Genomic DNA, 56,374 nt, shown 5'->3' with positions numbered 1-56,374 from the left:
CAGGTACTGCTGGCCGGTGTAGCTCGCCTCCAGGCCGCCGCCAAAATGGTCATTTACATCGGTGAGCGCCACGGCCGCGAATTTGTGGCGGGCGGCCAGCTCCACGTGCGGGTTCGCGGGGTCGTAGTCGCGCCGGGCGTTGGTGAAGACGTAGCCCAGGTAAAGCTCGGTTTCGTCGGCGCGCAGGCGCACGTAGGTTTCGAGGCCCCGCGTCGTGACCGGCGCGGCGGCATTTTGCCAGCCGAGCGGGCCGCTGCCGGGCTGGTAAGCGCCCGCGCCGGGGCCGCCCACTAGGCCGCCATCGGGCAGGATGAGCGGGTTTTGCAGCCGGGTGTAGAAGAATGACTGGTTGATATTCAGCACCAGCGGCTCGCCCTCGTCCCCAAAATTGGCGAAGGTGTGCTGGTAGTTCAAATCGCCGTTCAGGCCCTGCGAGGTTTCGGCGGTGAGGCCGGCCAGGGGCTGCACCTGCGGGTAGTCGCGCTCGTCGAGGCTGTTCACGTAGGGCACCGGCACGCGGTAGCCCAGGCCGCCGTTGAGGCGGGCGGTGAGGGCAGCGGTGAGTTTATACAAGGCCGAGAGGCGGGGCAGCACGAAGCCACCGTACTGGTTGTGGTGGTCGTAGCGCAGGCCGGCCTGGAGGTTGAAGCGCGGCGCGGGCTGCCAGCTATCCTGCACAAATGCTCCGAACGTATAGTAAGCATACGGACTGAGTAGGGGCGTGGCGCGGCCGGCGGCGTTGCGCAGGCGCTCCCCGTTAAAATTCAAGCCGCCCACCAGGGTATTGCTGCGCCCAGCGGCGTGCAGGTAGCTGGCCTCGGTATAAAAAGTAGTTTGATAAGCCTTAAACGCGACGGTATTCGTCAGGACATCGCGCCCGAAATTCGTGACGGCGCCTTTGAGCGTGAGGCGGCCGGTGCCCACGCTGTCGTTGGTATACACGGCATCCAGGGTGTGGCGCTGGCTGGTGTTATTCACGAAATACGCCGCGCCGCCCAGCACCTCGGGCTCGTCGCGCACGGCTTGCTGCTGGCCCCCGCGCCGGCTCTCGAAGGTGCCCGTGTAGCCCACGGCCAACTGGCTGTGGGCGCTTGGGTAGTAAAACAGCCGCGGGTGCACGGTGAGGCTGCGCACGCGGGGCACGTCCACGAAGCCATCGCCGTCCACATCCACTTCCTGCTGGCGGGTGAGGCCCACAAACAGCGAATAGCCCAGGCGCTGGCCGCGCTGGGCGGCAAAGCCATTGAGGTTGGTTTCGTGGAGCGTTGTCTGGTTGAGCGTCGCGGCAAATTGCGGCGTGCCGAGCGTGGGCGTTTTGCTCACCAGATTGACCAGGCCCGCGATGGCGCCGCCCCCGTAAAGCGTCGAGTTCGAGCCTTTTAATAATTCAACCTGCCGCAGGTCGAGCGGCGGCACCGACAAGATGCCGAAGCTGCCCGCAAAGCCGCCGTAGAGTGGCAGCCCATCGCGCAAAATCTGCGAGTACTGCCCCTGCAAGCCCTGAATGCGCAAATCCGCATTGCCCGTAGTAGGTGAGGTGGGCTGAATCTGGGTGCCCGCAATGTCGCCGAGCAGGCTGGCAATGTTGCCGGGCTTGATACCATTCTCCTCCTGCATTTCCTCCTCGCCCAGCACTTCGATGCGCTCGGGCTGGTCCTCAATGCGCGAGTTGGTGCGCGTGGCCGTCACTACTACTTCCTCAATGGCCGCCGCGCTAGGGGTCAGCAGCACCGTGAGCGGCGCGCTGCCGGGCGCTGGGGCCGCCAGTGAGCGCGCTTTGTAGCCCAGCGCCTCGGCCCGCAGGCGTGCGCCCGCCGCCGGCGCGGGCGCTAGCCGCACCAGGCCTTGCGCATCGGTGGTGCCGCCCAGGCTGCCGCCCGGCACACCTACGCTCGCCCCGATGAGTGGCGCGCGGGTAGTGGAGTCGCGCAGAATGAGCAGCAGGCTTTGGGCGCGCAGCGCGCCGGGCCAGCCAAACGCCAGCGCCAGCAGAAATAGAAAAAAGCGAAGCATAAAACGGACGCTACTAAAAAGGCGGGGCTAGCCCCCGCCACCTTTTGCTTGCGGGCAAAAAGTACGCAAACCAAGCACCGGGCTTTGAAGAATTTCTGTAGCACCTTCGCGGCACTTTTCCCCGCCTGCCCATGACCATCGCCGACCTGCGCCAGCAAAACCTCATTCTGTTTGAAGCCGTGAGCGGCAGCCGCGCCTACGGTACCGACTTGCCGCATTCCGATACCGATTTGAAAGGCGTTTTTGTGCTGCCTGAAAACCAGTTTTTTGGTCTGGATTACATACCGCAGATTGCCAATGACACCAATGACGAGGTATTCTACGAGCTGCGCCGCTTCGTTGAATTATTACTGAAAAATAATCCAACCGTGCTCGAATTGCTTGGCACGCCGGCCGACTGCATTGTGTACAAACACCCGCTGTTTGACTACTTCCGAGCGGCCGATTTCCTGTCGCAGCTCTGCCGCGCCAGCTTCGCCGAATATGCCGTGGCGCAAATCCGCAAGGCCCAGGGGCTGCACAAGAAAATTAATTATCCCGAGCCGCCGGCCCGTAAGTCGGTACTCGATTTCTGCTACGTCACGGTGGGCGCCGGGGCGCAGCCCGTAGCCGCGTGGCTAGCCCGGCAAGCTATTGGCTATGAGCAATGTGGCCTGGCAAACGTGCCGCACCTTACCGACCTCTACGCCCTGTTTGTGGACCCTAGCCCGGCGCGCCCGCTCGGCTACCGGGGCTTGGTGCGCGACCCCGAAATTTCGCAGGAGGTGCAGCTTTCGGCCGTGCCGAAAGGGGAAGTGCCAGTGGCGTATCTGTCGTTTAACCGCAACGGCTACAGTGTATATTGCCGCGCCTACCGCGAGTACTGGGATTGGGTGGCCAAGCGCAACAAAGAGCGCTACGAAAATACCGTGCAGCATGGCAAAAACTACGACGCCAAAAATATGCTGCACGTTTTTCGGCTGCTGCAAATGGCGGAGGAAATTGCCCTGACCGGCGAAATCAAAGTGCGCCGGCCCAACCGCGAGTTTTTGCTGCACATCCGCCGCGGCGAGTTTGCCTATGCCGACCTTATCGCCGAGGCCGAGCACCTGGTGGCGCGGGTTGAGGCGGCGTTTGCCACGTCGGCGGTGCTGGCTGCGCCCGACAAGGCTAGCGCCGAAGCCACGCTGCGGCTGGTGCGGCAGCGCTTTTACGCCGCTAGGCACTAGGTGGGCCGCACCAGGCTAGGAAATAGTGCGAAATAATGCGCTGCCTAGTAACTGAAAACAAGCAAGATACTAACCAAACGAGCAGTTTTCGGTTACAAATGCAGCGGCCGGCCCACAAATGCCTTAATCCTGTACCCCTTAAAGTCAACTAAAACCCGACCTTCGCACGTTCATTCACTGACCGCTCACTTGGCGGTGCAATCCTTGATATGGTACTGACTAACGACCTTCTGATTTCGCGGGGCGAGGTATTACAGCAGCTGGAAGGTTATCTGAAAGATAATATCTACACTTTTCTCAAGAAGGTAGAAGATAGCTGGCAACCCGCTGATTATCTGCCCGATTCGCGCCGCGACACGTTCTTCGACGAAGTAAAAGAGCTGCGCGAAAAAGCCAGCGGCCTGAGCTACGACCTACTGGCCGTGCTCATCGGCGACACCATTACGGAGGAAGCATTGCCCAACTACGAGGCTTGGTTTCATGAGCTCGATGACCTGAACCGGGACCGCAACAACGGCTGGGCGCAGTGGATTCGGGGCTGGACGGCCGAGGAAAATCGCCACGGCGACCTGCTCAACCGCTACCTCTACCTCTGCGGCCGGGTCAACATGCGCGAGTTTGAGTTTTCGACCCAGCACCTCATCAACGATGGCTTCGACCTGGGCACGGCCCACGACCCGTATCGGGCCTTCGTGTACACGAGCTACCAGGAAATGGCCACCAACGTCTCGCACCGCCGCGTGGGCCAGCTGGCCCGCACCGCCGGCGACGATGGCCTAAGCAAAATCTGCGGCATGATTGCCGGCGACGAAAACCGCCACGCCAAGGCCTATAAAACCTTTGTGAGCAAGATTTTTGAGCTGGACCCTAGCGAGATGATGCTGGCCTTCGAGGACATGATGCGTAAAAAAATCGTGATGCCGGCCCACTACATGCGCGAGCTGGGCATTGATATGGGTAAAACCTTCGGCCATTTCACCGACGCCGCCCAGCGCATCGGCGTATACACCAGCAACGATTACACCGATATTCTGGATACCTTGCTGAGCGAGTGGCAGATAGCCGACCGCACCGGCCTCACGCCCGCCGCTGCCAAAGCCCAAGAATACGTGATGAACCTGCCCGCCCGCCTGCGCCGCGTGAGCGACCGCATGTCGGTGCCCAAGCTCGAATATAAGTTCAAGTGGATTAGCTAAGCCCCGGCTAGCTAGCTTAGGTTAAGTTGAAAAGCTCCGGCTGCCTTGCGCAGTCGGGGCTTTTTTGGTGCTAACTATTGGCCGCAAGCTTGGTTAATGAGGACTTCCTCACTACTCTTCCTTTTCCGCATGGCCCAGCAAACCAAAGCTGCCTACTATACCGAGTTTGGCGGCATCGATAAACTTCAGGTCGGCTCCCTTGACCTGCCCAACCTAAGTGCCGGCGACGTGCAGCTGCTGGTAAAAGCGGCCGGCGTCAACCCCGTGGATGCCGTAGTGCGCGCGGGGCATTTTGCTCAGGTGGTGCCCAGCGTGTTTCCCACCGTGCCCGGCTGGGATGTGTGCGGCATCGTCGAAAAATGCGGCCCCGGCGTAACGCGCTTGGCCGTGGGCGACGAAGTGTATGGCTACGTGCGCCAGCCGGTGGCGCAGCACGGCACCTTTGCCGAGCGCATCGTGGTGCCCGAAAATCTGCTGGCCAAGAGCCCCGCAAAGCTGAGTTGGGTCGAAGCCGGCGGCCTGCCGCTGGCCGGCCTCACGGCGTACCAGTCAGTTATCAAAGCCGGGCAGTTGAAGGCGGGCGAAACCATCCTCATCCTGGGCGCCTCGGGTGGCGTGGGCGGCTCGGCCATCCAGCTGGCCAAAGACGCGGGCGCCACGGTTATTGCCGTAGCCAGCGCCGACAGCGCCGGCCACATGAAAAAGCTCGGGGCCGACTATACCATCGACTACAAGGCTGGCCCGGTGGCCGAAACGGTGAAAAAAATGGCGCCCGACGGTGTAGACCTGCTTTTCGACGCCATCAGCGGCGATACGCTTACCCAAAGCCTAGCCACGCTCAAGCCCACTGGCCGCCTCATCTCAGTGCTCAACGATGGGAAGGCGCTGCAACTGCCCGCCGGCGTGCACTTTCAGCATGTAATGGCCCAGCCCAGCGTGCCCGACCTCGACCATCTGCGTGAGCTAGCCGATGCGGGCAAGCTCACGGTGCCTATTGCCGCTACTTTTTCGCTCGATGACGTTAAGAAAGCGTTTGAGCAGATTGAGTCGCACCACACGACGGGCAAGGTAGTTATTGTACCCTAGCGGATGAGTTGAATGCGAAAAACTAAAACAGCGCGTTATGCTGCGCCTGGCGAGGCATGACGCGCTGCTTATGGTATGGTAAAGGCTGCAAAGCCTATTGCTCAATCTTTACGCCCTTCCAGAAAGCGATGCGGCCTTCGATGTTCTTGGCGGCGGGGCTAGCCGTGGGGTAATACCAGGCGGCGTCCTTATTCAGCTCACCGTTTACGCGCAGCGAATAGTAGCTGGCGCGGCCCTTCCAGGGGCAGGAAGTGTGGGCGATGCTGTCTTCAAAAAATTCCTTTTTGAGCGCATCGGCGGGGAAGTAGTGGTTGTTCTCAACCACCACGGTGTCGTCGCTCTCGGCCACGACGGTATTGTTCCAAATAGCTTTCATGGGCTGGCGGCGCGGCACCTGAATGGCCGTCCGGCTAGGGTTAAACGCGCTACTTTGCCGGATGTTTGCGCCCCGCTCCGGCGCCCCACCTGCTGTATGCTCCGCCACATCCGCCACGCCGAAATAAACCGCCCGCAGTGGGATGCGCTTATCCACCAGGCACCTAATGGCTTAATCTACGCCCTCACTTGGTACCTCGATAGCGTGTCGCCGGGCTGGGAGGCGCTTGTGCGCGAGGAAGATGGCCGCTACGTGGCCGGCCTGCCGCTGCCGGTGCAGCGCAAGTTTGGCCTGCGCTACCTGCGGCAGCCGCTGTTTGCCCAGCAGCTGGGGCTGTTTTCGCTTGCCCCCCCCGCGGCCGCCGACTGGCAGCAGGTGGCGCGCTTGCTGGGCCGGTTTCGGTTTATCACGCAGTATGCCTTCAATACGGGCAATGCCGAGCTGCTGGGCGTAGGGCAGCCGGGGCTGGCCGGGGTGCCGTTCACGACTTATTACCTGTCGCTGCGGCCGCCCTACGAGCAGCTGCTGGCGGGCTATAAGCCCAACCGCCGCTGGCGCCTCAACCAGGCCCGGCGCCGGGGCCTGCGCGTGGAGCCCACCACCGACATCGACCTGATGGTGCAGATTTTTGCCGAAAACACGGCGCCCAAAATCTACGGCGTCATTGGCGAGGCCTACGAGTACCGCATCCTGCGCGCCCTGTACGCCCGCGCCCACCAGGAAGGGTTGGCCACGATGTGGCAGGTGCGGGGGGCTAGCGGCGAGGTGCTGGCTATGGGCCTGCTGTTTCGCTTCAGGCAGCACCTTACCTACATTTTCAATTGCTCGACGCGGGCCGGTAAGGAAGCCGGCGCCATTTCGGTACTGCTCGATGAGGTGCTGCGCGCCCACGCAGGCCAGGACCTTCTTTTTGATTTTGAGGCGCCCGAGGTGCCCAACGTGGCGCACTTTTACAGCAGCTTCGGGCCGGCGCCGGCGCCGTACCTGGCCATTGCGGCCAACCGCCTGCCCTGGCCGGTGCGCCAGCTGAAGGCGGCGCGCACGGCCCTGTACCGGCGGCTGCGCCCGCGCCCGGCGGCCGGTGAAAACAACCAGGGCTAGCGGCCGGGAAACATTACCGGCGCGGGCGTTGTTGGCCCGAGTAGCTTATTGGCGCCCGCCGGCCGAACCAAACCGGGCTAGCGCATTCGTATTTACGCAGAGAAAATTATGGCTATTGGCGTTCGCTTTCGTGATTTTGTGCCCGATGAAAACTCGGGCGATAAGGGGTTCGAGCAGCTGTTTAAGCTGTTTATGCAGTTGATAACCATCACCAGCGGCGACGTGGGCGAGGCCTTGCAGTGGCTCAATGAGCTGGACAAGCAATATGGCCTCACCGACAACGACTATGGCATGGGCAACTTCATCGATGACCTCAAGAAGAAGGGCTATATCGATGAAAACGAGCAGGAGCGGGGCGAGCTGAAAATCACGCCCAAAACCGAACAGAAAATCCGCAAGTCGGCCCTCGAAGAGGTTTTTGGCAAGCTCAAGCGCGGCAACACCGGCAACCACCGCACGCCCCACACCGGGCAGGGCGACGAGCAGAGCACCGACCTGCGCGAGTTTCGCTTCGGCGACTCGCTCGAGCAGATTCAGATGTCGGAATCCATCCGCAATGCCCAGCTCAACCACGGCATGGACGGCGATAGCTTCATGCTGACGGAGGGCGACCTGGAGGTGCGCGAAAACGAGCACAAGTCGCAGACCAGCACGGTGCTTATGATTGACATCTCGCACTCGATGATACTCTACGGCGAGGACCGCATTACGCCCGCCAAGAAGGTGGCGATGGCCCTGGCCGAGCTCGTGAAGCAGAAATACCCCAAGGATTCGCTCGACGTGATTGTGTTTGGCAACGACGCCTGGCAGATTGAGGTGAAGGACTTGCCGTACCTGCAAGTCGGCCCCTACCACACCAACACGGTGGCTGGCCTGGAGCTAGCGATGGACCTGCTGCGCAAGCGCAAAACGCCCAACAAGCAGATTTTCATGATTACCGACGGCAAGCCCACCTGCCTGAAGGAAGGCAACGGCTACTACAAAAACTCGTTTGGCCTCGACCGCAAGGTGGTGAACAAAACGCTGAACCTGGCCGCCGCTGCCCGCCGCATCAAGATTCCGATTACCACCTTCATGATTACTTCCGACCCGTATTTGCAGAAGTTCGTGGAGGAGTTTACGGAGGTAAACCAGGGTAAGGCCTACTACTCGGGCCTGAAAGGATTAGGGCAGCTGGTATTTGAAGACTACAAGAAGAACCGGCGCAAGTCGCTGTAGTGTAGCTGGCAAGCCTCTTGGTGAAGAGTTACCGGACTTAAAATGCCATCCTGATAGATATATTAGGGGTGGCATTTTAATTTTTTATGCATATGAACTCTCTGGTTATCGGGCTAGCGCTGTTGAGCGGGATTTTGCGTGGTTGTAACTCAACCTCAACCGATGCGCAACTGGCGCAGGCTCATACCGATGATATTGAGCGCATTGCAAAGTGGCGAACCGCCACCCTGCCTAAGGGCCAGGCTGCCCCTGACTTTCGGCTGATGGATACTGCCGGCAAAGCCGTGGACTTACGCGACTTGCGCGGCAAGGTAGTGTACCTGGATTTCTGGTACAGCGGCTGCCGGCCGTGCCTGGCCGAAGCACCCGCCGCCGACAAACTGAAACAGCAATTTCTAGGAAAGGACGTGGTATTCGTGTACGTCTCTATCGAAACCAACGTGGGTGATTGGAAGCAAGCGGTTGAAAAGCACCACCTAACCAGTTCCAATAGCGTGCATCTAATTGACCCTGAAGGTTGGCACGCCGCGCGGGCCTACCACGTGGTTGGGTTTCCTACATACATACTTATTGGCCGTGGTGGACACATTTGGCAGACCGAAGCGCTACGTCCTTCAGATGGTGCTAAAACGGTGGAGGCGTTACAACAGGCACTGGCAGTGAAATGAGGCCTGAAGGCTTAGGTTAGCCCGGCAAAAACTCCGGTTGGGTTGGCTGAACCTCAAGCACCCTCTGCGGGTTTAAGACCTAATGAAGCACGAAACTATCCGCACCCTGGGCCAGCTCCGCGCCAGTGGTTACCAGCCCCGCACCGTGAAAGAAGAGTTGCGGGATAATCTTATTTCTAAACTCAAAAATAAGGAGGACGTTTTTCCGGGCATCTTCGGCTACGAGGAAACCGTGATACCCGAGTTGCAGCGCGCTATTCTGGCCGGGCACCACATCAATCTGCTCGGCCTGCGGGGCCAAGCCAAAACCCGCATTGCGCGCCTGCTTATCAATTTGCTCGACCCGTTTATTCCGGTAGTAAAGGGCTCGGAGCTGAACGACGACCCGATGCAGCCGCTGTCGGTGTATGCCAAAAACCTTATTGAGGAGAAGGGCGACGACACGCCCATCGAGTGGCTGGGCCGCGCCGACCGCTACACCGAGAAGCTAGCCACGCCCGACGTGACGGTGGCCGACCTCATCGGCGACGCCGACCCCATCAAGGCCGCCACGCTCAAGCTGCCGTATAGCGATGAGCGCGTGATTCACTTCGGCCTGATACCCCGGGCGCACCGGGGCATTTTTGTTATCAACGAACTACCCGACTTGCAGGCCCGCATTCAGGTGTCGCTCTTCAACATTTTGCAGGAAGGCGACATTCAGATTCGCGGCTTTAAGGTGCGCCTGCCCCTCGATATCCAGTTCGTATTCACCGCTAACCCCGAGGACTACACCAACCGGGGCAGTATTGTGACGCCGCTCAAGGACCGCATCGACGCCCAGATTATCACGCACTACCCCAAGTCGATTGAAATTGGCAAGCGCATCACCAAGCAGGAGGCGCGCATCAAGGAAGAGCAGCGCGGCATGGTGACGACCAACGAAATCACCCACGACCTCGTGGAGCAGGTGGCCGTGGAGGCCCGCGGCTCCGAGTTTGTGGATGCCAAGTCGGGCGTGTCGGCCCGCCTCACCATCTCGGCCTACGAGCAGGTGATTGCCGGCGCCGAGCGCCGCGCCCTCATCAACGGCGAGAAGACGACCTACGTGCGTGTGGCCGACTTTATCTCGGCCGTGCCCGCCATTACGGGCAAAGTGGAATTGGTGTACGAGGGCGAGCAGGAAGGTGCCGGTATCGTGGCCGAGAAGCTCATGGGCAAGGCTATCCGCACGCTGTTTCTCAACTATTTCCCCGACCCCGATAAGTCGAAGAAGCTCAAAAATCGCCCTTCGCCCTATAAAACGGTGCAGGAGTGGTTTGGCAACGGCAATACGCTCGACATTCTCAGCGACGCCAGCACTGCCGACTACCGCGCCGCCCTCGACAAAGTGCCCGGCCTGCGCGACATCGTGACCGAGTTGCACCCCAAGGAGGACGCCGAAACCACCTATTTCCTCATGGAATTCCTGCTGCACGGGCTAGCCGAGCACTCGCTCATTTCGCGCAACAAGCTCACGGCGGGTGCCCAGTTCAAGGACCTGCTCTCGTCGATGTTTACCATGCCCAGCTTTGGGGATGATGACGATGAGGAAGACGAGAAGCCGCGCCGCCGTCGCTAGGCCTACGCCTGCCAGGTTTACAAAAAAGCCCCGCGTATCAACTGATACGCGGGCTTTACTACAACTAGAGCTACGCCTGCTCGTCGTCCTTCACCACGATTTTCTCAATCGTGTCGTTGGGGCGAATCTGGTCGATGACGTCCAGGCCTTCTACTACTTTGCCGAATACCGTGTGCACGCGGTCGAGGTGGGCGGTGTTGTCGCGCGAGTGCACCACAAAAAACTGCGAGCCGCCGGTGTTTTTGCCGGCGTGGGCCATGCTGAGGGCGCCGCGCTCGTGGTACTGGTGGCCGCCGCTGGTTTCGCAGTCAATTTTGTAACCGGGGCCGCCGGTGCCGGGCGCGCCCTTGGCGCCGGGTTTGGTGTTGGGGTCGCCGCCCTGAATCACAAAATTCGGGATGACGCGGTGGAAAGTGGTGCCGTCGTAGAAGCCTTTCTTGGCCAGGTCGGTAAAGTTCTTGACGGTATTGGGCGCGTCCTGCTCGTAGAACTCAACTTTCATAACGCCCTTAGGCGTGTGGATTTCAGCGGTTTTCATCGAAAAATAATCGGTGGTGAAGGGTGGGAAACGGCCCGGCTTAGGCTAGCCGGGCGCTGCGAAGGTAAAACAGCCGGCCGCGGGCCAGGGTTTAAGCCGAACCGGGGGGCCTGACTATTACGTAAGGCTAGCCGGATATTTTCCAAAACCCCATTCAACCTTTTTTTCATGAAGAAGATTTTCCTTCCCCTGGCCACGGCGCTCACGCTTTCGCTGGGCCTCGCTAGCTGCGGCGGCGACAAAACCACCGAAACCACCACGACTACCGAAAAAAGCACCGCTAACCCCGCCGACTCGGTAGCCGCCGTGGCCGGCGACTCGGCCCGCATGGCCAAGCCCGGCGGCGTGATGGTAGACGGCGTGGCCATGACGGCCGACAAGGACATAGTGGACAACGCGATGGCCGCCAAGAGCGTGAGCACGCTGGTGTCGCTGGTGAAGCAGGCGGGCCTAGTTGAAACCCTAAAAGGTACCGGTCCATTCACCGTGTTTGCCCCCACCAACGCGGCCTTCAACAAGCTGCCCAAAGCGGCCGTGGCCGCCCTGCAAGACCCCGCCAACGCCGCCAAGCTCAAGGGTGTACTGACTTACCACGTCATCCCCGGCCGCCTGGTGGCTGCCGACCTCAAGGATGGCCAGGAGCTGACCACCGTGAACGGCGAGAAGCTGCACATTATGGTGAAAGACGGCAAGGTGATGGTCGGCAACGGCAAAGACGCCCCCGCCACCGTGCAAATCGCCGACGTGATTTCCAAGAACGGCGTCACGCACGTGATTGATGGCGTAGTGCTGCCGCTGGCGAAATAAGCGGTTTTTAGCCCCTGTAAAAAGGGCCGTCCTGCTTCGACTAGCTCGGCAGGACGGCCCTTTACTTTTACGACCACTTTAACTACAGCCCCGCGTCTTCCGACACGCGCTTGGCGAAGCTGGCCCAGTCTACGTCGGGCTCGCCCAGGGCCACGGTGGCGGTGAGGCGGTCGCGGATGAGGTTGGCGAAGGGCATGGGCATGTCGTGCTTGTAGGCCTCCTGCACCACCAGGTTCATGTCCTTGCGGATGATGGCGGGCGGCGCACCTACCGGCTGGTAGTGCTGCTCGGCAATGAGCTTGCCGTAGCTCTTGTAAATGGGATTGTTGAAGAGCGTGCTGGTCAGCATCTCGTAGAAGCCTACGCGGTCGAGGCCGCACTTTTCGGCTAGGGTCAGGGCTTCGGCTAAGCCCTCTATGACGGTGCCGAGCAGGAAATTGCCACAGAGCTTGGCCACGCTGGCCGCGCCGGGGTCGTCGCCAAAATCGTGGGTACCCTGGCCGATGGCCGCCTGCGCCGGCTTGAGCCGCGCGCGCGCTTCGGCCGGGCCCGACGAGCCGACCCAGAGCTTGCCGGCGGCCGCCACATCGGGCTTGCCAAATACGGGGGAGGCTACCAGAAACGAGCCGTGGGCGGCGTGCGCTTCGGCCAGGCGGCGGTTGGTGTCGGGGGCCACGGTGCTGCACGAGGCGTGAATGGCGCCCTTGGGTAAGGTGCTCAGGATACCGTCGGGGCCGGTAGTGAGCGCTTCGAGGGCGCGGTCGTCGGTCACCATTGTGAACACAATGTCGGCCGTACGCACGGCGTCGGCGGGGCTGGCGGCCACGGTGGCGCCCTGCTGGCGCAGGGGCTCGGCTTTGTCGGCGGTGCGGTTATAGACGGTCAGCGAAAAGCCGGCCTTGAGTAGGTTGGCGGCCATTGCGGCGCCCATGCTGCCCAGGCCCAGAAAAGCGATATTCATGAAAAAGTAACCGGTTAAATGAAGAGAAAGGGACGGTGGTGGCTGCTTAAACCCGGCTGGCCGCGCCAGGTTGGCCAGGCAATGGTTGCTGGTCGGCTTATTTTCGCGGCTGATGATGATTACCTGGACGACCAAGCCCTTTGAAGCCCTGACCCTGGCCGAGCTATACGCCGTGTTACAGCTCCGCAGCGAAGTTTTTGTAGTGGAGCAAACCTGTCCTTTTCAGGATATCGATGGGCAAGACCAGGCTGCCTACCACCTGCTGGGGCACGCCGAAAGCGGCGAGCTGGCCGCCTACGCCCGGCTCTTCGGCGCGGGCATCAGCTACGCGCAGGCTAGCATCGGGCGGGTGGTGACGTCGCCGCGCCACCGACGCGCGGGCCTGGGCCGGCAGCTGCTGGCCCAGGCCCTGGCGGAGTGCGAGGCGCGGTTTGGCGCGCAGCCCATCAAGATTGGGGCGCAACAATATCTTCAGGCATTTTACGAGAGCTTTGGCTTCGTGCCGCAGGGCGCGGGCTATCTCGAAGATGGTATTCCGCACCTCTACATGCTGCGAGCCTAGCCAGCGGGCACCGGCCGGTAGCGCAGCCACAAAATGCCGTGGCGGCGCGGCTCGCTGCTCAGCAGCTCAAACCGTACGGCTGGCCCCGGCTCGGGCCCCTGCTCAAACACCGAGGCTGAGGCGCTGGCCCCATCCACGAGCGGGTAGTGCAGCAGGCTAAGCTCATCAATGAGCCCGGCCCTGAGGAAAGAGCCGTTGAGGTGGCCGCCACCTTCAAGTAGGATAGTGCTAATGGGAAACAGCCGCCCGAGCTTTTCGAGCACCAAAGCAAAATCCAGCTCGTGTGCCCCGCCGAAAACGTAGGAGATGCCCAGCCCGCGCAAATACGCCAGGTAGGCATCGGGCACCTGCTCGGTAAGCACCGCAATAATATGGTCGTCGATAGAGGAGGCGGCCCAACCCAGCTTGCCGTGGGCATCGACGGCGATGGCGAAGGCAGTAGCCCCGTGGGGCGCCACAAAATCGGCGCGGTCGAGGGGGCTAGCCACGGGCGGCAGCACCGGCCGCCGCCCTTTGGTAAAGTCCTTTTCCATCGTCACGCGCCCACACAGCCAGGCCTGGGCCCCGAGGGTGGCGGCGGTGTCTTCGTATTCGTGGCGGCCCGGCACGTGGGCGCCCCAGCGCTGCACGATGATGCGCCCATCGAGCGAGGTCATCATGTGGCAGATAACGCGGGGTTTTTTCAGCTGCGGCATTTCTTAAAAAAGGTAAGTCAACAAGCAAATTTTACTGCGGCTGGCCGTGGCCGTGGGCCGCGCCATATACCTGCCCGGTGGCGTAGCTAGCCGCGCGTAGCTAGAAGCCAGCTCCAGGGGTTAGTCGGGGCATAGGAGTTTTGCCGCCCGCATTCTTACGGTCCTCCTGCGCCGGGCCGCCAGCTACCTGCAAGGGCGTCCGGACTGGGCCGGGGGCTGATAGCATGGCCTTCGTGCATGATGTGGAAAAGGGAGGGGAACGAGTCGTAAAAGCCAGCTAAACGGCCGGAAATGGTTTGTCGTTGCCCCGCGTAGCGACACGGCCGCGCTTACCGGCCAGTGGGTGCGAGAAAGAAAAAAATCCTGCCGGGCTAGCCAGCACGCCCGCGGCGGCTGGGCCGCTAGTACCTTTCGCGGCCATTTCGCCATTTGCCTATTATGCCTACGCGCACCTTTAACTGGGCCATTCTGGGGCCCGGCAACATTGCCCATAAGTTTGCCGCCGACTTGGCGCTCGTGCCGCAGGCCAGGGTGCACGCCGTCGCCTCGCGCAGCCTTGCCAAGGCGCAGCAATTTGCCGCCACCTACGGCGCGCCCCACGCCGTGGGCAGCTATGCGGAGCTGCTGGCCGTGCCCGGTATTGATGCCGTATACGTTGCCACGCCGCACTCCGAGCACCACGCCCACGCGCTGCTGTGCCTGCGCGCCGGCCTGCCCGTGCTCTGCGAAAAAGCCTTTGCCCAGAATGCCAGCCAGGCCCAGGAGATGATAGAAGTGGCGCAGCAGCGCGGCGTATTTCTGATGGAAGCGTTCTGGTCGCGCTTCTTTCCGGCCATCAGGCACGCGCTGGAACTGGTGCGGGCCGGCGCCATCGGGGAGGTGAAGCACCTGTCGGCCGACTTCGGTTTCATCACCGATTTTAAGCCTGAGTCGCGGCTTTTCGACCCCAGGCTGGCCGGGGCTCGCTGCTTGATATTGGAGTATATCCGTTGTTTATCAGTCAGTTATTTCTGGGGGTGCCGGCCACTGTGCGCGCCGTAGCCACGCCCGCGCCCACCGGCGTCGACCTGGCTTGCGTGATGGCGCTAGCCCACGCCAGCGGCGCCACGGCCAGCTTATTTTCGACACTGGCCGCTACTACTAACAATTACTGCGTGCTCTACGGCACCAAAGGGCAGCTGCACCTTACCGGGCGCTTTCACGCCCCTAGCGGGCTGGAGATTCACCGGCCCGGGCAGGCTCCGGAAATAATTCCGTACCCCAAAACCGGCCTCGGCTACCACTACGAGGCGGCCCACGTGCAGGAGTGCCTGGCACAGGGGCTAGCCGAAAGCCCGCTGCTGCCGCTAGCCTTCAGCCTCGACCTGATGCGCACGCTCGACGCCGTGCGGGCCCAAATCGGCCTGCGCTATCCCGGCGAGTAGGGCCTAGCGCGGCAGCGGCACCGTGCGGCCTTCCTTGATGGATTTGCGGGCGGCGTCGAGAATCTCCACTACCAGCATATTGGTGGGCAGGGCGGAAAGCACATCCTCGGGCGCGGTGCCGCGCACCACAGCCGCCAGGTAGGCAAAGGGCTCGTCGTAGGGCGCCGGGGGCGCGGCCACGGTTTCATCGTGCGGGGCGTCTTTTTCGGTGCGGCGCACGCGCAGGTGGTCGCGGTCGAGGGCGATGGCCGAGCCGGTCTGCCCGTACACTTCGAGGTCTTTGCGGGCGTAGGGCCAGTTCCACGACGCCTGAATGACGCCCTGGGCCCTGGGGTAGGTAAGCAGGATAGTCACGTCGTCCTCCACCCTGGGGTACACGTCGGGCTTGATGTGCAGGGCGCTGGCCGTCACCGACAAGGGGCGCTCGCCGTGCATGAGCCAGGTCATAAGGTCGGCGCCGTAGCAGCCAAAGTCGGGCAGCGCCCCTCCACCATTCTGCACCGGGTCGGTGAGCCAGTCGAGAAACTCCTTGTTTACCCCGATTTCCTTCGGCCCCTGGTGGCCGTCGTGGGCCACCATCCGGCGTACATCGCCGAGGGCGTGGCTTTGCACCAGCTGATACGCCGCGCGGTTAGAGCCGTACCAGGTGGTTTCGTAGTTGGTAAGCAGGTGAATGTGATGCTTCTGGGCCAGCGCCTGCATCTGGCGGGCGTGGTCCATATTCACGGCCAGCGGCTTCTCTACCATCACATGAATGCCTTTGGGCGCGCAGGCTTGCACCACTTCGAGGTGCTGGTAGATGGTGCCGAAGGCCGTCACGGCTTCCGGCTTGGTTTTGGCCAGCATCTCTTCCAGCGTGTTATACACCAGGTCCATGCTCAGGCCATACTGCTGGGTATAGCGCCGCGCTAGGTCGCGGTTGGGCTCAGCAATGCCCACGATGATAATATCGCCGCGCTTGGCCCGGCCCAGTATGCCGTGCACGTGGGTGTGGGTGAGGCCGGCCACACCCACGCGCAGCGGGGGGCTAGCCTGGGCGGCAGCCGGGTGGCCAAATAAAATCAGCAGCAGCAGGGCCGCGAGGGAGGCCAGTAGTTTGGGCATCGGACTGGGTAGGAGAGGTGCAGTGTCCCATACTCAAGCCGGCCGGCCGGGGTTGCCCCGCCGGGCGTACACCCCACTAGTTGCTCGTAGCTGACCTGGCTACTACTTTTAAGGCGATAACTACGGTTTGTCCTCCTTTTCCCACCCGATGAGCTTTTTCCGCAAATCTCTTTTGCTGGCCGCCGGCGCGGCAGCCCCGCTGCTGTTCTCCTTCCACGCGCGGCCCGCGGCGCCGGCCGCCGAAACCTGGCAAAACCTTTTCGACGGCAAAACCCTCACCGGCTGGAAGCGGCTAGGGGGCACCGCCGACTACAAGGTTGAGAACGGGGCCATCGTGGGCACTACCGTGGCTAATTCGGGCAATACCTTCCTGGTTACGGATAAGGAGTACGGTGATTTTGACCTGGAGCTGGACGTCAAAATCGACGACCCAACTAACAACTCGGGCGTGCAGACGCGCAGCCATTTCGACTCGGCCGAGCAGCCGGGCAAGGTCTACGGCCGGCAGGTCGAGGTTGACCCTTCGGCCCGGAGCTGGTCGGGCGGCATCTACGACGAGGCACGTCGCCAGTGGCTCTATCCCCTGGATTTGCACCCGCAGGCCAAAACAGCCTTTAAAGTAGGCGCCTACAATCACCTCAAAGTTGAGTGCCTCGGTAATGAGATGAAAACCTGGGTCAACGGCGTGCCGGTGGCCTACGTGGTTGACCCCATCGACCCGAAAGGCTTTATCGGTTTGCAGGTGCACGCCGTGAGCGAGGCCGCACAGGCCGGCCACAAAGTGTACTTCAAGAATATTCGCATCAAAACCACCGACTTGAAGCCGAGCGCCTTTCCGGCCGATAGCTACGTGGTCAATTTCGTGCCCAACTACCTGAATGCCTACGAAAAGCAGCACGGCTGGAAATTGCTGTTTGACGGCAAAACCAGCCAGGGCTGGCGCAGCGCCAAGGGCACCGCATTTCCGGCTAAAGGCTGGGAGGTAGACAACGGTACGATGACCGTGCTGCCCTCCGAAGGCAAGGAAGCCGCCAATGGCGGCGACATCGTGACCAATGCGGAATACAGTGCCTTCGACTTATCGTTTGAATTTAAGCTGACGCCGGGCGCCAACAGCGGCGTGAAATACTTCGTGACCCTGGCCGAAAAAACCGATATGTCGGCCATCGGCCTCGAATACCAGGTGCTCGACGATGCCCTGCACCCCGACGCCAAGCTGGGCCGCGACGGCGACCGCACACTCGCCTCGCTCTACGACCTAAAAACGGCCAACAAGCCCCCGCGCTTTGTGCACCCCATCGGCGAGTGGAACGTGGGCCGCGTGGTAGTGTATCCTAACAACCACGTCGAGCATTACCTCAACGGCGCCAAAGTGCTCGAATACGAGCGCGGCTCACCCGAATTTCGCGCCCTGGTGGCCGAGAGCAAGTACCACATCTGGCCAAATTTTGGCGAAGCCAAAGCCGGCCACCTGCTGCTGCAAGACCACGGCAACCGCGTGTCGTTTCGCAGCATCAAGCTCAAGGAGTTGAAGTAGGGGGCTTTAAATTAATTAAGACGGCAGGCGGTGCTACGCCGCATGGCGTCTTTAAACAGGGCCTAGTGCCGGTTATCCTCGTCGGTGAGCATACTCACGTAGCTCTCGTAGCGCGGCACGGCCAGCCTGCCTTTATCCAAGGCCTCGCGCACGGCGCAGCCGGGCTCGTGCACATGCTGGCAATTGTGGTAGCGGCACTGATTGAGCAGGGCGCGCATCTCGGGAAAGTAGCCGGCCAGCTCGGCGGGCGGCACGTCTACCAAGCCCAATTCTTTGATGCCGGGCGTGTCGATGAGGTAGGTGCCGGGCACTATTTCCAGCATCTCGGCAAAAGTGGTGGTGTGCTTCCCCTTGTCGGAAAAGGCGCTGATTTCGGCCGTTTTCAGGTCTAAATCCGGCACCAGCTCGTTGATAAGCGTGCTCTTGCCCACGCCCGAGTGGCCCGACAGCAGCGATACTTTATTAGGCAGCAGCGAGGCCACTTCGTCCACGTTCTCACCGGTTTCGGCCGAGCACAGCACGCTGGGATAGCCCAGGCTGGCATACATGCCGGCTATCTGCCGCTGATAATCGAGCGTGTCCTCGTCGTACAAATCAGCCTTATTGAAAATCAGCCTGGCCGGAATGTGGTACGCCTCGGCCGTGACCAGAAAGCGGTCAATAAATCCGAACGAGGTGGCCGGCGACACTAGCGTAACCACTAGCAGCGCCTGGTCCAGATTGGCGGCCACGATGTGGGCGTGCTCGCTCTTATGCACCGAGCGCCGGATGATGTAGTTGCGGCGCGGCGCGATGGTATGAATCACGCCCGCGCCCTCCGACTGCTCGGGAACCTCAAATTCTACCACGTCGCCCACGGCCAGGGGGTTACTCACCTTCAGGCCCTGGTTTTTAAACTTACCGCGTAGCCGGCAGCGGTGCAGCTGGCCGCCTTCGCGGTCGCGCACCACGTACCACGAGCCGGTAGATTTGACGACGATGCCAGTCATTTTAATTAATTATGAATTGAAAATGGGTTGAACTGCCTGAGCGCAGTAGTAGGCGGTGCCATTCATAATTCATAATTCATAGTTTTTAATTGCTGCAGAATGCGGCCCGTGGCGCCGGCGTGGGTGTGCACGTAGTCGAGGCTCGTATCCTGCACCTTCAGCCGGGCTTCCTCGTTGTAATACAGCCGGTCGAAAGCCGCTTCGAGCTGCCGGGCCGAATCTACCGAAAAAGCGCAGCCCAGCTCCACCAGCTCCACGGCCTCCTGAAACCGCTCGTAGCGCGGGCCAAAAAACACCGGTAACCCAAAAGCCGCCGCTTCCAGCGTGTTGTGCAGCCCCGCCCCAAACGCCCCGCCGATGTAGGCAAAGCGCCCGAAGCGGTAGAGTTGGCTCAGCATGCCCACGTTGTCGATGAGCAGCAGGCGGGCCTCGGCCACGGTAGCGGGGCTAGCCAGCGAGTAGCGCACCGTGAGGCCCGGCAGCGCCGCCTCAATCTCCTGCAAGTGCGCCTCGCTTACTTCGTGCGGCGCCACCACGAAGCGCATGGCGCGGGCGTGCTTGCGCAGCAGCGGGGCCAGGGCGGGCAAGTCTTCGGGCCAGGTGCTGCCGGCCACCAGCACCGGCGCGCCGTCGGCCACGAAGGCTTCGGCCAGGGGTAGGGGGCGGGCGGGGGCTAGCGCCGTGGCCGCCACGGTATCGAAGCGGGTGTCGCCCGCCACGCTCACGCGCGCGAGGCCCAGGCCGCGCAACAGCTTGGCTGAGGCTTCATTCTGAGTAAAAATGTAACTGAGCTGGCTTAGAATTTCGCGGAAAAAACCGCCCCAGGGCTTGAAAAAAACCTGGCTAGGCCGGAAGATGGCCGCCACCGCTACCGCCGGAATGTACTGCTGCTGCAGCTCCCGCAGGAAGTAGTACCAGAACTCGTATTTCACGAACACGGCTAGCCGGGGCTGCACCGCCGCCACAAAAGCGCGGGCATTTTCGGCCGTGTCGAGCGGCAAGTAAAAAACGTAGTCGGCACCCGGCCAGCTTTTGCGCACCTCGTAGCCCGAAGGTGAAAAAAACGTGAGCACAATCTTGTGGCCCGGATACTGCCGCCGCAGCCCCTCGATGAGCGGGCGGCCCTGCTCAAACTCGCCCAGCGAGGCGCAGTGCACCCACAGGCGCGGCGCGGCATCGCCGGCCAGCGCCCGCGCTATGCGGGGCAGCAGCTCCTGGCGGCCCGCCACCCAGGCGGCGGCCTTGGGGTTGAATGGCGCGGCCAGCCGCAGCAGCAGCGCATAGAGCGCCAAACCTAAAGAATATAAAACGCGCAAAAAAAGGCCGCGCCCAGAAAGAAAAGTCCGGACGCGGCCCCAAAATTACGGCTTTTGCGGCTAGGCGGCGCCGGCCGCCTCTTCGGCCTCCCAGTTGGCGGGGCAGGTTTCGCCAAACTCCTCGAAGTGGCGCAGGGCATCGACCACGCGCAGGGCGTCGGAAATGCGGCGACCCAGGAAGCGGTCGTTCACGAGCTGGTGCCGCACAATGCCGTCGCGGTCAATCAGAAACAAGGCCCGGTAGGCCTGGGGCGTGCCCACAAAGACCATCTCGCCGGTTTCGTTGTAGTCGAAGTGCCCGGCCAGCACGTCGTAGTTGGCCGCGATGGTCTTGGTAGCGTCGGCGATGAGCGGGTACGTCACGCCCATCACACCGCCCTCGTCGAGCGGCGTGCGCAGCCAAGCCTGGTGCACCTGGTGCGAGTCGGTGCTGCACCCAATCACGGCCACGCCCCGGCGCTCAAACTCGGGCAGCATTTGCTGGAACGCCAGCAGCTCGGTAGGGCAGAGGCCCGAAAAATCGGACGGGTAAAAAAACAGCAGCACGTAGCGCTTGCCAAGGTAGTGGTCGAGCGAAAACTCTTCTTCTATCTGCTGAACAATGACGGCTTTAGCCTTGAAAGTAGGGGCGCGCTTGCCAACGAGAACAGGCATTTTAGGAAATTTATGAAGTAGAAATGATGAAATGCACCGGCCGCGCTCAGCGAACCTCTGCGGGAAATGACGTCCGTGCCTCTTACTCCAAAACCCTTACGCTAGTTATTCGCGCACTAAAAACTGAAACGTACTGCGCGTGCGCTGTTCCAGCAGCAGCGCGCGCCCGGCCGTGAGCCGCTCGATGCTAGCCGCGTCGTAGTACTTAATGGTAAAGAGCGTCAGCTCACTGTTGTAGTGCACCCGAAACCGGCCTTGCAGCAGCCCCAGCAGCCGCTGCAGCCGCATTTCGTTGTAGTCAGTGCACACCGAAAAGCTGATGGCCGAGTTCTGCATCAGGTTGATTTTGAGCCGCGCCTGGGCCAGCGCCCCAAAAATCACCTCCAGATTCTCCTCCGAAATAAACGCAAAATCCTTGCTCTCAAACGACAATAAACACTGCCCGCCCTTGCGGATAAACGCCGGCACCAGCGGCGGGTGCTGGCAGTCATGGATGAGTGTGCCCGGCGCGGCCGGGTCCAGAAACGAGCGCACCCGCAGCGGAATGTGGCGGTCGGCCAGTGGCTTCAGGGTCTTGGGGTGAATGACGCTAGCCCCGTAAAACGCCATTTCGATGGTTTCCTGGTAGCTGATTTCGGGGTACAGCACCGTGTCGGGAAAAATCTTGGGGTCGGCGTTGAGCAGGCCCGGCACATCCTTCCAGATGGTCACGCTCTCGGCGCGCAGGCAGTAGGCGAAGATGGCCGCCGAGTAGTCGGAGCCCTCGCGGCCGAGGGTGGTAGTGCGCTCTCGGTAGATAGTCTTTTCAGGATTCTGATTAGTAGAAATGCCATAGCTCGTACCACCTAAAAAACCCTGAGTCACAACTGGACCATGGTGTAGAAATGAGCTAAGGATGGTATTGGCGTACTCTTCTGTGGAAGCCCAATCAACCCGACCCTCGCGCCAAGTGCTGTCGGTATGAATTACTTGACGGCAGTCGATAGCTTGTCCTCCCAGCGCGTGAGCTACTAATTGAGAAGCTAATAATTCTCCGAAGCTTATTACTTGGTCATAGTATTCATCATAGTCATCGCTAGGTTTTACCTTCTCTAATCGCTGTCGCAGTTGCATCAATAATTTATTGAAATAGCCCCAAGCAGGCGAAATAGCAGTGAGGTCTAACTCCACCGCTGTTTTGAAGTGATAATCTTCTAGCTGCTGTAATAGCGCCTTGTAATCTTTCTTAGTGTACGCCAAGTCATAAATCTCCTCCAGCGCATTGGTCGTCTTGCCCATCGCCGACACCACAATGAGCAGCGGCCCGCTAGGCCCAAAGTCGCGCACGATGCGGCAGAGGTTGAGAATCGCGGCTGCGTCCTTCACCGAGGCGCCGCCAAATTTGTAGACTTGCAAGCCCGTTCTTTCGTCTTTCATAAGGCCCAAAACTAGGGCTTGGCCCGCACAGACCAGCCACTACGCGCCCTGGCAGGCAGCCCAAAGCTCCGCAATCGTGTGCGGAGTTTTCGCTAGGCCGCTTGCCGTGCCCCGGCTAGCTTTGTAGCCATTCTCGCCCTTATTCGCTTACATGGACCACAACAAGCTAGCCCTGCCCGTCGGTACAACCCTCGACCGCTTCATCATGCGCAAGCAGGAAGATTTTCCCTATGCCACCGGCGAGCTGTCGCAGCTGCTGCGCGATATCGCGCTGGCGGCCAAGATTGTGAACCGCGAAATCAACCGCTCGGGCCTCATCGACATTGCCGGCGCCTACGGCAACCGCAACGTGCAGGGCGAAGACCAGCAGAAGCTCGACGTGATTGCCAACATCCGCTTTATCCGGGCGCTGCGCAACGGCGGCGAGGTGTGCACCATTATCTCGGAAGAGGACGACGACATCATCCAGACCGGTAACAACCAGGGCAAGTACGTGGTGGCCATCGACCCGCTCGATGGGTCGAGCAATATTGATGTGAACGTGAGCATCGGCACTATTTTCAGCATTTACCGGCGCATTTCACCCACTGGCCGCGAGGGTGGTAGCGCCGACTGCCTCCAGCCCGGCACCCACCAGGTGGCGGCCGGCTACGTCATCTACGGCTCCAGCACTATGCTGGTGTACACGACCGGCAACGGCGTCAACGGCTTTACCTACGAGCCTAGCCTGGGCGAGTTCTTTCTGTCGCATCCCGACATCCAAACGCCCAAAACCGGCGCAGTTTATTCCATCAACGAAGGTTCGTCCGACTTGTTTTCGCCCGGCGTGGCCGCTTTTGTGCAGCATTGCAAGAGCGAGAAGTTCTCGGCTCGCTACATCGGCTCACTCGTGGCCGACTTTCACCGCAACCTACTCAAGGGCGGCATCTACATCTACCCCGCCACCGCCAAAACGCCCGGCGGCAAGCTGCGCCTCATGTACGAGTGCAACCCGCTGGCCTTCATTGTGGAGCAGGCCGGCGGCCGTAGCTCCAATGGCCAGCTGCGCACCCTCGAAATCGAGCCCAAAACCTGCCACGAGCGCTGCCCGCTCTTCATCGGCAGCAAAGAGCTGGTGGAGCAGGCCGAAACTTTCCTGGCCCAGGAAAAACAAGCCGCTGAGGCCGCCGCATAGCGCTTGCCTATGGTACGCAAAAAAGGCCGTTTCTGCCAGCAGGAACGGCCTTTTTTAGCAAAAATACGAATATTATTTCGTCGCTTCCGGGTTGCCGGCGGCCGTGGGGGCAGCATCGGCTTCGCCAATTACGCCGCCCGTGCTCAGGGGCTCGGCGGCGGTCGGCTCGTCGGCGCTAGTCTCGGCGTAGGGCACGTGCTGGCTCACGATGCTGTACCAGGTAGCCAGCTTCTTGATGTCGGAAAGGTACACGCGGTCGCGGTCGTACTCAGGCATAACCTCGGCCAGGAAGTCCTTCAGCTCACTTTCGCTCGACTTACTTGTCACGGGCAGGCTAGCCCCGTGCTTCTGGTGGATGCGCTCAAACACCTCCGTCAGCGGCAGCGTATCGTCCGAATCCTGGGCATAGATGCCAATCTCGCTCAGCAGCGATACTTTGTTGCTGGCCGGGGCTAGCGAGCGGGTTGCTTTGGCATCGAGGCTTTCGACCAGCACACCGTGGCGGGCCGGGCGCACCAGGCGAAACAGGCCGGGCTGGCCGCTGATGGCCGCCAGCTCTTTCAAATCGTAGGGCATTCTTTATTTGTATGTAATTAGGAATTGTCAAGGAGGAATGAAAAATGAGGAGTGAAAAAACCAAGCTGGTCATGCTTCATTCCTCATGCTCCGTTCTTAATTTTATAAAGCATTCGAACCCGTCACGCCGAGTTTAAAGTCGATGGGCAGGCTAGTGAGAATCGGGTATTCAGGCTTCTTAAATTTGAGCAGGCGCACCACGCGGGCGGCCTCCTCGCCGGTGCCGCCGCCCACTTGCTTCACAATGCGCAGGCCCTGAATGTTGCCATCGGGGTTGAGCGTGAAGCTGATGATGCAGCGCCCCTGCATGCGGTTGCGCTTGGCCAGCAGCGGGTACTTCAGCTCCTTGGCAATGAAGGCGTACATAGCTTCCTGGCCGCCCTCGTAGTAAGCTGCCACCGGAATATCGGCCGTTACGTGGTTGAGGCCCGTGCCCTGCTCGGTTTGTGGGCGGTCCTTGGGCATGGGGGGCGTGTTGGGCTTAGCCGTTTGGGCGTGGGCCGAGGCTAGCAGGCCGCACACAGCGAGCGGCGTGAGCAATATTTTTTTCATGATCAAAATAAGAGCGGGACTAGAAGTGAAGACCCCGGCCAGTGGGCAATTGGCGGGCCAAAAGTAACTAAGCGCTCGCGGCCTCGGCCGCTACCTGCCGGTTTATTTCCGTAATAAAGTCCAATACTTCGTCGCGTCCCAGGCCGGTTTCGGCCGAAGTCACGAAGTGCCGCGGCAGCTCGTCCCAGGTTTCGCCCATCTTCGTCAGGTAATTATTTATCAAGGTCTTGGTTTGACTGGTCGACTGCTTATCCGTTTTCGTAAAAATCATAATAAACGGTACGCCCGCCGCGCCTAGCTTTTCCATAAACTCCAGGTCGGCCGCCTGGGGCGCGTGGCGCGAATCGAGCAGCACGCACACGCAGGTCAGGTTTTCGCGCTTGCTGAGGTAAGCGTTTATCATCTTGCCCCAGTCGGCGCGCGAGCTTTTGCTCACCTTAGCGTAGCCGTAGCCGGGCAAGTCGACCAGATACCATTCATTGTTAATATTAAAGTGGTTGATAACCTGCGTTTTACCGGGTGTACTCGACGTTTTGGCTAGCCCCAGGCGGCCGGTCAGCATGTTTATCAGCGACGATTTGCCTACGTTGGAGCGCCCGATAAAGGCGTATTCGGGCCGGTCGGGCGCCGGGCAGGCCGCCACCTGCGTATTGCTGCTCAAAAAACTTGCTTCACGAATTATCATAATTGGGTTACCTATCGGGCGATGCGGGTACAAAGATGCGTTGTACTGCGGCTGCCGGGCGGCTGGCCGGCCAGTATAGCATCTGTTAGCGTTTTGTTAAGCAGTTGTCTTTCAAAACCTGCCACTATATTTGTGCAGCTCCTAAACCGACTATTTATCAGGCTATAAAATCTTTCCTTACACGTGCGTCCTCGTTTTAGTGCCCTTTGCTAATCAGTGCGGCGGCGCTTTTTCAATATATTTGCTGCCGTAAAGGACTTTTCTTACTTTTTTTTTAGCTACAGACAGGCCAAATAGGCCAACCCTGCGACTAAAATTTAGTATAAGTCGGCAAAATGAGCGTGCCAGCGGTGCGTCCGCGCCTAGCCTTATGCTAAACCTACTTTTTCGCTCTTTCCTTTAAAATTTTCCAAACACCCTTTTTTCAATGGACAACGTATCCAAAAGGCTGCTGCAAGCTTCTGCCGCGCTAGCCCTGACCTCGGCCGTGGTTACCTCGGCCCAGGCGCAGAGCACGCGTAAGGACCTGCAAACCGGCAACAAGCTGTTCAACCAGGAGAACTATCGCGCCTCCATCCCTTATTATGAGCGGGTGATTGCGAAAGACCCCAACAACGCGCAGGCGCTGTTTCGGGCCGGGGTAGCCTACCTGTCCTTTGACAAAGAGAAGGCTAGCGACTACATCTATAAGGCCCAGAAGCTTAAGCCGAAGGTGTCGAAAGACGTGGAATACTGGCTCGGCCGGGTTGACCACCTCAACTACAACTTCGACGAGGCTATCACGCATTACCAGGCGTATAACGCGACGCTGAAAAAGCGCAACGATACCCGCCGCGAAGAAGTAGCCCAGCTGATTCAGCACAGCAAAAACGCGAAGATTCTGTTCAACTCGCCCAAGGATATCTTCGTGAAGAACCTGGGGCCGACGGTGAACACGCAGTATTCGGAGCACAGCCCGGTTATTTCGTCGGACGATAAAACACTGATTTTTACGACTCGCGCCAACCCGACTGACATCCCCGGCCTCGACAGCAAAGCCCGTAGCAAAACGGCTGCCGATGGTGAATACTACGAGGGTATCGTAGAAACCCACCGCATCGATGCCGATAACTGGGAGAAGCCGCGCTCGCTGTCGGCCGCGCTCAACAGCAAAGGCCACGACGCGTCGGACCAGTTGTTCGATAATGATACTAAGCTGCTCATGTACCGCAGCGATGAAGACGGCGACGTGTTCGTGGCTTCGAAGCAGGCTGGTGGCGACTGGGGCGCTCCGACTAAGCTCAACAGCAACATCAACTCGAAATCGTACGAAGGCGATGCTTATATCACGCCGGATGGCCTGACGCTGTACTTTTCGACGGCTCGCTACTCGGAAGATGGTAACCTCGACCTCTACTACAGCACGCGTACCGCCGGTGGCGACTGGGGGCCGGCTAAATCGCTGGGCAGCACCATCAATACCAAGTACGACGAGGACAGCCCGTACATCAGCCGCGATGGCCGCACGCTGTACTTTAGCTCGCGTGGCCACAACACGATGGGTGATTACGACATCTTCCAGTCGAAGTATGACAGCATCGGCCACAAGTGGGGCCGGCCCGAGAACATGGGCTACCCCATCAACACGCCGGATGCCGACTCGTACTACCGCCTGGCGCCCGATGGCACGTACGCTTACCTCAGTTCGTACCGCATCGGCGGTTACGGCGAGAAGGACATCTACACCATCAGCTACATCAAGAACATCAATATCAAGGGTGCGGTGTTCTCGAAGCGTGACAGCACGCAGCGCATTCCCGGCGTAGAGCTGGTGTTTAACGGTACGCAGGCTGATAAAACGGCCATCAGCTTCCGCGACATCACCAAGGAAGATGGCTCGTACCAGGTAAAGGTTCTGTCGGCGCGCACCTACCAGGTAGCCGTAAACAAAGACGGTAAGAACATTGAAACGCAAGAGTTTGCGGTGCCGATTTCGACGAACGACTCGACGAGCATCACCAAGAACTTCTACGTTGACTACATCGACACGACTTACGCTCCGTATGCTCGGATGATGAAGCCGATTTATTTCGACACCGACAAGTACAAGCTGCGTCCGGAGTCGATTAAAACGCTGAATGCTACTACGGCTTTCCTAAAGGCTAATACCGGCCTGAACATCTCGGTTGAAGGCAATTGCGACTCGCGCAACACGGATGAGTACAACATGGTGCTCGGCCAAAACCGCGCCGATGCCGCCAAAAACTACCTCGTGAAGCAGGGCATCTCGGCTAGCCGCCTCACTACGGTGAGCTATGGCGAGCGCAAGCCCATCGCCCCGAACGACTCGCCGGAGAACATGCAGCTCAACCGCCGCGATGATTTCAAGCCGGTGCTGAAAGAGGGCGAGAAGCTGCCCGTAATGCAGCCGACCACGAGCACTACTACCACTGGTACTTCGACCACTACGACTACGGTAGCCAATTCGGCCAGCGCGCCGATGCCTGGCAAAAGCAAAGTGCGCATGGCCGACGGCACGAAGGTGAAAACCAAAGTGGACGACAACAGCGACAAAGTGAAAGTGAAAACCAAAGGCGCCGCCGGCGAGAAGTCGAAAACGATTTCGAAAGACGGTGAGCTTGAGTCGAAAGCCAAGGATGCTTCGGGCGAAAAAGCGAAGGTGAAAGCCAAAGCGGAGTAAGCTATAAGAGCTTTAGTGAAAAAAAAAACGGCCGGACGAACAGTCCGGCCGTTTTTTTGTCCTGTTAGCAACAGCCCGAAACTAGTCGGTAAAACACGCAATTTTTACGGCCCCGTGCCGTTCTTTGCACTCGATATATGGCCGTAGTACCCTACAAAGAAGACGCCGCCGATAAGAAATCGCAGGTGGCCCGCATGTTTGATAACATCGCGGGCAAGTATGATTTTCTAAACCACTTCCTGAGCGTTGGCACCGATATTTACTGGCGGCGCAAGGCTGTGGATGAACTCAAAGCGCTGCGCCCGGCGCGCATCCTGGACATTGCCACCGGCACGGCCGACTTTGCCATCGAAACCCTGCGGGCCGCCGCGCCCGACGCCCAGGTAACGGGCGTCGATATTTCGGCTGGCATGCTCGATGTGGGTCGCCAAAAGCTGCTTGATAAGAAGCTTAGCCACCGTATCAAGCTAGAACTGGCCGACTCAGAAAATCTGCCGTTTGAGGACAACCAATTTGATGCCGTAACGGCCTCGTTTGGGGTGCGCAACTTCGCGCACCTGGAGCGAGGGCTAGCCGAGATGCACCGCGTGCTGCGGCCAGGCGGCCAACTCGTCATCCTGGAATTCAGCAAGCCCACCGCGTTTCCGCTCAAGCAAGCGTATAATTTTTACTTCCGTCAGGTGCTGCCGGTTTTTGGTAAGGTGATTTCCAAGGACCAGAGCGCGTATACCTACCTGCCCGAGTCGGTGCAGGCGTTTCCCGACGGTGCCGAGTTTGTGGCCATCCTGGGCCGCGTCGGCTTTACCAATCCTGCATGGCAACCCCTCACGTTCGGCATCAGCTCCATTTACACGGCCCGCAAATAGCCGCTAGGCCCCTGGGGCGCGCGGTGTTGCCGCTAGTACTGCTGCTGGGGCTGGCTAGCCCGGCGCTGGCCCAGCGCAAGCGTAGCGATGCCATCGACCGCTCTCGCAAGGGCCACATCAAGGGCATTACGGTCGAAAATCTGTCGAACTACAACGACCGGTTTTACCGGCCGGGCCTTACGATAGCGCCTAACTTCTCGCGGTTTTTTCTGGAGCAGTCGGCTGCCTATTTTCAGGCGGCACAGCAGGGGCGGGGCATTGCGGCCAATTCCATCATCAGCCCTGGCTTTGGGGTGGGCTTTGTAAATGACATTCGGCTGGGCAACCCCAGCACGCCGTTTCACCTGCGCTTTGTGCCGGGGCTTACTTTTCTGACGCGCCGCGTCGAGTTTAAGAGCGTAGGCGCAGGGCAGCCCGATACCATTCGCACGCAGGAGATAAGCACTACGCAACTTGAGCTGCCGCTGCTGCTCAAGTACCAGTCGAACCGCCGCCGCAACACGCGCTTCTACATGATTGGCGGCATCAAGCCCAGCTTTGCCGTGACGCAGCGCCAGAATACCCCGGCTATCAACCAGATAACCATTGCGAAGGACGACGTGCTGCTGGAATACGGCTTCGGGCTCGACCTATTTTATCCCTACTTCAAGTTCGGGCCGGAATTACGTTTCTCGCACGGCCTGCGCAATATCTTGTCGCCGCGCAATAATCAGTATAGCAATAGCTTGCAAAGCCTGCGCACCAATACGGTGACGCTCTACCTCAACATCGAATAAGCATCAGATATGATGAAAACTGCTTTTATTACGGGGGCATCTTCGGGCATTGGCCGGGCTACGGCGGTAGCCTTGGCTAAGTCGGGATTTCAGGTGGTGGTGACGGGCCGGCGCCGCGAGCGCCTCGACGCCCTGGCTCAGGAGCTGGCCCCTACGCCGGTGCACATTCTCACTTTCGACGTGCGCGACCGGCCGGCCGTAGAAGCCGCCGTGGCTGAACTACCAGCCGGGTTTGCCCACATCGACGTGCTCATCAACAACGCGGGCAATGCCCACGGGCTAGCCCCCATCCAGGATGGCGACGTGGCCGACTGGGAAGCCATGCTCGACGGCAACGTGAAGGGCCTGCTCTACGTGAGCCGCGCCGTGCTGCCGCGCATGGGCGAGGGCGGTATTATCGTGAATCTGGGCTCGATTGCGGGCCATGAGGCCTACGCCAACGGCAACGTGTACTGCGCCTCCAAGGCGGCCGTGGCCATGCTCACGCGCACTATGCGTATCGATTTGCTGCCTAAGGGTATCCGCGTAGCAGAAGTAGCGCCCGGCATGGTCGAAACTGAGTTTTCCGAAGTGCGCTTTAAGGGTGACGAGGAGCGCGCCGCCAACGTGTACAAAGGCGTGCAGCCCTTGCAGGCCGCCGATATTGCCGACGTAATCCAGTTTATCGTAACCCGTCCGCCGCACGTGCAGCTGGCCGAGGTGGTGGTATTTCCGGCGGCGCAGGCGGCCGCGGCTACGGTAAAGCGGGCCGGCTAGCCCCGGCTGCCGAAAATGGCGCTGCCCACTCGAATGAGCGTGCTGCCCTCGGCCAGCGCCCACTCGTAGTCGGCGCTCATGCCCATCGAGATTTCGCGAAAATCTTCTTTATCGGCGAAGTACTTGGCTTTCAAATGCTCGAAAATCTGGCGCAGCTGCCGGAATTCGCCGCGTACCAGCGCCTCATCGGGCGAGTGGGTGGCGATGCCCATCACGCCGGTGAGGCGCACGTGGCGCAGCATCTGGTATTCGGCCGACTGCAATAGCGCCTCGGCTTCGGTCAGGGTGAGGCCGGTTTTGGTGTCTTCCTGGGCAATGTGAAATTGCAGCAGGCCATTTATAACGCGGCCGTACTTAGCGGCCTGCTTATCCAGCTCCAGCAGCAGGCGCCGGCTGTCGATGCTTTCCACGGTGTGCACAAACGACGCCAGGTATTTCACTTTATTCGTCTGTAGCTGACCAATTTGGTGCCACTCCACGTCGGCTGGCAGTTCGGGCTGCTTAGCGGCCATTTCCTGCACCCGATTTTCGCCAAAAATGCGCGCACCGGCCGCATAGGCTTCGCGTAGCCGCTCGATGGGGTGGGTTTTGGTGACGACTACCAGCCGGGCGGCGGTGCCGGCTAGCTTGGCTTCAAAGGTGGCGATGTTAGTAGCGACTGACACTTTTTAAACGATTAATTATCTAATGGTCAATGTCTGCTGGCTAGGCCTGGCACAAAAATTAACCATTATACAAGTCAGTCTTCCAGCGCATTGTTCATAAACGTGCTTTTGAGGGCCAGCCAAAGCAGCCAAAGCGCTAGCCCCCAGCCCAGGTAGGAGCGGTAAAAATCCTGTACGCTGCGGTAGCGCTGGGTGCGAATATCGGACTTTTCAAGCTTGTCAATCTCCCCAAAAACCCGCCCGAGCGCTGCATTGTCGGTAGCCCGGAAGAAGCGGCCCTCGGCGGCCTCGGCCAGCTGGCGCATGGTGGTTTCGTCGAGGCGGGTTTGCACGTAGCGCGGCTTGCCGGTGGTCGAGTCGCGCCCAAACGGCACGTAGCCATCCTCGCCCAACCCAATGGTATAGAGGCGGATACCATAAGCGTGGGCGAGCTGCGCGGCCAGCAGCGGGTCGAGGCTGCCGGCATTGCTTTCGCCATCGGAGAGCAGCACGCAGATGCGCGACTTGGCCGGCGACTCGCGCAGCCGGTTAATGGCCACGCCCAGCGCCGTGCCAATGGCCGTGCCATCCTCGTCGATGAGGCCGGGGCGCAGGCTGCGTAGGTTATCGAGCAGCAGGTCGTAGTCAGTGGTGAGGGGCACCAGCGCGTAAGCCTGCCCGGCAAAGGCTACCAAACCCAGGCGGTCGCCGGCCCGGCGCTGCACAAAGCGGCTGGCCAGCCGCTTGGCGGCTTCGAGGCGGGTGGGCTTCAGGTCCTCGATTTCCATGCTGCCACTCACGTCGAGGGCTAGCACAATGTCGATGCCCCGGCCGGTTTGAGTGAGGTGCTCGCTCGGCCGCTGCGGCCGGGCCACGGCAATGATGAGCAGCACCTGGCTCAGGGCCAGCACGATAGTAGGTGCGAAGCGCAGGCCGGCCCGCCAGTCGGGCCGCAGCCCGCCCGGGCCAAACGCCACCATTACCTGCCGCCGGCGCCGGGCCAGCAGCCCGCGCAGCAGCGGCAGCAGCGGCACCAGGACCAGCAGCAACAGCAGGCGCGGGTGCTGCCACTCGTAGCTGGCCAGGGTGGCGTAGGAAAATAGATTCATGCAAAAACGGCCCGGAGGCGCAAATTACGGCTAGCGGCGAACTCTGGCTAGCTACCCGCCCCGCGCGGGGTACCTTTGCCCCGACCTTATGCCCCGGCGGCCGGCCTTATGATTCGTACCGTAATTTTTGACATGGATGGCGTTATTATCGACACCGAGCCCATCCATCACCAAGCGTTTTTTACGCAGTTTGCTGAGTTGGGCATTCACGTTTCGGATAAGTTATATGCTTCATTTTTAGGTTCTTCAACGCGCAACGTCTTTCAGCAGCTCAAGCAGGAATTTAACTTGCCGCAGGAAGTGGAAACCCTGCTGATGCGCAAGCGCGAGCTGTTTAACCAAGCGTTTGATGCCGACGCCAGCCTCGACCTGCTGCCCGGCGTGCGGACGCTGATTAAAGATATTCAGCAGCACGGCATCCAGCTGGTGGTAGCTTCATCAGCCTCCAAGGCCACGATAGGGCGGGTATTCAATCGCTTTGGGCTAGCCCCGTATTTCTCGCACGTAGTGAGTGGGGAAGACTTTGCGCGGTCGAAACCTAACCCGGCCATCTTCCTGCACGCCGCTAGCTTGGCCGAAACGCCCGTAACCGAGTGCATCGTCATCGAAGACTCGGCTAATGGCGTGGCGGCGGCCAAGGCGGCCGGTATTTATTGCATCGGTTACGCCAGCCCGCATTCAGCGGGGCAGGATTTGCGCCTGGCCGACCGGGTAATTCAGGATTTCGCAGAGCTGTCGGCCGGGGCAATTGAGGCCATTGGTGGTGTTGGCTAGCTGCTGCCGCTCAGTCAAAGCGCCCAAGCTCGGTCTGCTCGAAAGTCCACTCAGGCGTACCAAGCTGGGGCTCTTCGGGCCCCGGCACGGCAAACCAAGCGCCCAGATTCGGGTGGTCCACGTTGCGCAACAGGTGAATATGCTGGGCCGGCATGTAGCTCTGAGCCAGTAGCATATAGCGCCGGCCGGTGCGCGGGTTCTGGGCCACGTCGGCTACCAGCACTGCGTGGCCAGGGCGCCCGCCGTGCACAAGCACATCGCCGGGCATTACTTCGGCGAGGGCCACCGGCTGCACCTCGCGGCTCAGCGAAAGCGTACCCGCGTAGCCAAATACCGGCAGCAGATAGCGCATCAAGGCGGCGTGGCTAGAGGCTTCGGCCGCTTTGGGAGCCGACAGGACCTGCTCGCCCTTCACCTGAAAGGTGCGCCCGGCCAGGTAGTCTGAAAACCAGGCGTCGTAGCCGGTGGTCAGGTGAAAATGAATTTTATTCGGATTCCGGCTGAACAAGTATTCAGCTCGCAGCCGGATAACGGCGTCGGCGCATTGCTGCAAGTCTTTGGTGCCGGGGTCGATGGCAACCACGGCCGCTACCACCGCCTGATTATCCTTCAAACGCCCGTCGTAGAAGCGGGCGGGGGTGCCGGCCGGTCGTAGCGGCAGCCCGCGCAGCCACTCGCCCCACGAGCCGGCCAGCATGGGCACCCGCTGGCAGCCCAGTGGCGGCGCAAAGCGCTGGGCTAGGCGCTGCCCGGCGGCCGGTGTGGCCGCAAGCCACGGGTAAACCGGGTCAGGCTCAGCGGGCGACGGGCCAGCAGCCAGCAGGGCTAGCCCGTATAAGCCAAGTCGAGTTAGCGGTAACAGCATGTGACTAACGGGCTAAGGGTCAGTCAACGCTTGAATAAGGCGAATTGTATAGCCAGAATAATAAAAAAGGTCTTACCTCATCGGTAAGACCCTTATCACTAAAAATGAAGTGCTTTTATTTACTGGCGGCCGCCTTTTTGGGAGCTGGTTTTTTGGCAGTGGTGGCCTTCTTGGCCGGAGCTTTTTTCTTTGCTGCTGGTACTTTAGCTGCTTTTTTAGCGGGGCGTCGGCCTCCTTCTCGGGCTTTTCGGCAGCGGCTTTTTTGCCAAAGCGGCCGCCTTTGGCGGGCTTATCGGGGGTAGCGGCGGCTAGCTCCAGGCAGCGCTCCAGGGTGAGCTCGGTGGGTTCTTCACCCTTCGGAATCTTCACATTCTTCTTGCCAACCACGATATAAGGGCCAAAGCGGCCGTTCAGCACCTGCACTTCCGGGTTATCATCGAAACTCTTGATGAGGCGCTCGGCGTCGGTCTTGCGTTTATTTTCAATGAGTTGTACCGCTTCTTCGCCCGTAATGGTGTGCGGGTCCTGCTCCTTGGTAAGCGAGTAAAACTTGCTATCGTGGCGAATGTAGGGGCCGAAGCGGCCGAGCGCGGCAGTCATATCCTTGCCCTCAAACTCGCCCACCACGCGCGGCAGCTTAAACAAGTCCAGCGCCTCTTCAAGGGTGATAGTTTCAATAAACTGACCTTTGCGCAGGTTGGCGTAGGCAGGCTTGGTTTCGCCTTCGGTGTCGCCCAGCGCTACGTAGGGGCCATATTTGCCCAGGCGGGCGGTTATTTTTTCGCCCGTTTCGGGGTGCAGGCCGATTTCGCGGGTGCTGCTGAGCGTGCTGCGCTCAATATCCTGCCCGCGCTCCACGCTGGCGTGAAACGGCTCGTAGAAGCCGGCCAGCATGTGGCCCCAATCTTCGTGGCCGTTGGCAATCTGGTCAAACTCGTCTTCCACCTTAGCCGTGAACTGAAAGTCCACGATGGCCGGGAAATGCTCTACCAGAAAGTCATTCACCACCAGTGCGGTATCGGTCGGGAATAGCTTGGCTTTATCGGCGCCGTAGGTTTCGGTGCGCTGCTCGGTTTTTACCTCGTTGTCTACCAAGGCCAGCGCGTAAATTTTACGCTCTTTGCCCTCGCGCGAGTCCTTTTCGACGTAGCCGCGCTTTTGCACAATGCTGATGGTAGGCGCATAGGTACTGGGGCGGCCGATGCCCATCTCCTCGAGCTTTTTCACCAGCGAGGCCTCGGTGTAGCGGGCTGGTGGCGTGCTGAAGCGCTCGGTAGCCGTCAGGGTTTGCAGCGGCAGGTTCTGGCCCACGCTCAGGGGCGGCAGGCCGCGCGAGAAGCTGCTTTCGCCGTCGCTAGGCTGGTCGTCATCGTCCTTGCTTTCGGCGTAGGCTTTCAGAAAGCCCTCGAAGGTAATGACCTCACCCGTAGCCGAAAACGTGGTGCCCGGCTGGGTGCTGATGCCGATAACCGCCGTGGTGCGCTCCACCTGCGCGTCGGCCATCTGCGAGCCCATGGCGCGCTTGCGGATGAGGTCGTAAAGGCGCTGCTCCGAGGCATCGGCCCCGGCTTTTACCTGTTTAAAATCGGTGGGGCGAATAGCTTCGTGGGCCTCCTGCGCCGAGGCCGACTTGGTTTTAAACTGCCGCTCGTGCACGTAGCTAGCCCCGTAGGCGGCTTCAATGGCCTCGCGGGCACCCTTGCGGGCTTCCTCGCTCAGGTTCACCGAGTCGGTCCGCATGTAGCTGATGCGGCCGGCCTCGTAAAGTTTCTGGGCCACCGTCATGGTCTGGGCCACCGAGAAGCCGAGCTTGCGCGAAGCCTCCTGCTGCAGCGTCGAGGTAGTGAAGGGTGGTGCGGGGCTGCGCTTACCGGGTTTTTTTTCGAGGCTATTAATACTGTAGCTAGCCCCAATGCAGCGCGTCAAAAAGGCTTCGGCCTCCTCGCGGGTCTTGTAGCGGGTAGGCAGCTCGGCCTCCAGGGTAGTGCCCTGGCCGGCGTCGAAGCGGGCCACCACGCGGTAGGCGCTGGCCGACTTATGCTGGTTGATTTCGCGCTCGCGGTCCACCACCAGGCGTACGGCTACGCTCTGCACGCGGCCCGCGCTCAGGCCCGCTTTCACCTTGCGCCACAGCACCGGGCTCAGCTCAAAGCCTACCAGGCGGTCGAGTACGCGGCGGGCCTGCTGGGCATTCACCAGGTCGATGTTAATCTCGCGCGGATTCTGAATGGCGGCCAGGATAGCCGTCTTGGTAATCTCACGAAACACAATGCGCTTCGTCTTGTCGGCCTTGAGATTAAGCGCCTCCGATAAGTGCCACGAGATGGCTTCGCCTTCACGGTCATCGTCACTCGCCAGCCATACGGTTTCGGCTTCCTTCGACAGCTTCTTGAGTTGCGAAATCAGCTCGCGCTTGTCGGCATCGACCACGTAGGTGGGCTTGAAGCCATTGGCTACATCGATGGCATTATTGTCCTTGGGCAGGTCGCGAACGTGCCCGTAGCTGGAGCGCACCACGTAGTCCGGGCCGAGGTAGCCTTCAATGGTTTTGGCCTTGGCGGGCGACTCGACGATAACTAGATTCTTGACCATGCAGGGGCGGTAGGGGCGGGCGTAAGTGTCTTGTCAGGAAGTGCAGAACGCAGGCGCGGCCCGAAAAGTTAAAAGCGGGCACAAAGATGCACGGTCGGCGCCAACTGCAGCCGCTCGCTACCTTCGGGCCGATTCGCATTGCCGGATTGCCCGGCGGCCCTACTTTTGTTAGTCTCCACTGCGAGCTACCTCTCGCCCCACCCTCACTGCCTCCTTTCCGCATGGCTTCCGCCAAGAAATCCCCGGCTCCGGTAATTGATTCCGACGACGCAGTCCGCCTCGACGAAACCGGTACGTTTGCCGACGACAATACGACCCGCAAACGCGGTATCCGCCGCAATGTGGGGCTCACCGACACCGACTACGTCAACGAGCAGCTCAACCGTGTGCTTTTCGCGCTCGATGCTTTTAAGAAAGGTGACGTGTCGGTGCGGCTGACCAAGCAAAACGACGACATCTTCTCCGAAATCGCCGAGGCCTACAACTCGATGGTGGAAATGATTGGCGGCGTGGGCGGGGAGGTGTCGCGCATTTCGAAGGTGGCCGGCGTGGAGGGCAACCTGAAGGCCCGCGCCTCGGCCGACGGGGCCGCCGGCTTCTGGCGCGACATGCTCAATAATATTAACGGCCTGGTGGACTCCATCGCCGTGCCGGTACTGGAAGTAGGCAAGGTACTGAAGAACATCAGCCGGGGCAACCTCGACGAGAGCTTCCAGATTCCGGTGTCGGGTGACTTCAAGGTGATGGCCGAAACTATCAACCGCACCATCGACAACCTCAACGTATTTGCCGGGGAGGTAAGCCGCGTGGCGCAGGAAGTTGGCACCGAGGGCCGGCTAGGGGGCCAGGCCGTGGTGCCCAACGTGGGCGGCGTGTGGAAGGAGCTAACTGACAACGTAAATACGATGGCCGCCTCGCTCACCAGCCAGGTGCGCGACATTGCCAACGTGACCACCGCCGTGGCTAGGGGTGACCTGAGCCAGAAAATGACGGTCGACGTGAAGGGTGAGCTGCTGCAGCTCAAGCAGAACCTCAACCAGATGGTGGACTCGCTCAACCTCTTTGCCGGCGAGGTAACCCGCGTGGCCCTTGACGTGGGCACCGAGGGAAAACTGGGCGGGCAGGCCAGCGTGCCGGGCGTATCGGGCACCTGGAAAGACCTCACGGACAACGTAAACAACATGGCCGCTAACCTGACGAGCCAGGTGCGCGACATCGCCAACGTAGCCACCGCCGTGGCTAGGGGTGACCTAAGCCAGAAAATGACGGTGAATGTGAAGGGCGAGATTCTGGAGCTGAAGAATATTCTGAACCAGATGGTGGACTCGCTCAATATCTTCGGTGACGAAGTAACCCGCGTGGCCCGCGAGGTGGGTACCGAGGGCAAGCTGGGCGGCCAGGCCGTGGTGCCCCGCGTCGGCGGCACCTGGAAAGAGCTGACGGACAACGTAAACACGATGGCCGCTAACCTGACGAGCCAGGTACGCGACATCGCCAACGTAGCCACCGCCGTGGCTAGGGGTGACCTGAGTCAGAAAATGACGGTGGATGTGCAGGGTGAGATTCTTGACCTGAAAAACATCCTGAACCAGATGGTAGACTCGCTCAACATCTTCGCCGGCGAGGTAACCCGCGTGGCTAGGGAGGTAGGTACCGAGGGTATTCTGGGCGGCCAGGCCAACGTGCCCCGCGTATCGGGCACCTGGAAAGACCTGACCGATAACGTGAACACGATGGCCTCGAACCTGACCAGCCAGGTGCGCGACATTGCCAACGTGGCCACCGCCGTATCGCGCGGCGACCTGAGCCAGAAAATCACGGTGAACGTGCGCGGCGAGCTGCTCCAGCTCAAGGAAAACCTGAACCAGATGGTGGACTCGCTGAACGTATTCGGCGACGAAGTAACCCGCGTGGCCCGCGAAGTAGGCACCGACGGTAAGCTCGGCGGCCAGGCTGTGGTGCCCAACGTGAAAGGCACCTGGAAAGACCTGACCGACAACGTAAACACGATGGCGGCCTCGCTCACTAGCCAGGTGCGCGACATCGCCAACGTGACCACCGCCGTGGCCAGGGGTGACCTCAGCCAGAAGGTGTCGGTAGACGTGAAGGGCGAGCTGCTCGACCTCAAGGACAACATCAACCAGATGGTGGACTCGCTCAACATCTTCGCCGGCGAAGTAACCCGCGTAGCCTTGGAGGTGGGCACCGAAGGCCAGCTGGGGGGGCAGGCCAGCGTGCCCAACGTGAGCGGCGTGTGGAAAGACCTGACCGACAACGTAAACACGATGGCCACCAACCTTACCATTCAGGTGCGGGGCATTGTGAAAGTAGTAACGGCCGTATCGCAGGGCGACCTGACCCAGAAGCTGACGCTGGAAGCCGCCGGGGAGGTGGCCGACCTGGCCCAGACCATCAACCGGATGGTGGACGACCTGAACCGCCTGGCCTCGGAAGTAAGCCGTGTGGCCCGCGTAGCGGGTGCCGAGGGCAAGCTCACCGAGCGCGCCACGGTAGGCGGCGTATCGGGCTCGTGGAAAGAACTCGTGGACACGCTTAATGCCTTGATTGAAAGCATTGCCCTGCCGGTACTCGAAGTAAGCCGCGTGGTGCGCGCCATCTCGGAAGGCGACCTGACCCAGATGGTGGAGATTCAGACGACGGGCGACATTCTCTCGATGTCGAATTCGCTCAACCAAGCCGTAGAAACCCTGAACGCGCTACTCGGCGAAATCAACGACTCGGCGCAGGTAGTGGGCACATCGTCGGAAGAGATGGTGGACAAAGGCCAGGAGATGAGCCGCGTGACGGTTGACGTGGCCCTGGCCATGCAGCAAATGGCCGAAGGCGCCCAGAACCAGGCCTTGAAAACTGACCAGGCCTTCAAGCTGATTGAAGAAATCATGACTGTTACCAAGGAAACGGCCAACAAGGCCGACGTGGTGAACAAGTCAGCAATCATGGGTGAGCAAACCTCGCAGCAGGGCCTGAAAACGGTAGCCGAGGTGGTAAAAAACATGGAGGAAATCTCCAGTGCGGCTACCCAGACCTCGCGCACCATCGAGGTCCTCTCGACCCGCTCGCAGGAAATCAGCAAGTCGTTGGGCGTAATTACCGACATCGCCTCGCAAACCAACCTGCTGGCCCTCAACGCTGCCATCGAGGCTGCCCGCGCCGGCGAGGCTGGTCGTGGCTTCGCGGTAGTAGCCGAGGAAATCCGCAAGCTGGCTGAAGGCTCGCGCAAGTCGGCCAACGAGATTGCCACGCTCGTGGAAGATGTACGTAAAGACACCACCAGCGCGGCCAGCGCCATCAGCGCGATGGAGGACCGGGTATCGCGGGGTAAAAACGCCACTTTCGAGGCGAGCGCGGCCTTTAAGAACATTGCCACCAGCAGTGGCGAGACGCTGCGCAGCTCGCGCGACATTCTCACGGCCACGGCTCAGCAGCAGACTTCGATTGGCGATGTGGTGAAGTACGTGGAGGAAGTAGTAGCTATCGCCGAGCAAACGGCCACTGGCACCCAGCAAGTGGCCGGCACGGCCCGCCAGCTCTCCTCGTCGATGCAGGAGCTCACCAGCTCTTCGCAACGCCTCTCCGACATTGCCGACGACTTGCAGGACGGCCTCGAAACCTTCCAGCTCTTCGACTACGCCCCCGAGCCGGAGCCCGAACCCGAGCCCGAGCCGCAGCGCCGGGTATTGCGCCGCCCGCTAGCTTCCGCTAAGCCGGCTGCTACCTCAGCGCCGGTGCAAGCGGCGCCAATTGCTGCCGCTAAGCCTGGCCGCACTGCCCAGTCGCGCCGGACCGCCAGCCCCCCGCCACCAGTGACAATCGAAAGCAACCGCGCCGCCAGCAATGGCCGCCCGCGCCGCGACGCACCGGTCACAACCGCCGCTCCCGAGGCAGCTCCGGCCAAAAAGATGGTGCGCCGCGCCAAATCTGGTGCTGGGGACATAGCCACTAAAACCACCGAGAATGGCGCCGAGCCAACCCGCGCGCGCGCCAAGGCCAAGGCCAAGTAGCAGGGGCTAGCCCCGTTGCTCACTCGAATTATCACTCCGTTTGCGTTTATTAAATTAATCAATGGCTGATTCTGCTTCCCGTCCGGCTACTTCCTCGGGCCGGGCTGCGCCGGCGGCCCCCGAGGCCGTTGTCCAGCTGATTGTTTTTCGCTTGGGCGATGAGGATTACGGCATCCGCATCGAACAGGTGAAGGAAGTAACCATCACGCCCGAAGTGGTGCGCATGCCCAAAACTCCGCTCTTTATTAAGGGCATTACCAACCTGCGCGGCGATATTATTGCCGTTGTTGACCTGGAGGAGCGATTTCAGCTGCGGCCGGCCGGCCGGCCGGTGCCCGAGTTTTCCTACACGGTAGCCGTGGAGGCGCCCGACTATACGCTGGGCCTGATAGTGCGCGAAGTGCCCCGCCCGGTCACCGTTCCGGTGAGTGCCATTGAGCCGGCGCCCGAGTTTGTGCAGGACAGCGGCCAGCGCGAAAAATACCTGGAAGGCATTGCCAAATTGCCCGGCCAGCAGGGAGTGATTATCGTGCTGGATATGCCCAAGCTGCTCAGCCCTAGCGAGATTATGCGCCTGCCGGGGCAAGCCGCCAGCCCTACCGGGCGGGCGGCAGCCAAAGGGGCGCCGGCCACCAATGCACCCTCGGCCGGGAAATAGCCGTAGAGGGGCCAAGCGGTGGCTCCTGGCAGTTACCGGCCCATCTTTCTTATTTCACTCTCTCAGACTCAGTTGTACATGAATAAGCGCATTCTCATCGTCGATGACTCGTTCTACATGCGGACGATGCTCAAGAATATGCTCACCGATGCGGGCTACGACGTGGTAGGCGAAGCCGCCAACGGCCAGCAGGCTCTCGAAATGGCAGTAGCTACTAACCCCGACCTAATTACGCTCGACGTCATCCTGCCCGACAACACCGGGCTCGACGTGCTCAAGGGCATCCGCCAGCAGCAGCCCGATGCCAAAGTAGTAATGTGCTCGGCCGTAGGCCAGGAAACTATTGTGAATGAGGCCATTGAAAATGGCGCGCTCGCTTACATCGTAAAACCTTTCTCGGAAGAGCGGGTACTCGAAATCGTGGGTAGCGCCCTGCAGGGCGACGGTTCACCCGCCTAATTTTGGTTGCCAGCGGCTGGGCCAGCCGTTGTTTGAATGCCCGTCAGAACTACCATTTTGCTGTTTTTTATTTCTCCTGCGCAATGCAGCTGGGTGCTAAAGCCCGGTTGCCTCGGCTCGCTAGCCCTAGCGGGCTGGCTGCCGGCGCACACGCGGCCAGTTGTTGGTAGTTATCCATTGATTAGCAGGCCATGACAGCGCGCGAACAAGAATATCGGGAGCTGTTTATGGCCGAGGCGTTGGAATATTACGACGCCATGTCGCGCCACCTGAGCGAGCTCGAGCGCAACCCGCAGGATGTGGCGGCGCTCAACGAGCTGTTCCGGCTCATGCACAACCTCAAAGCCAACGCCCGCGCAATGGGCTTTGTGGACATGGGGGAGGTGGCGCACAAGATGGAAACCTTGTTTGGCCAGATTCGCAGCAACGAGCGAAGTTTCACTGGTTCGCTGGTGCCCCTCACGTTCCGGGCCGTCGATATTCTGGGCAACATGATTCGGGCCGTGGGCTCGGGCCAGGAAACGGGCGACGCCAAGTCGCTGCTCGAAAATCTCGACCACCTTATTCAGGGCGAAGAAATCGTAGAAACGCGACCTGCCCCAACCGAAGAGGAAGCCGAAACCGACGCCGCCCGCAAGCTGGAGCTGTCGGACCTGGTTTATATTCCCGTCAAGAAGCTCGATAACCTGCTTAACTTGGTGGGCGAACTGGTAATTGACCGCGACCGTATTCTGACCCTAGCCGCCGAGCTGGGCCACCCGGCCCTGCAAGCCACGGCCCGGCACCTGTTCCGCATTTCCGACGACTTGCAGTACTCCGTTATGGATGTGCGGCTGGTAGGCGCCGGGGTGCTACTGAACAAGTTTCCGCGCGTGGTGCGCGACGTGGCCGCAGCTGAAAATAAACAGGTCGAATTAACCCTGGCCGGCCAGGATGTGCAGATTGACCGCAACGTGTTGCAGCTCATTACTGATGCACTGCTCCATATTGTGCGCAACGCCGTGAGCCACGGCCTCGAAAATCCCGAAGCCCGGCAGGCCGCTGGCAAGCCGGCTGTCGGTAAGCTATCCATTACCGCGCTTACTGAGCGCGACGATGTGCTCATCCAGGTGCAGGACGACGGCCGGGGCATCGATACCGAAGCCGTGCGCCAGAAAGCCGTGCGCAAAGGCATGCTAACGGCCGAGGCCGCCGCCGTGCTCGACGAGCAGGAGGTGTGGGCGCTGCTGTTTGAGCCTGGCTTTTCGATGGCCGAGAAAATCACTGATATTTCGGGCCGGGGCGTGGGCCTCGACGTGGTGAAGCTGGCCATCGACTCGCTGGGAGGGCGCCTGCGCGTAAGCTCCGAGCTGGGCAAGGGCACCACCTTTACGCTGGTGCTGCCCACGTCCATTGCCGTAAAAGGTGCCCTGCTTATCGAGCTTGATGAGCGTGCCTACGCTGTGCCGCTGCTGCATACCGATACGGTGCTAGCCCTGCCCAACGACCAGATTTTTGCGGTGGGGGCTTGCTGATGACCCGGATTCAGGATGAGAACGTGCCGCTGGTGCCACTGCGGCAGTTGCTCTATTCGGAAGGCGATGAGCAGCTGCCCCTTGCTACCCGCGCCGACCTGCCGCCCGAAGGTGGCTTGCACCAGATACTGGTGGTGAGCTATAATAATCGTCGGCTAGGTTTACTTATCGACCGGTTTTTGCGTCAGCAAAATATTGTAGTTAAATCACTGAGCAAGCCTCTGGATACCATCGATTTGTTTGGTGGCGTTACGTTGTTGGGCAACGGGCAGTTATGCCTGGTGCTCGACGTGCCGGCGCTAACCCGACTGTTTCTGGCCAAACGACCTTAATTTTAGCTGCTTCCTGCCCTTTTCCGTATTAATTTGCCAGCCCCTGCGCCGTTGTTACGAACTAAGTCGTTATGAATTTATCAATGAATGAGTTAGAGCGCGATATTATTCGCGAAATTCTCAACATCGGCCTGGCCCGGGCGGCCGACAGCTTTGCGGTGATTGCGCAGGAGCGCGTGATGCTGGAAGTGCCCAACCTGGACCTGCTGCCCAGTAGCAGCATCATCGAGCGGGTGCGCGACTACCAGACGCGCTACGTGGCCATTCAGAGCGATATCCGGGGCGATTTTAACGGCTCCACCTTCATGTTTTTCTCGGGGCAGCACATTCAGCGGCTGTCGCGGGTGTGCTTGCGTATGCACGTGCCCGACACCTTGCAGCTGAATGAGCTGCAGGAGTCGTTGCTGCTGGAAATCAGCAACATCATTACGGGCGCTTTGGTAACACAGTTAGCTAACATATTGAAAGCCAACATCTACGGTGCGCCACCAATGGCTCCAACCGGCGACTTGGCTACAGCGCTGCACAGCCTGATGCCCGACCCGGAAGCATTGCAGCCCCTTATTTTTTCGGTTATTACGCAGTTCTCCGACAAGGAAAACTCGGTTGAGCTCCCGCTGATGCTGTTTTTCGACCGCGCCACGTTTGAGAAAATCCTGGAAATTATTCGTACTTATGATTTTCTGGGCAAGACCCAGTCGGCAGCATAACTAAAAAAACTGCTTGATTTATAGATTTTTGCTGACTGGCCTTCTGCCTGTAAATCAAGGATAAATTTGTTTATTTTTCACTCACCAAGCGCTAGCCGCTTGGTGTTCTTTTTTACCCGTGTCCGACTCCACTCTCGCGCAAAAAATTGCCAATTTCGACCCCAATGCCCTCGGTGATGCCGCTGGCGGCTTATTTGGGCTGCCTTTCACGCCCGAGGAGGCGCAGGTAGTGGTGGTGCCCGTGCCGTGGGAAGTGACCGTGAGCTACCGCGCCGGCACTGCCCAGGGCCCCGCAGTCATTCGCGAAGCTTCCTTGCAAGTTGACCTCTATGACTCTGACCTGCCCGACGCCTGGAAGCTCGGCCTGGCGTTGGAAGACGAGGACGAAGCCATTGCCCAAACCAGCCGTGAGCTGCGCCCCTTGGCGGCCGAATACATCAACTGGCTCGAAGAAGGCCAGCCGGCGGCCGGCGCGGCCCAGCACGGCGGCGTGCCCGCCCGCATCACGGCCGAAGGCGACAAGCTGCTGCACTGGCTGAAGCAAAAAACCGGCGCCCTGCTCGATAAGGGTAAGGTAGTAGCCGTGCTGGGAGGCGACCATAGCACGCCGCTAGGCTTCCTGCACGCGCTGGCCGAGCGCCACCCCGATGGCTTTGGTATTCTGCAAATTGATGCGCACTGCGACCTGCGCCCGGCCTACGAAGGCTTCCAGTATTCGCACGCCAGCATCATGTATAACGCTTTGCATCTGCCGCAGGTGAAGAAATTGGTGCAGGTAGGCATTCGGGATATGTGCCAGCAGGAGGCCGACCTCATTGCCCACTCGGTGGGCCGTATTGCCTTATTTGGCCAGCGGTTTATGAGCGAGGAGAAGTTCGCTAAGAAGTCGTGGAAGAAGGTGTGCGGCAAAATCATTGCCCAGTTACCCCAAAAAGTATACCTCAGCTTCGACATCGATGGCCTCGACCCCAAGCTGTGCCCTGGCACCGGCACGCCCGTGCCCGGTGGCCTGGAGTTTGAGGAAGCTACCTACCTGCTGCGCATGATAGTGCGTTCGGGTCGCACCATTATCGGCTTGGACCTCAATGAAGTAGCGCCCGGCGATACGGACTGGAACGGCATTGTGGGCGCGCGCCTGCTCTATCAGCTGTGCAACTGGATGGCCGTTTCGCAGGGCCGTTTGACCGCGAAAGGCGTAGAAAGCCCCGAATAATCCCTTCTCACTCTTTCACCACGCTTGCTCATGGGCAAAATCATTCTCAAATTCATTCTTACGGCCGTGCTCACCTATGGGCTAGCCCAGGTGCTGCCCAATGTGCGCCTCGATGGCGTGGGCAGCGCGGCCATCCTGGTTATCGTGTTAGGGTTGCTGAATGCCACCGTGAAGCCAATATTGAAGATTATTGGCTTCCCGATTACGGTGCTGACTCTAGGGCTTTTTCTGCTCATTATCAACGTCATCATCGTTAAGCTAGCCGACTACCTGATGACCAGCTTTGCCGTGACTGGTTTCGTGAGCACGCTGATTTTCAGCCTGGCCCTCTCGCTGGTAACGTCAGTCGTAGATATGATAATGGACTAACGGTTGTTAGCCGCCGGTAAACGAAAAGGCCTTCCGTGCGGAAGGCCTTTTTCGTGGCTAATACTCGGCCGGATGACGACGGCGCCACCAGCGCAGGACTGGCCAGACCACGGCTCCCAGTAGCAGCAATGGCCACAAGTTGGTGAGCACCACTAGTATATTCAGCACAAATGTCCAGCCATTATTGAAAGATGCTAGAAACTGCGGCGCGAAAGCCGGGAGCGGGGTGCTCGGTTCGGTAGTAGGCAGCGTTTGGGTGTAGCGCAGATGCAGCGTGGCCCACAGCTCTTGCGTGCCCAGGCCCAGTTGCTGGAGCCGGGCCTTATCGGCGGCCAGCGCGGCTTGCACTTGTCGGTTCTGGTCTTCGAACTGGTGCAGTTGCGCGGGGCTGGTCGCCTTGGCTAGCAGCTGGCGATACCTGGCGGCGGTGGCCTGCCCAGCATTGACGCGAGTGTTCAGGGTTACTAACTCGGCCGTAATGTCGGTGGAGGAAATGTCCTTGGTATCGATGCGGCCGAGCTTAGCCAGCGCGGCTACCACGTGTAAAAAATCGGTGGCAGGTACCTTCAGGGTCATTTCCTGGTAGTGCTGACCATTGGCGCGGGTTTGGTGCGCGGCGCTAGGGTAGGCGCCATACTGGTCGAGTACTTGGTTGATGCTGCTCGTAGCCTGCTCAAAATTATCAACTTGCAGGTTTATTTCGCCTTGGTAGGCCACCGAGCGGGCCGCGCTAGGAATTGTAGAAGTCGGGCTAGCCTCAGTGGAAGTCGGCGCAGGTGTCAATGTGGTATCGGTGAGCGTAGTGGATGCCGAGCTAGTCGATTGGGTACTAGTCGCCGGCCGCTCATCTACCTCGGCTTGCGTAGCAGACTGCGGGGCGGAGCTGCATCCGGCTAACCCTAGCTCAAGCAGGGCTGAAAAAAATAGAATATTTCATTGGGTAGTAATTTTGATGGGAAGGAATAGCCACGCAGCTGAGGCTTTATCCACTTTCCTGAATTGGGTAACCCACCGGCCACAAAAAAGCCCGACCGCTTCCGGCCAGGCTTTTTGAGCAAATCAAAACTGACTATTATACCCGCCGAATATCGGCGCCGAGCGCATTCAGGCGCTCGTCGATATTCTGGTAGCCGCGGTCAATCTGCTCCACGTTCAGGATTTTACTGGTTCCCTCGGCCGATAATGCCGCAATGAGCAGCGCCACGCCGGCCCGAATGTCGGGCGACGACATGGTGATGCCGTTCAGCGTCTTCTGGCGGTTGAGGCCGATAACGGTGGCGCGGTGCGGGTCGCAAAGAATAATCTGCGCACCCATGTCGATGAGCTTGTCCACGAAGAACAGGCGCGACTCGAACATCTTCTGGTGAATGAGCACCGTGCCCTTGGCCTGAGTAGCGATGACGAGGATAATGCTCAGCAAATCAGGCGTGAAGCCCGGCCAGGTGTGGTCGCTCACCGTGAGGATAGAGCCGTCGAGGTAGGTGCTGATTTCGTAGCGCTCCTGGGCCGGCACGTGAATGTCGTCGCCCCGAAACTCCAGTTGAATCCCCAGCTTGCGGAAAGTATCGGGGATAATGCCGAGCTCCGGAATCTGGCAATCCTTAATAGTGATTTCCGAGCCCGTCATGGCCGCCAGGCCGATGAAAGAGCCGATTTCAATCATATCGGGCAGCATGCGGTGCTCGGTGCCGCCGAGGCTAGCCACGCCCTCAATCGTGAGTAGGTTGGAGCCAATGCCCTGAATCTTAGCGCCCATGCGCACCAGCATGCGGCACAGCTGCTGCAAATACGGCTCGCAGGCCGCGTTGTAGATGGTGGTGGTGCCTTCAGCCAGCACGGCTGCCATCACGATGTTGGCGGTGCCCGTTACGCTGGCCTCATCGAGCAGCATGGATGCCCCGTGCAGCTTGCCAGCCGGCACGCTCATGCGGTAAAAATCAGTGCCTTCCAGGGTGAGGTGCGCGCCGAGCTTTTCGAGACCCACGAAGTGCGTATCGAGCGGCCGGCGGCCGATTTTGTCGCCGCCCGGCTTGGGTAGCTGGGCGCGGCCGTAGCGGGCCAGCAGCGGGCCTAGTATCATCACCGAGCCGCGCAGCTCGCGAGCCTGGGCCACAAACTCGGGCGTATCGAGGTAGTCGAGGCGCACGTCCTGGGCCTGAAACATGTAGGTGTCGGGGGCTAGCTGGCCCACCTTCACGCCCATATCGCGCAGCAGCTCAATGAGCTTATTCACGTCCCGGATATTGGGCACGTTGCTGATGGTGATGGGCTCGGGGCTGAGCAAAACCGCGCACAGAATCTGGAGCGCCTCATTCTTAGCTCCTTGAGGAATAATTTCCCCGTGCAGCTTCCGTCCGCCGCGTACTTCAAATGCAGCCATGCTGTTTCAATTATCAATTAACAAATGAGCAATTATCAATCGGCCTTCGCTCAATACCGCTAGGCTCAATCAAGCCGCAAAGCTACTGCGGCGGCTGCTGCGGCTCGGAGCGAAATTTCTTGTTGCGCTTCTTATCGCGCTTTTTGCCGTTGCCCTGACCGCTTTCGGGACGGTCGGCCCGGCGCTCGCGGTTATCCCGGTCGCGGTTGCCCTCGAAGCGATTGCCGCCCTGGCCACTCGTGGCGCGGGCCGGCTGCTGGCTAGGGCTAGCCGTGGCGGGCACGTTCGCCAGTTCAAACAAGCCCTGGTCGGCCACTGCCTGCGCATCCAGCTTTAGCTGCCCACCCGACAGCTCGGCTAGGTGGCGGATAATAGTCAGGTCCTTGGCGTTTTCCTTATTATGCTGGCGATAGAGAAATTTCATCGTGCGGCCAATCTGGGCGGCAGCCTGCTCGCGCTCGGCCCCCTCCTCGATGGTCAACGCCTTGGCAATGAGCGCTTCAATACCCCGGCCGTAGGCCTTGAGCTTGGGTGCCTGGCGCGGGTACTCCACGCGCTTGGGGCGCTCGGTGTGCAGGCGCGGCGGGGTGAGGGGCACGGGCGCATCGAGGGTCACCTCGGTGCCGGCCAGGGCATGCACGTGGTTCCAAAGACGGGTCTGAATATCGGGCTGCTCGCGCAGGCTGGGGCGCAGGCGCAAGATGAGCTGCACGATGCCGGCGGCGCGGCGCGTGCGCTCGGCCACGTCTTCAATCTGGGCCAGGCCCTGGATGAGCTGGTAAGTACTTTGCCCATATTCGCGCACCAGCAGTTGCAGGTGGAAGGGCAGGGAAGGAGTTTCCGTCATGGAACTAGGGCAGCCCGGCTAGCCCGGGCCGCAAAAATAAAATCTATAATACCCGCAGCTTGGCAAAGCTCAGCAGCAGCGTTTTCTCGCCAACTTCTTCAAACTGAATAATCGCCTTCACGGTACCGTTCTGCTTTTCGAGCGTAGCTACCTTGCCAAAGCCAAATTTGGCGTGCTCGACGCGCTGGCCGGCCTGCAAGTTACTCGTGTCGGAGGGTTGGAAGTCGGCCGGGGCCACGTACTTGGTTGGTACCGTCTTACGCACCGGGGCGGCCACGAGGTTCGAGCGCCGCTCAAATACGTGCTGCACGGGCGTGTCGCTCACCACCGGACCGGCCGCAAATTTCACGTTAAGATACTGCGGGTCAATCTCATCCAGGAAGCGTGACTTTTCGCACGAGCGCAGGTTGCCCCACTGGTAGCGCGAGGTGGCGTAGCTGAGTGTCAGCTTTTTCTCGGCTCGCGTGATGGCCACGTAGAATAGCCGGCGCTCTTCTTCTAGGTCGGCGCGCGAGGTTATCATCATCTGGCTCGGGAAAAGGTTTTCCTCCAGGCCCACGATGTATACGTTGCGAAATTCCAGGCCTTTAGCCGAGTGAATGGTCATCAGCGTCACGGCCTCGCCTTCCTGGGCGGCGTCCTTCAGGTCGGAATCCGTGACGAGGGCAATATCCTGTAAAAAGGCCCCTAGCGACTTATCCTCGCGCTCGGGGTCGTCCACGTATTCTTTAATACCGTTGAGCAGTTCCTGAATGTTTTCGTAGCGCGATAAGCCTTCGATGCTCTTATCGGCGTACAATTCCTCAATCATGCCCGAGTTTTTGGCAATGAATTTGGCTGCTTCAAAGGCGTCTTCCTTGCCCGCTACTACGGTGTAACTCTTTATTTTCTCAGCAAAGCCCACCACGGGATTTGACACCCTAGCCGGCAAAAACTGGTCGGCGTTGCTCACCACTTCCCAAATGGTGTGGTTGGCTTCCTCGGCTGAATTAATTAACTTGCTAATGGTAGTATCCCCAATACCGCGCTTGGGATAATTAATTACCCGGCGCAGTGCCTGCTCGTCGTTAGGGTTTACCGTGAGGCGCAAATACGCCACTAAATCCTTGATTTCCTTGCGCTGATAAAAGCTCAGGCCGCCCACAATCTTGTAGCGGATATTTAATTTGCGCAGGGCCTCTTCCATTGCCCGGCTCTGGGCGTTGGTACGGTAGAGGATGGCAAAATCGTCGTAGGACAGATGCTGGTTCATCTTGTCCTCGTATATCGACTGGGCAATTAATTTGCCCTCCTCATTATCAGAAGCAGCCTTAATTACTTCGATTAAATGGCCGGTTTCGTTATCCGAAAATACGTTTTTGCGCAGTTGCTGCTGGTTATTTTTAATAACTGAGTTAGCCGCCCACACAATATTTTTAGTAGAGCGATAATTCTGTTCCAGCTTAAATACATTCAGCTCGGGATAATCCTTCTCGAAGTTGAGAATGTTGGAAATATCCGCGCCGCGGAAGGCGTAAATACTCTGCGCGTCGTCGCCTACCACGCAGATATTACGCTCTTTAGCGGCTAGCTTGCGGGTGATTAAATACTGCGAGTAGTTGGTGTCCTGGTATTCGTCTACCATCACAAACCGAAATTTATTCTGGTATTTATTCAGAATATCCGGATGGTCGCGGAACAAGACGTTGGTTTGAAACAACAGGTCATCAAAATCCATCGCGCCGGCCTTGAAGCAGCGCTGCTGATACTGTTGATAAATTACGCCAATTTTGGGCCGTAGCGCCGCCTCATCATCCTGCTTGATAACGGGGTCGCTGAGGTACTGCGCGTGCGAAATCAGCTTGTTTTTAGCGGCCGAGATGCGGCCGAGCACGGTGCTGGCCTTGTAAAGCTTGTCATCTAGCTCCAACTCCTTTACAATCTGACCGATGAGGGTCTTGCTATCCTGCGTGTCGTAGATGGTGAACGAGCGCGGGAAGCCGATGCGCTCGGCCTCGGAGCGCAGAATTTTGGCGAAGACGGAGTGAAAAGTGCCCATCCACAGGTTTTTGGCCTGCGGGCCGACTACCTTCTCAATGCGGGCGCGCATCTCCTTGGCTGCCTTGTTAGTGAAGGTGAGGGCCAGGATGTTGAACGGGTCCACGCCCTGTTCGAGCAGGTGCGCAATGCGGTACGTGAGCACCCGGGTTTTGCCCGAGCCGGCGCCGGCAATAATCATGCAGGGGCCTTCCGTTTGGAGCACGGCGGCAGCCTGCGAGTGGTTTAAAAGAGCGTGATAATCTAAAGCCATACGAAGAGGCCGCCCCGTGGGCGGCTAGCTGACAAAGATAAGTTGGGCGGGGGCAGGGCGGTATCTTTGTGCTACTGCTTTTGGCAAAGCCATCGCCGCGCCGCTCGTTACTAACCGCTTGTTATCGCCGATAAATTCGCGCCATCCCATGATTGTTATCCAAAATACCGTTATCTCAGACGATGTGGCCGAAAACTTCTTCGTGTGCAACCTAGAGGCTTGCAAGGGCGCCTGCTGCGTGGAGGGCGACCTTGGCGCGCCGCTGGAACTGGCCGAGCTGGAAGTTCTGAAGAACGAGTACCCCAAGATTGAACCCTTTCTGACCGAAGCCGGCAAGCAAGCTATTGCGGCCCAGGGGCTTTATATCGAAGACTGGGAGGGCGACTACAGCACCACGACCATCAACGACCGCGAGTGCGCCTACGCGCTCTACGATGAGCGCGGCATTCTGAAGTGCGGCATCGAGCAGGCTTATCTGGCCGGCGCCACTAGCTTTAAGAAGCCGATTAGCTGCCACTTATACCCGATTCGCATCACCAAATACGAGGGCTTCGAAGCGCTCAACTACGACCGCTGGGATATCTGTTCGCCGGCCTGTTCCTTCGGGGCCAAGCTAGGGGTACCAGTGTATAAGTTTTTGCAGGAGCCGCTGGAGCGCAAGTACGGCGCTGAGTGGTACGCCGAGCTAGCCAGGGAGATTGAGAACCCGACAGTCTAGCGATTACCTGCATAGAAGATAGGTGTCCTGCTGAACTTGCGAAGCATCTTTTCACCGCCAAACAAGTCGTTCGGACGTGAAAAGATGCTTCGCAGGTTCAGCAGGACAGCCGTTTTTACTTCATAAACACCGGCCGGATAAGGTTTTCAAACGTGAAAATCTCGTCCCATTTCTCCTGGGTCAATAAGCGGCGCTCGGTTACGGCGATGTCGTGCACCGATTTGCCGGTGGCTAGGGCCTCTTTGGCAATGCTGGCACTGGCTTCGTAGCCGAGTACGGGGTTGAGTTGAGTTACGATGCCGATGCTGTTGTAAACCATGCTAGCGGCATGCTCGGCGTTGGCGGTGATGCCAAGTACGCATTTTTCGCGCAGCGTGCGGCAGGCGTTGGTCATGTACGAGATGCTGGTGAAGAGCGCGAAGCTGATAACCGGCTCCATCACGTTGAGCTGAAGCTGACCGGCCTCGGCGGCCATCGTCACGGTGAGGTCGGCGCCGATAACGTAAAAGGCCGTTTGGTTCACCACTTCGGGCACCACGGGGTTTACCTTGCCGGGCATGATGCTGGAGCCGGGTTGCAGAGCAGGCAGGTTTATTTCGTTGATGCCGCAGCGCGGGCCGGATGAAAGCAGGCGTAAATCATTGCATATCTTGCTCAGCTTCACCGCTGTGCGCTTGAGTACGCCCGAGAGCTGCACGTAGGCGCCGGTGTCGTAGGTGGCCTCGATGAGGTCGCCGGCCAGGCTCAGGTCGAGGCCGGTTATCTGGCGCAGGTGCTGGGTCACGAGTTCGGGATAGCCCTCGGGCGCGTTGACGCGGGTGCCAATGGCGGTGGCGCCCATGTTGATTTCGGCAATGAGCCGGCGCGAGTCATCAATGCGCAGCAGCTCTTCGCGCAGGTTGGTGGCAAAGGCCCGGAACTCGTCGCCCATGCTCATGGGCACGGCATCCTGGAGCTGGGTGCGGCCCATCTTGAGCACGTTCTGAAACTCATTGCCCTTGGCAAAAAAGGCGTCGGCTAGCTGCGAGAGCATATCGCGGTAGCCGGCCAGCTTGTTGTTGAGCGCGATACGGAAGGCGGTGGGGTAGGCGTCGTTGGTGCTTTGCGAGCAATTGACGTGGTTGTTGGGGTGGCAGTACTGGTATTCGCCCTTCTGGTGGCCCATCAGCTCCAGAGCCACGTTGGCGATTACCTCGTTGGCGTTCATATTCACCGAGGTGCCGGCGCCGCCCTGAATCATGTCGGTCAGGAACTGATTATCGAACTCGCCGCTAGTCACGCGGTCGCAGGCGGCCACGATGGCATCGGCAATGGCCGGGTCGAGCACGCCGAGTTCTTTATTAGCCAGCGCGGCGCCTTTTTTCACGAAGGCCAGCGCCTGCACAAATAACGGCTCAACCTTGATGGGAATGCCCGTGATGTGAAAATTGTCGAGCGCGCGCAGGGTCTGGATGCCGTAGTAGGCATCATTCGGAATGGGCAATTCGCCCAGGAAATCGTGTTCGAGGCGGGTGGATGGGGTCATGGGGTAGGAAATAAGGTTGCGGCCGCAAAGGTGCGGGCTGCGCGCCGGCCGAGCAGCGTTACGAGATACCAGCCCGTAAACAGGAACGTCGTGCCGCGACTAGCGCAGCACGACGTTCCTGTTTACTTAGTTAAGCGTTAAGCCCGACTCAGTGCCAGGTATCGGTCACGGTCTGGGTAGTGCCGCTAGGGGTGAGGGAGTTGTTGGGGTCGGTTTCCCACAGGATGCTGCCCGAGCCATCTTTGCGGAAGTACTTGTACTGCACCCCGATGCCGGTAGTCAGCGGGATGGTCACGGTCCAGTTGGGGTAGGCCGCGCCGCTGAGCTGGATGGCATTGGCCGTGTTCCAGGAGCCTAGCTGGCCGGTGCTGCCCACGATGTAGAGGTTCTGGCCCGACACGGTGTTGCTGTAGTTGATGTTAAACGTTACGCTGGTGGTGGGCTTGGGCACCCATACCGAATACGAGCGGGAGTTGACCGGGAAGCTAGCCGAGCCGTTGGCATCGGTAGTGATGGTGCTGGAGTTGTTGCCGGTCAGGTCCGTTAGCGTGGCATTCTTAAAGGGCGAGCTGATGGTCTTGGTGGCATTGCTGCTGCCATCGTTGAGCATAACCAGCAGGCCGGTGTGCGACGCATCGCCGGCGCGCGAGTAGGCGTACACGTCGGCATCATCGACGCTGGTGTACTCGAAGCCCGCTCCGTAGGCGTGCGCCTGCCGAATGAGGTTCAGGGTTTTAATCTGGGCACCGAGGCCGTAGTTGTAGTAGTCCTTGTAGAAGACGCAGGGGTAGCCCTTCTCGCGGGTTAGAATGTAGGCGTAGGCCAGCATCTTCAGGTTGACGACGGGTGAGTACAGCCCGCCCGAATTATCGGTGTCGTGGTTGTCCACAAACGAGACGGAGTGCACGCCGTCGGCCTCGGTGAGGCCGGCAAACTCCAGCCCGCGCATGTCCCACGAGCCGTTGCCGTCGCTCATGGCCTTGAACGTGTAGTGCAGCGGCACGTCGAACAGGCTCGTGCGCCCGCCCGTGGCCGAAATGTAGTTCTGCAACTCACTCACGCTGTTAAACCATACTTCGCTCACGGCAAAGCGTGAGCTTTTCACGCCGTCGAACCAGCTGTTGAGAAACGAGGTCAGCATGTGCTTGCCGGCATCGACGCGGTAGCCATCCAGGCCCAGCGTGGTGGTCATCCAGTTGCCCCACTTAATGGTTTCGTTGACCTGGTTCTGGTCGGCGTAGCGCACCTCGCAGCCCATGAGGTTGTCGTAGGCGTCGCCGTTGTTATAGGGCTGAAAGTCCCAGGGGTTCCACTGGTACCAGCCGTTGTTGGGAGCCTGCTGGGCGCCGTTGAAATTGTAGTAGTGCCACTGATAGGTGCTGTACTTATTGGCGCGGGCCGGGTAGGTAAAGCTGGTCCAGACGTTGTAGTTGGTGCCGTTGTAGGTGAAGCTCTCCTGGGCATCGGCGCCCATGAAGTGGTTCATTACCATGTCTTCGTAGACCTGGATGCCTTTGCCGTGGAGACTGCTAATGCAGCTTTGCAGCTGGGCCAGGGTGCCGTAGCGGGTGGCCACCGAGCCTTTTTGGTTGAACTCGCCCAGGTCGTAGCGGTCGTATACGCCGTAGCCATCGTCGTTGGAGCCGGCCGCGCCCTTGTAGGCTGGCGGCAGCCACATGGCCGTGATGCCGGCCTGGCTCAGCTCGCTGGCCTGTCCGCTCAGCACCTGCCACCAGGTCTGGCCGCTGGTACTCTGGGGCACGTCCCAGTAAAAGCCCTGCATCATGGTGCCCGGCACGGCCGAGGCGTTGCTGGTGGTGCTCAGGCTAGCCGGCGCGGCAGTGCTGGGCGCGGCGGCCTCTTTGGCGCAGCCGGCTAAAAACAGGAGGGCCGCCGCGCCTGCGAGGCGCGTGGTCCCGGGTAGGGGTGTATACATGTGGTTTGAGTGGGAAAAAGGACGCTGCAATGTTAGCGAAATTCCCGCACTACCGCACAATAAGATTTAGACTTTTTTTATGATGACTAAAAGCGGATGACAATTTTTGTTCGAATTATTTAGCGTAAAACAAGGACCATTATCGTCAAATTAATTCCTTATATAGGGGCTAAAGCCCGATTTGTAGGGTAATGCTTCTGCAAACGTTTGCGGAAGACGTCTTTGGTAAAACCAGGCATTATATTGTATAATTTGATGGTAAGCGCCGGGCTGCCGCCTTAGCCGCGCAAAACTCAGGTAACCCCGACGGCTAATTTGCAGTTCATACGCGTTGCAGGTTACCTTTTCTGGCTAGCCCGCCTTTTTTTCAAGTCCCTATGCTTGCTCATATTCCTGCCGCTGCCCGCCACCACGCCGCTCCCGTAGCCTGGCTCAATTCGTATTTTTTGTTCTCATTTGCCGATTATTTCGACCGGGGCAATATGCACTTCGGGCCGTTGCGGGTGTTCAACGACGACACGGTAGCGCCGCAGAATGGCTTTCCGCAGCACCCGCACTCCGAGATGGAAATAGTGACGCTGGTACTCGAAGGCGAGGTGAGCCACGAGGATACGATGGGCAACCGCACGGCCATTCCGGCCGGTGAGGTGCAGCGCATGACGGCCGGCACCGGCGTGGCCCACAGCGAAATGAACCGCCAGGACAAGCCCCTGCACCTCTACCAGCTCTGGTTTATTCCGAGCCAGAAGGGGCTGGCTCCCAGCTACGAGCAAAAAGACCTGAGCTTTTTGAAAAGCAAAAAAAACGAGCTGGTGCCCCTCGTAACGGGCCAGCGCGTGCTCGAAGACGTGGTGTACATGAACTCGAACAGCACCATTTACTG

At 59.7% G+C, this 56,374-nt stretch carries 51 protein-coding genes (2 of these 51 running past the window's edge); 28 read left to right on the top strand and 23 right to left on the bottom strand.

The window, feature by feature from the left end; all coding sequences use genetic code 11:
- Positions 1–2,013 carry the 5' portion of a TonB-dependent receptor gene (locus GKZ68_RS08510; protein WP_173113245.1) on the bottom strand. The gene continues 240 nt to the left of window position 1, outside the view, so only the first 2,013 of its 2,253 coding nucleotides appear in the window; it begins with the start codon at positions 2,011–2,013; its stop codon lies beyond the left edge, outside the window.
- Between the two features lie 131 nt (positions 2,014–2,144).
- On the opposite strand from GKZ68_RS08510, the gene GKZ68_RS08505 reads away from it, so the two are divergent.
- The 3 genes from GKZ68_RS08505 (at position 2,145) to GKZ68_RS08495 (ending at position 5,503) form a co-directional block, all read left to right on the top strand.
- A complete protein-coding gene (locus tag GKZ68_RS08505; RefSeq protein WP_173113242.1) occupies positions 2,145–3,221 on the top strand; it encodes a nucleotidyltransferase domain-containing protein in 1,077 nt (358 codons plus the stop codon).
- 209 nt (positions 3,222–3,430) lie between these two features.
- Positions 3,431–4,417, top strand: a complete 987-nt coding sequence (locus GKZ68_RS08500) for an acyl-ACP desaturase (RefSeq protein WP_173113239.1) — start codon at positions 3,431–3,433, stop codon at positions 4,415–4,417.
- A 129-nt stretch (positions 4,418–4,546) separates the two neighbouring features.
- Positions 4,547–5,503 carry an NADP-dependent oxidoreductase gene (locus GKZ68_RS08495; RefSeq protein ID WP_173113236.1) on the top strand — a complete coding sequence of 319 codons (957 nt, stop codon included), beginning with the start codon at positions 4,547–4,549 and terminating at the stop codon, positions 5,501–5,503.
- A gap of 94 nt (positions 5,504–5,597) precedes the next feature.
- On the opposite strand, the gene GKZ68_RS08490 is transcribed toward GKZ68_RS08495, so the two are convergent.
- On the bottom strand, positions 5,598–5,879 hold the full coding sequence (locus GKZ68_RS08490) for a DUF427 domain-containing protein (RefSeq protein ID WP_173113233.1): 282 nt from the start codon (positions 5,877–5,879) through the stop codon (positions 5,598–5,600).
- 96 nt (positions 5,880–5,975) lie between these two features.
- Here GKZ68_RS08490 and GKZ68_RS08485 point away from each other — a divergent pair, with 96 nt between their 5' ends.
- The 4 genes from GKZ68_RS08485 (at position 5,976) to GKZ68_RS08470 (ending at position 10,466) form a co-directional block, all read left to right on the top strand.
- Positions 5,976–6,980: a GNAT family N-acetyltransferase gene (locus GKZ68_RS08485; RefSeq protein WP_173113230.1), complete on the top strand. Its 1,005-nt coding sequence runs from the start codon at positions 5,976–5,978 to the stop codon at positions 6,978–6,980.
- Positions 6,981–7,088: 108 nt separating this feature from the next.
- Entirely contained in the window at positions 7,089–8,198 is a 1,110-nt protein-coding gene (locus GKZ68_RS08480) for a VWA domain-containing protein (protein WP_173113227.1), read from the top strand.
- 92 nt (positions 8,199–8,290) lie between these two features.
- Positions 8,291–8,866, top strand: coding sequence for a TlpA disulfide reductase family protein (locus tag GKZ68_RS08475; protein ID WP_173113223.1), 576 nt, complete (start codon positions 8,291–8,293; stop codon positions 8,864–8,866).
- A gap of 82 nt (positions 8,867–8,948) precedes the next feature.
- A complete protein-coding gene (locus GKZ68_RS08470) occupies positions 8,949–10,466 on the top strand; it encodes a sigma 54-interacting transcriptional regulator (protein WP_173113220.1) in 1,518 nt (505 codons plus the stop codon).
- Positions 10,467–10,536: 70 nt separating this feature from the next.
- On the opposite strand, the gene GKZ68_RS08465 is transcribed toward GKZ68_RS08470, so the two are convergent.
- Positions 10,537–11,004, bottom strand: a complete 468-nt coding sequence (locus GKZ68_RS08465) for a peptidylprolyl isomerase (RefSeq protein WP_173113217.1) — start codon at positions 11,002–11,004, stop codon at positions 10,537–10,539.
- 168 nt (positions 11,005–11,172) lie between these two features.
- Here GKZ68_RS08465 and GKZ68_RS08460 point away from each other — a divergent pair, with 168 nt between their 5' ends.
- Positions 11,173–11,811 carry a fasciclin domain-containing protein gene (locus tag GKZ68_RS08460; RefSeq protein ID WP_173113214.1) on the top strand — a complete coding sequence of 213 codons (639 nt, stop codon included), beginning with the start codon at positions 11,173–11,175 and terminating at the stop codon, positions 11,809–11,811.
- A gap of 82 nt (positions 11,812–11,893) precedes the next feature.
- Here GKZ68_RS08460 and GKZ68_RS08455 read toward each other — a convergent pair whose 3' ends face one another.
- Entirely contained in the window at positions 11,894–12,772 is an 879-nt protein-coding gene (locus GKZ68_RS08455) for an NAD(P)-dependent oxidoreductase (RefSeq protein ID WP_173113211.1), read from the bottom strand.
- 112 nt (positions 12,773–12,884) lie between these two features.
- Here GKZ68_RS08455 and GKZ68_RS08450 point away from each other — a divergent pair, with 112 nt between their 5' ends.
- A complete protein-coding gene (locus GKZ68_RS08450; protein WP_217275341.1) occupies positions 12,885–13,334 on the top strand; it encodes a GNAT family N-acetyltransferase in 450 nt (149 codons plus the stop codon).
- On the opposite strand, the gene GKZ68_RS08445 is transcribed toward GKZ68_RS08450, so the two are convergent.
- Positions 13,331–14,029, bottom strand: coding sequence for a dihydrofolate reductase family protein (locus tag GKZ68_RS08445; RefSeq protein WP_173113208.1), 699 nt, complete (start codon positions 14,027–14,029; stop codon positions 13,331–13,333). The two genes, GKZ68_RS08450 and GKZ68_RS08445, sit on opposite strands and share 4 nt — an antisense overlap.
- 438 nt (positions 14,030–14,467) lie before the next feature.
- Between GKZ68_RS08445 and GKZ68_RS22035 the strand changes: the two genes are divergently transcribed.
- Positions 14,468–15,070: a Gfo/Idh/MocA family protein gene (locus GKZ68_RS22035; RefSeq protein ID WP_254244224.1), complete on the top strand. Its 603-nt coding sequence runs from the start codon at positions 14,468–14,470 to the stop codon at positions 15,068–15,070.
- Positions 15,046–15,453, top strand: a complete 408-nt coding sequence (locus tag GKZ68_RS22030) for a hypothetical protein (RefSeq protein WP_254244223.1) — start codon at positions 15,046–15,048, stop codon at positions 15,451–15,453. The genes GKZ68_RS22035 and GKZ68_RS22030 overlap by 25 nt, the downstream gene beginning before the upstream one ends.
- A gap of 3 nt (positions 15,454–15,456) precedes the next feature.
- Here GKZ68_RS22030 and GKZ68_RS08435 read toward each other — a convergent pair whose 3' ends face one another.
- Positions 15,457–16,557, bottom strand: coding sequence for a Gfo/Idh/MocA family protein (locus GKZ68_RS08435; protein WP_173113205.1), 1,101 nt, complete (start codon positions 16,555–16,557; stop codon positions 15,457–15,459).
- A gap of 148 nt (positions 16,558–16,705) precedes the next feature.
- Between GKZ68_RS08435 and GKZ68_RS08430 the strand changes: the two genes are divergently transcribed.
- A complete protein-coding gene (locus GKZ68_RS08430) occupies positions 16,706–18,094 on the top strand; it encodes a DUF1080 domain-containing protein (protein WP_173113202.1) in 1,389 nt (462 codons plus the stop codon).
- Between the two features lie 62 nt (positions 18,095–18,156).
- Here the strand turns inward: GKZ68_RS08430 and rsgA are convergent, their stop codons facing one another.
- The 4 genes from rsgA to GKZ68_RS08410 form a co-directional block, all read right to left on the bottom strand.
- A complete protein-coding gene (gene rsgA / locus GKZ68_RS08425; protein WP_173113199.1) occupies positions 18,157–19,083 on the bottom strand; it encodes a ribosome small subunit-dependent GTPase A in 927 nt (308 codons plus the stop codon).
- A 62-nt stretch (positions 19,084–19,145) separates the two neighbouring features.
- Entirely contained in the window at positions 19,146–20,375 is a 1,230-nt protein-coding gene (locus GKZ68_RS08420) for a 3-deoxy-D-manno-octulosonic acid transferase (RefSeq protein WP_254244222.1), read from the bottom strand.
- Positions 20,376–20,459: 84 nt separating this feature from the next.
- Positions 20,460–21,053 carry a peroxiredoxin gene (locus GKZ68_RS08415; protein WP_173113193.1) on the bottom strand — a complete coding sequence of 198 codons (594 nt, stop codon included), beginning with the start codon at positions 21,051–21,053 and terminating at the stop codon, positions 20,460–20,462.
- A gap of 105 nt (positions 21,054–21,158) precedes the next feature.
- Positions 21,159–22,469, bottom strand: a complete 1,311-nt coding sequence (locus tag GKZ68_RS08410) for an aspartate kinase (RefSeq protein ID WP_254244221.1) — start codon at positions 22,467–22,469, stop codon at positions 21,159–21,161.
- 151 nt (positions 22,470–22,620) lie between these two features.
- Between GKZ68_RS08410 and fbp the strand changes: the two genes are divergently transcribed.
- Positions 22,621–23,643, top strand: coding sequence for a class 1 fructose-bisphosphatase (gene fbp / locus GKZ68_RS08405; protein ID WP_173113190.1), 1,023 nt, complete (start codon positions 22,621–22,623; stop codon positions 23,641–23,643).
- Between the two features lie 72 nt (positions 23,644–23,715).
- Here fbp and GKZ68_RS08400 read toward each other — a convergent pair whose 3' ends face one another.
- The 3 genes from GKZ68_RS08400 to yihA all read right to left on the bottom strand — a co-directional run bounded on the left by GKZ68_RS08400 (position 23,716) and on the right by yihA (position 25,456).
- On the bottom strand, positions 23,716–24,219 hold the full coding sequence (locus GKZ68_RS08400) for a DUF5606 domain-containing protein (protein ID WP_173113187.1): 504 nt from the start codon (positions 24,217–24,219) through the stop codon (positions 23,716–23,718).
- Between the two features lie 102 nt (positions 24,220–24,321).
- On the bottom strand, positions 24,322–24,771 hold the full coding sequence (locus GKZ68_RS08395; protein WP_254244220.1) for an energy transducer TonB: 450 nt from the start codon (positions 24,769–24,771) through the stop codon (positions 24,322–24,324).
- 67 nt (positions 24,772–24,838) lie between these two features.
- A complete protein-coding gene (gene yihA, locus GKZ68_RS08390) occupies positions 24,839–25,456 on the bottom strand; it encodes a ribosome biogenesis GTP-binding protein YihA/YsxC (RefSeq protein ID WP_173113184.1) in 618 nt (205 codons plus the stop codon).
- Between the two features lie 427 nt (positions 25,457–25,883).
- Between yihA and GKZ68_RS08385 the strand changes: the two genes are divergently transcribed.
- The 4 genes from GKZ68_RS08385 to GKZ68_RS08370 all read left to right on the top strand — a co-directional run bounded on the left by GKZ68_RS08385 (position 25,884) and on the right by GKZ68_RS08370 (position 30,534).
- Positions 25,884–28,136, top strand: coding sequence for an OmpA family protein (locus GKZ68_RS08385; protein ID WP_173113181.1), 2,253 nt, complete (start codon positions 25,884–25,886; stop codon positions 28,134–28,136).
- A gap of 137 nt (positions 28,137–28,273) precedes the next feature.
- The gene (ubiE, locus tag GKZ68_RS08380; RefSeq protein ID WP_173113178.1) at positions 28,274–29,002 is read left to right on the top strand and encodes a bifunctional demethylmenaquinone methyltransferase/2-methoxy-6-polyprenyl-1,4-benzoquinol methylase UbiE; all 729 of its coding nucleotides are present in this window, start codon (positions 28,274–28,276) and stop codon (positions 29,000–29,002) included.
- 23 nt (positions 29,003–29,025) lie between these two features.
- Positions 29,026–29,778 (top strand): porin family protein, encoded by a 753-nt coding sequence (locus tag GKZ68_RS08375; RefSeq protein WP_173113175.1) that lies wholly within the window; start codon positions 29,026–29,028, stop codon positions 29,776–29,778.
- 9 nt (positions 29,779–29,787) lie between these two features.
- Positions 29,788–30,534 carry an SDR family NAD(P)-dependent oxidoreductase gene (locus GKZ68_RS08370; protein WP_173113172.1) on the top strand — a complete coding sequence of 249 codons (747 nt, stop codon included), beginning with the start codon at positions 29,788–29,790 and terminating at the stop codon, positions 30,532–30,534.
- Here the strand turns inward: GKZ68_RS08370 and GKZ68_RS08365 are convergent.
- Together GKZ68_RS08365 and GKZ68_RS08360 are read right to left on the bottom strand one after the other, a co-directional pair.
- Positions 30,531–31,199, bottom strand: coding sequence for a YggS family pyridoxal phosphate-dependent enzyme (locus GKZ68_RS08365; protein WP_173113167.1), 669 nt, complete (start codon positions 31,197–31,199; stop codon positions 30,531–30,533). The genes GKZ68_RS08370 and GKZ68_RS08365 overlap by 4 nt on opposite strands.
- Positions 31,200–31,273: 74 nt before the next feature.
- On the bottom strand, positions 31,274–32,287 hold the full coding sequence (locus GKZ68_RS08360) for a VWA domain-containing protein (RefSeq protein ID WP_173113164.1): 1,014 nt from the start codon (positions 32,285–32,287) through the stop codon (positions 31,274–31,276).
- A gap of 108 nt (positions 32,288–32,395) precedes the next feature.
- On the opposite strand from GKZ68_RS08360, the gene GKZ68_RS08355 reads away from it, so the two are divergent.
- A complete protein-coding gene (locus tag GKZ68_RS08355) occupies positions 32,396–33,061 on the top strand; it encodes an HAD family phosphatase (RefSeq protein ID WP_173113161.1) in 666 nt (221 codons plus the stop codon).
- Positions 33,062–33,071: 10 nt separating this feature from the next.
- Here the strand turns inward: GKZ68_RS08355 and GKZ68_RS08350 are convergent, their stop codons facing one another.
- Both GKZ68_RS08350 and topA read right to left on the bottom strand, forming a co-directional pair.
- Entirely contained in the window at positions 33,072–33,926 is an 855-nt protein-coding gene (locus GKZ68_RS08350; protein WP_173113158.1) for a DUF4846 domain-containing protein, read from the bottom strand.
- 72 nt (positions 33,927–33,998) lie between these two features.
- Entirely contained in the window at positions 33,999–36,518 is a 2,520-nt protein-coding gene (gene topA, locus GKZ68_RS08345; protein WP_217275340.1) for a type I DNA topoisomerase, read from the bottom strand.
- Between the two features lie 221 nt (positions 36,519–36,739).
- Here topA and GKZ68_RS08340 point away from each other — a divergent pair, with 221 nt between their 5' ends.
- The 8 genes from GKZ68_RS08340 to GKZ68_RS08310 all read left to right on the top strand — a co-directional run bounded on the left by GKZ68_RS08340 (position 36,740) and on the right by GKZ68_RS08310 (position 45,795).
- Positions 36,740–40,540 (top strand): HAMP domain-containing protein, encoded by a 3,801-nt coding sequence (locus GKZ68_RS08340; RefSeq protein WP_254244219.1) that lies wholly within the window; start codon positions 36,740–36,742, stop codon positions 40,538–40,540.
- A gap of 61 nt (positions 40,541–40,601) precedes the next feature.
- Positions 40,602–41,198, top strand: a complete 597-nt coding sequence (locus GKZ68_RS08335) for a chemotaxis protein CheW (RefSeq protein WP_173113155.1) — start codon at positions 40,602–40,604, stop codon at positions 41,196–41,198.
- 78 nt (positions 41,199–41,276) lie between these two features.
- A complete protein-coding gene (locus tag GKZ68_RS08330; RefSeq protein ID WP_173113152.1) occupies positions 41,277–41,657 on the top strand; it encodes a response regulator in 381 nt (126 codons plus the stop codon).
- 191 nt (positions 41,658–41,848) lie between these two features.
- The gene (locus GKZ68_RS08325) at positions 41,849–43,171 is read left to right on the top strand and encodes a chemotaxis protein CheA (RefSeq protein WP_254244218.1); all 1,323 of its coding nucleotides are present in this window, start codon (positions 41,849–41,851) and stop codon (positions 43,169–43,171) included.
- Positions 43,171–43,503: a chemotaxis protein CheW gene (locus GKZ68_RS22025; RefSeq protein ID WP_254244217.1), complete on the top strand. Its 333-nt coding sequence runs from the start codon at positions 43,171–43,173 to the stop codon at positions 43,501–43,503. Before GKZ68_RS08325 ends, GKZ68_RS22025 begins: the two co-directional genes overlap by 1 nt.
- 71 nt (positions 43,504–43,574) lie before the next feature.
- On the top strand, positions 43,575–44,213 hold the full coding sequence (locus GKZ68_RS08320) for a chemotaxis protein CheC (RefSeq protein WP_254244216.1): 639 nt from the start codon (positions 43,575–43,577) through the stop codon (positions 44,211–44,213).
- 118 nt (positions 44,214–44,331) lie between these two features.
- A complete protein-coding gene (locus GKZ68_RS08315) occupies positions 44,332–45,426 on the top strand; it encodes an agmatinase family protein (protein WP_173113149.1) in 1,095 nt (364 codons plus the stop codon).
- A 30-nt stretch (positions 45,427–45,456) separates the two neighbouring features.
- Positions 45,457–45,795 carry a phage holin family protein gene (locus GKZ68_RS08310; protein WP_173113146.1) on the top strand — a complete coding sequence of 113 codons (339 nt, stop codon included), beginning with the start codon at positions 45,457–45,459 and terminating at the stop codon, positions 45,793–45,795.
- Between the two features lie 57 nt (positions 45,796–45,852).
- On the opposite strand, the gene GKZ68_RS08305 is transcribed toward GKZ68_RS08310, so the two are convergent.
- From GKZ68_RS08305 to GKZ68_RS08290, 4 genes are all read right to left on the bottom strand, one after another.
- The gene (locus tag GKZ68_RS08305; protein ID WP_173113143.1) at positions 45,853–46,512 is read right to left on the bottom strand and encodes a DUF4349 domain-containing protein; all 660 of its coding nucleotides are present in this window, start codon (positions 46,510–46,512) and stop codon (positions 45,853–45,855) included.
- 355 nt (positions 46,513–46,867) lie between these two features.
- Positions 46,868–48,175 (bottom strand): UDP-N-acetylglucosamine 1-carboxyvinyltransferase, encoded by a 1,308-nt coding sequence (murA, locus tag GKZ68_RS08300; RefSeq protein WP_173113139.1) that lies wholly within the window; start codon positions 48,173–48,175, stop codon positions 46,868–46,870.
- Between the two features lie 82 nt (positions 48,176–48,257).
- Positions 48,258–49,022: a DUF4290 domain-containing protein gene (locus GKZ68_RS08295; protein WP_173113136.1), complete on the bottom strand. Its 765-nt coding sequence runs from the start codon at positions 49,020–49,022 to the stop codon at positions 48,258–48,260.
- 43 nt (positions 49,023–49,065) lie between these two features.
- On the bottom strand, positions 49,066–51,312 hold the full coding sequence (locus tag GKZ68_RS08290) for an ATP-dependent helicase (RefSeq protein ID WP_173113133.1): 2,247 nt from the start codon (positions 51,310–51,312) through the stop codon (positions 49,066–49,068).
- A 148-nt stretch (positions 51,313–51,460) separates the two neighbouring features.
- Here GKZ68_RS08290 and GKZ68_RS08285 point away from each other — a divergent pair, with 148 nt between their 5' ends.
- Positions 51,461–52,030 (top strand): DUF3109 family protein, encoded by a 570-nt coding sequence (locus tag GKZ68_RS08285; RefSeq protein WP_173113130.1) that lies wholly within the window; start codon positions 51,461–51,463, stop codon positions 52,028–52,030.
- 115 nt (positions 52,031–52,145) lie between these two features.
- Here GKZ68_RS08285 and aspA read toward each other — a convergent pair whose 3' ends face one another.
- Together aspA and GKZ68_RS08275 are read right to left on the bottom strand one after the other, a co-directional pair.
- Complete coding sequence (aspA, locus tag GKZ68_RS08280; protein WP_173113127.1) at positions 52,146–53,555, bottom strand: aspartate ammonia-lyase; 1,410 nt, start codon at positions 53,553–53,555, stop codon at positions 52,146–52,148.
- Positions 53,556–53,703: 148 nt separating this feature from the next.
- Positions 53,704–55,491, bottom strand: a complete 1,788-nt coding sequence (locus GKZ68_RS08275; protein WP_173113124.1) for an alpha-amylase — start codon at positions 55,489–55,491, stop codon at positions 53,704–53,706.
- Positions 55,492–55,868: 377 nt separating this feature from the next.
- Here GKZ68_RS08275 and GKZ68_RS08270 point away from each other — a divergent pair, with 377 nt between their 5' ends.
- A protein-coding gene (locus tag GKZ68_RS08270; protein ID WP_173113121.1) for a pirin-like bicupin family protein crosses the window boundary here: on the top strand, positions 55,869–56,374 show its 5' portion. It continues 217 nt past the right edge of the window; only the first 506 of its 723 coding nucleotides appear in the window; its start codon is at positions 55,869–55,871; its stop codon lies beyond the right edge, outside the window.

Source organism: Hymenobacter sp. BRD128, from assembly GCF_013256625.1.
Classification (GTDB): domain Bacteria; phylum Bacteroidota; class Bacteroidia; order Cytophagales; family Hymenobacteraceae; genus Hymenobacter.
The sequence above is the reverse complement of the archived record's forward strand: the minus strand, read 5'-3'. Positions and strand labels throughout refer to the sequence as shown.

Bases quoted from the DNA above. Each gene is read 5' to 3' on its own strand.
- GKZ68_RS08505 (WP_173113242.1), top strand. From the start codon at position 2,145: ATGACCATCGCCGACCTGCGCCAGCAAAACCTCATTCTGTTTGAAGCC.
- GKZ68_RS08500 (WP_173113239.1), top strand. From the start codon at position 3,431: ATGGTACTGACTAACGACCTTCTGATTTCGCGGGGCGAGGTATTACAG.
- GKZ68_RS08495 (WP_173113236.1), top strand. From the start codon at position 4,547: ATGGCCCAGCAAACCAAAGCTGCCTACTATACCGAGTTTGGCGGCATC.
- GKZ68_RS08490 (WP_173113233.1), bottom strand. From the start codon at position 5,879: ATGAAAGCTATTTGGAACAATACCGTCGTGGCCGAGAGCGACGACACC.
- GKZ68_RS08485 (WP_173113230.1), top strand. From the start codon at position 5,976: ATGCTCCGCCACATCCGCCACGCCGAAATAAACCGCCCGCAGTGGGAT.
- GKZ68_RS08480 (WP_173113227.1), top strand. From the start codon at position 7,089: ATGGCTATTGGCGTTCGCTTTCGTGATTTTGTGCCCGATGAAAACTCG.
- GKZ68_RS08475 (WP_173113223.1), top strand. From the start codon at position 8,291: ATGAACTCTCTGGTTATCGGGCTAGCGCTGTTGAGCGGGATTTTGCGT.
- GKZ68_RS08470 (WP_173113220.1), top strand. From the start codon at position 8,949: ATGAAGCACGAAACTATCCGCACCCTGGGCCAGCTCCGCGCCAGTGGT.
- GKZ68_RS08465 (WP_173113217.1), bottom strand. From the start codon at position 11,004: ATGAAAACCGCTGAAATCCACACGCCTAAGGGCGTTATGAAAGTTGAG.
- GKZ68_RS08460 (WP_173113214.1), top strand. From the start codon at position 11,173: ATGAAGAAGATTTTCCTTCCCCTGGCCACGGCGCTCACGCTTTCGCTG.
- GKZ68_RS08455 (WP_173113211.1), bottom strand. From the start codon at position 12,772: ATGAATATCGCTTTTCTGGGCCTGGGCAGCATGGGCGCCGCAATGGCC.
- GKZ68_RS08450 (WP_217275341.1), top strand. From the start codon at position 12,885: ATGATGATTACCTGGACGACCAAGCCCTTTGAAGCCCTGACCCTGGCC.
- GKZ68_RS08445 (WP_173113208.1), bottom strand. From the start codon at position 14,029: ATGCCGCAGCTGAAAAAACCCCGCGTTATCTGCCACATGATGACCTCG.
- GKZ68_RS22035 (WP_254244224.1), top strand. From the start codon at position 14,468: ATGCCTACGCGCACCTTTAACTGGGCCATTCTGGGGCCCGGCAACATT.
- GKZ68_RS08435 (WP_173113205.1), bottom strand. From the start codon at position 16,557: ATGCCCAAACTACTGGCCTCCCTCGCGGCCCTGCTGCTGCTGATTTTA.
- GKZ68_RS08430 (WP_173113202.1), top strand. From the start codon at position 16,706: ATGAGCTTTTTCCGCAAATCTCTTTTGCTGGCCGCCGGCGCGGCAGCC.
- rsgA (WP_173113199.1), bottom strand. From the start codon at position 19,083: ATGACTGGCATCGTCGTCAAATCTACCGGCTCGTGGTACGTGGTGCGC.
- GKZ68_RS08415 (WP_173113193.1), bottom strand. From the start codon at position 21,053: ATGCCTGTTCTCGTTGGCAAGCGCGCCCCTACTTTCAAGGCTAAAGCC.
- GKZ68_RS08410 (WP_254244221.1), bottom strand. From the start codon at position 22,469: ATGAAAGACGAAAGAACGGGCTTGCAAGTCTACAAATTTGGCGGCGCC.
- fbp (WP_173113190.1), top strand. From the start codon at position 22,621: ATGGACCACAACAAGCTAGCCCTGCCCGTCGGTACAACCCTCGACCGC.
- GKZ68_RS08400 (WP_173113187.1), bottom strand. From the start codon at position 24,219: ATGCCCTACGATTTGAAAGAGCTGGCGGCCATCAGCGGCCAGCCCGGC.
- GKZ68_RS08395 (WP_254244220.1), bottom strand. From the start codon at position 24,771: ATGAAAAAAATATTGCTCACGCCGCTCGCTGTGTGCGGCCTGCTAGCC.
- yihA (WP_173113184.1), bottom strand. From the start codon at position 25,456: ATGATAATTCGTGAAGCAAGTTTTTTGAGCAGCAATACGCAGGTGGCG.
- GKZ68_RS08385 (WP_173113181.1), top strand. From the start codon at position 25,884: ATGGACAACGTATCCAAAAGGCTGCTGCAAGCTTCTGCCGCGCTAGCC.
- ubiE (WP_173113178.1), top strand. From the start codon at position 28,274: ATGGCCGTAGTACCCTACAAAGAAGACGCCGCCGATAAGAAATCGCAG.
- GKZ68_RS08370 (WP_173113172.1), top strand. From the start codon at position 29,788: ATGATGAAAACTGCTTTTATTACGGGGGCATCTTCGGGCATTGGCCGG.
- GKZ68_RS08360 (WP_173113164.1), bottom strand. From the start codon at position 32,287: ATGAATCTATTTTCCTACGCCACCCTGGCCAGCTACGAGTGGCAGCAC.
- GKZ68_RS08355 (WP_173113161.1), top strand. From the start codon at position 32,396: ATGATTCGTACCGTAATTTTTGACATGGATGGCGTTATTATCGACACC.
- GKZ68_RS08350 (WP_173113158.1), bottom strand. From the start codon at position 33,926: ATGCTGTTACCGCTAACTCGACTTGGCTTATACGGGCTAGCCCTGCTG.
- topA (WP_217275340.1), bottom strand. From the start codon at position 36,518: ATGGTCAAGAATCTAGTTATCGTCGAGTCGCCCGCCAAGGCCAAAACC.
- GKZ68_RS08340 (WP_254244219.1), top strand. From the start codon at position 36,740: ATGGCTTCCGCCAAGAAATCCCCGGCTCCGGTAATTGATTCCGACGAC.
- GKZ68_RS08335 (WP_173113155.1), top strand. From the start codon at position 40,602: ATGGCTGATTCTGCTTCCCGTCCGGCTACTTCCTCGGGCCGGGCTGCG.
- GKZ68_RS08330 (WP_173113152.1), top strand. From the start codon at position 41,277: ATGAATAAGCGCATTCTCATCGTCGATGACTCGTTCTACATGCGGACG.
- GKZ68_RS08325 (WP_254244218.1), top strand. From the start codon at position 41,849: ATGACAGCGCGCGAACAAGAATATCGGGAGCTGTTTATGGCCGAGGCG.
- GKZ68_RS22025 (WP_254244217.1), top strand. From the start codon at position 43,171: ATGACCCGGATTCAGGATGAGAACGTGCCGCTGGTGCCACTGCGGCAG.
- GKZ68_RS08320 (WP_254244216.1), top strand. From the start codon at position 43,575: ATGAATTTATCAATGAATGAGTTAGAGCGCGATATTATTCGCGAAATT.
- GKZ68_RS08310 (WP_173113146.1), top strand. From the start codon at position 45,457: ATGGGCAAAATCATTCTCAAATTCATTCTTACGGCCGTGCTCACCTAT.
- murA (WP_173113139.1), bottom strand. From the start codon at position 48,175: ATGGCTGCATTTGAAGTACGCGGCGGACGGAAGCTGCACGGGGAAATT.
- GKZ68_RS08295 (WP_173113136.1), bottom strand. From the start codon at position 49,022: ATGACGGAAACTCCTTCCCTGCCCTTCCACCTGCAACTGCTGGTGCGC.
- GKZ68_RS08290 (WP_173113133.1), bottom strand. From the start codon at position 51,312: ATGGCTTTAGATTATCACGCTCTTTTAAACCACTCGCAGGCTGCCGCC.
- GKZ68_RS08285 (WP_173113130.1), top strand. From the start codon at position 51,461: ATGATTGTTATCCAAAATACCGTTATCTCAGACGATGTGGCCGAAAAC.
- aspA (WP_173113127.1), bottom strand. From the start codon at position 53,555: ATGACCCCATCCACCCGCCTCGAACACGATTTCCTGGGCGAATTGCCC.
- GKZ68_RS08275 (WP_173113124.1), bottom strand. From the start codon at position 55,491: ATGTATACACCCCTACCCGGGACCACGCGCCTCGCAGGCGCGGCGGCC.